Here is a 55,436-nt window from a genome sequence, read left to right as displayed (position 1 = left end):
GCCTGGACGAACTCGCGGTTGCGCAGGGCGATCACCTGGCCGCGGATCGGGCGGGCCGCGTACGGCACGTAGACGGCGGCGATGATGCCGATCGGCACCCAGAGGCTGCCGGCCTCCAGGCTGATCGGCCCGACCCGCAGCCCGCCGGTGAGCAGCACCACCGACAGGCAGATCGCCAGCAGGTAGACGGGGATCGACCACAGCACGTCGAGGATCCGCGACAGCACCGCGTCGACCGCGCCGCCGGCGTATCCGGCGACGACGCCCACGACGGCGGCGACCAGACAGCACAGCAGCGCCGAGGTCACGCCGATGAGCAGGCTGTTGCGCCCGCCGTACAGCAGCCGGGCCATGACGTCGCGGCCCTGGTTGTCGGCGCCGAGGAAGTAGTGCGCGGGGTCCCAGGTGGGGCCGATGGGGGTGACGCCCAGGCCGAGGCCGGTGCTGCTGGGCGCCAGCACCGGCACGGTCCGGCCGTCGACCACGGTCGTGCCGGAGATGTTGGACCGGAACGGGTTCGTGTGCGCCACCTGGCCGGCGTACGCGGGGGCGAGCAGGCAGGCCGTCACGACCACCAGGAACGCCACCAGGCCGGCCAGCGCGGCCTTGTCGCGCGCCAGCCGGGCGAGCGCGGCCCGCCACGGCCCGGCGCCGGTTGCGATCGGCTGGCTCACTGGACCCAGAGCTGGCCGACCAGCATGTAGAACTGCTTGCTGAACTGGTAGTTGCCGACCCGCTTGGAGATGAAGTTCACCTGCTTGGGGGTGAAGAGCGGCACGACCGGCGACTTCTTCATGATCTCCTGGTCGATCTGGCCCCACAGCTGGTCGGCCTTGGCCTGGTCGGTCCGCTGCGTCTCCAAGGCGGTCTGCATCTGGGTGTCGATCCCCTTGTCGCAGAAGCCGGCGATGTTGATGCTGGAGTCGCTGCCGGGCTTGAAGGAGGCGCACGACAGCAGGACGTTGAGGAAGTTCGAGGCCGCGGGGTAGTCCTGATACCACTGGGTCAGCGCCAGCTGGACCTTGTTCTCGGTGTTCTGGATGTAGGTGAACTGGATGTCACCCGACAGCGGCTTGAGCACGGCCTTGTAGCCGATCTCGGTCAGCACGCTCTGCAGATATTCGCCGATGCTCTTGTTGACGGTGTCGTCCTGGACGACGATGCCGATCTCCTGGCCGGCGGTGCCGGACTGCTGGACGAGCTGCTTGGCCTTCTCCAGGTCGGGCGCGCTCCACTTGGCGCCGCCGTCCTTGGTGTAGTCGCAGAAGTCGACGTGGCCGGGGAAGCCCGGCGGCAGGACGGTGCAGGCGGGCTGGGCCAGGTTGGCGCCGCCGTAGAGCTGGACGAGGGCGTTGCGGTCCACCGCCCAGTTGATCGCCTGCCGGGCCTGCTCGTTGTCGAACGGGGCGAGGTTGGTGTTGAGCGTCAGATACCAGAACGCGGTGAGCTGGCTGATGTGCACCTGGTCGGCGTACGTGGTGCCGAGCTCGTTGAGCCGGTCCGCGGGCGGCGGGTCGAACACCCAGTCGGCCTGGCCGTTCTGCACGGCGGTGACGGCCGCCTCGACGGTGAGGCCGAAGGAGTAGTCGATCTCGTCGGCGTAGGCCTGCGGCTGGGCGTCGCGCGACCATTCGGTGAAGTGCGGGTTGCGTACGAGCTTCAGCGCGCGGCTCGGGTCGTAGGAGCCGACCATGTACGGGCCGGTCGTGGGCAGCGGCTTGGTGCCGGAGTCCTTGGCGGGCGAGCCCTTCGGCAGCACGCTGGCGTGCGGGACGGCCAGTTTGAAGAGGAACTCCGGGTCGGGCTGGGTGAGCTTGATCGTCACGGTGCCGGCCGCCGCGTCGCCGGTCACGCCCTCGTCCAGCGAGCACGACTTGGGCTTCTTGACACAGGCGGCGGCGCCTGCGATGCCGTTGTAGAAGGTGCCGGCGGTGGGGCTGGACACCTTGAACAGCCGCTCGAACGAGGCCACCACATCGTCCGCGGTGACCTCGTCGCCGCTGGAGAACTTGACGCCCTTGCGCAGCTTGAAGACGTACGTCTTGCCGTCGTCGCTCACCTCGGGCATGGCCTCGGCCAGGTCGGGGACGACCTTGAACGACTCCTCGCCGCCGACCTTCCTGAACGCCATGAGGCCGTCGTACATGGACTGGTAGAGCTGCCAGTACTGCAGGGTGTAGTTGACCTGCGGGTCCAGCGTGCCCGCGGCGCTCTTGGCGAGCAGCTTGAGCGTGCCGCCCTTGTGCGCCTCCTGGAACCCACCCGGGGTCGCGGCGGCCGCCGCCGCGGAGGCCGCGGGGGCGGTGGGCTGGGTGCTCGAACAGGCGGCCAGGACGAGTGCCGCGGAGATCGCGGCGGTCGGGCGGATGAGCGGGTGGGCGCGAAGGAGGTGCCGTGCCATGGTGCGGGCTCCAGTCAGTCGTTCTCGTCGAGGAACGCGCCGACGAGGCGGAGGTAGGCCTCCTCCTCCTCGACATGGGGCATGTGGCTGGAGTCTTCGAAGATCTCCCAGCGCACATCGGGGATCCGGTCGGCGTACGGCCGCACCGTGGCCTCGGTCGCCTCGTCATGGCGGCCCGAGACGAGCAGCGTCGGCACCGCGATGCGGTCGGCCCGGTCGATGATCGTCCAGTCCTTCAGCGTTCCGATGACGTGGAACTCGTTGGGACCGTTCATGGTGTGGTAGACGGTCGGGTCCGCGTCGATGGCGGCGAAGGTCGCGGCCACCTCGGGCGGGTTCGGCACGATCCGGCAGACGTGCCGGGCGTTGAAGACGGCCTCGGCGGCCTTGTAGCCGGGGTGGCCGGTGGTGCCGGCCTCCTCGTGCTCGCGCAGTGTCTTCTGGACCTCGGGCGGGAGCAGGGCGCGCAGGCGCGCCGCCTCCGACAGCCACAACTCCATGGACGCCGGCGAGTTGGCGATGACGAGGGCCTTGAGCCCGGCCGGGCGGCGTACGGCGTGCTCGGCGGCGAGCATGCCGCCCCACGACTGGCCGAGGACGTGGTAGCCGCCGTCGAGGCCGAGTGCGGCCAGCAGGTTGTCCAGCTCGTCGAGGAAGAGCTGGACGGTCCAGAAGTCCGCGCCCTCGCCGGGCAGGTGGGTGGAGTTGCCGATGCCGAGCTGGTCGTAGTGGACGACCGCGCGGCCTTGCCCGGCCAGGCCGGCGATGCGCAGCGTGTAGTCGTGGGCCGCTCCAGGCCCGCCGTGGAGCACGACCAACGGGGTTTTGGCGGATTTCAGGTCGCCCGTGATGCGGTACCACGTCTTCCAGTCGCGGAAGGCGACAGTGCTGGTGAGCGCGGGTTCTGGGATGGGCAATGGTTCCTCCCTCGTGCTGATCGGTAGGATGTATGGATTAAAGGTCTGTCCACAAGACCTTTTTGCGAACGTTGCACAGCAGTAACAGCGGGGAAACCCGCCGCCCGGGCTGACATGATCGATGTCGCCCCAAGGAGCTCCGAGGAGGAACGTGCAGGACGAGACGGCCGGCGGTTCGGTGTTGCGGCCGGTGCGGCTGCCGACCGCCGCGGAAGAGGTGGCCGACCGGCTCATCACCGCCATCGCGATCGGCGAATACCTGCCGGGCGAGCGGCTGCCGCCGGAGCGGGAGCTGGCCCAGATCCTCGGCGTGGGCCGGTCGACCGTCCGGGAGGCGATCGGCCGGCTGCTCGCGGTGGGCATCGTCGACATCCGGCGCGGGCGCAACGGCGGCGCGTACGTGCAGGAAGCCTGGACGAGCGCGTCCGCCGACGCGGTGCGGCGGACGCTGCTGCCCCGCTGGGCCGAGATGGAACAGCTCTTCGACCTGCGCTGCCTGGTCGAGGGCATGGTCGCGCGGGTGGCGGCGGAGCGGCGCGAGCCCGGCGACGTGGCGCGGATGCGCGAGGCGCTCGACCGGTACGGCTCCGCGCGCTCCCCCCACCAGGAGCACGCCGCCGACATCGCCTTCCACCAGGCCGTCGTGGAGGCCACCCGCAACCCGCAGATCGCCCTGCTCAGCCACGACCTGCTCAGCCGGGTCAGCCTGGGCTTCCCGATCGAGCCGTACGACGGGGCGCCGGCCGTCTACCAGCGGGCGCTGGCCGAGCACAGCGCGTTGTGCGAGGCCATCGAGGCCGGGGACGCGCAGCGCGCGGGCGAGATCGCGCAGGGGCACTTCTCCATCACCAACGAGGCGTTGCGCGAAGTCCTGGCCCGCGGCCTGGGTGAGAATCGTGGCAGAGGGTGACAATCGATGCGCCAGCTGTTTAGATGGTGGCCTTTCATGCGCCGCCCTCTTTTCGAGCCGGCTCAGTGGCGCTTGCTCAGCATGGAGTAGAGATGCACCACCACGAGGACATCTTCGACCGCGGGCTGCAGTTCGACATGTCGACGCTGCTGGAACGCCGGCGGATGCTGGGCCTGTTCGCCGGCGCGGGCCTGGCGACCCTGGTCGGCTGCGGCACCGGCGCGACCACCGCCCCATCGACCGCGGCCTCGACGTCCACCGGCGCGGCGAGCGCGGCGGCGACGGCCGGCGGCTGCGCCGAGATCCCGGAAGAGACCGCCGGCCCGTTCCCGGGCGACGGATCGAACGGGCCGAACATCCTCGCCCAGAGCGGCATCGTCCGGAGCGACATCCGTCCCAGTTTCGGCTCGGGCTCGGGCACCGCCGCGGGCGTTCCCCTGACCATCGAGCTGACCGTCCAGGACACCTCGGCCGGCTGCTCGGCACTGGCCGGCGCGGCGGTCTACCTGTGGCACTGCGACCGCGACGGCAACTACTCGATGTACTCCGAAGCCGTCACCGGCGAGAACTATTTGCGCGGGGTCCAGGAGGCCGACAGCGGCGGGAAGGTCTCCTTCACGAGCATCTTCCCGGGCTGCTACGCGGGCCGGTGGCCGCACGTCCATTTCGAGGTCTATCCGAGCCTGGCCAAGGCCACGACGTCCGACAACAAGATCGCGACCTCCCAGCTGGCGCTGCCCAAGGAAGCGTGTGACACCGTGTACGCGACCGACGGCTACAGCCAGAGCGTGCGCAACCTGAGCGAGGTCTCCCTGGACGGCGACGGCATCTTCAGCGACGGGCACACGAGCCAGCTCGGCACGATGTCGGGCAGCGTGTCATCGGGTTTCACCGTCACCCTCGCCGTCCCCGTATAGCGCCGGCAGGCGGGGCCGCTGCCGCCGCGCGTTCCCGGCACCGCCCGAAGATCCACCGCACCGAGTTCAGCCTCTTGCCATCAGCCCCTCTGGCGCACCGCGAAAGTCCGTCCGCTTCCGCGTGCCGCTGCCAAGACAGCGGCGGAGCCCGGCGATATCAGTCAGGCGGGAACTTCAGCGTCCTCATGTCTGGGGCCGGAAAGCGCCGGCGTCTGGGACACGATGGTTTCGCGGCTTTGAGAGCGTCTGCGCCTGAAGCCGCCAGATCCCAGGGCGGCCGTCACACGATCGAGGTAGATCGCGAGAATGACAACGGCGAGTCCGCCCTCGAACCCTGAGCCGATGTCGAGCTGGGTGACGCCCTGAACCACGACGGCCCCCAGCCCCTGGGCGCCGACCATGCCGGCGATGACGACCATCGACAGCGCCATCATGATCACTTGGTTGACGCCTGCCATGATGGACGGCAGCGCGAGCGGGAGTTGCACCTCGCGTAGCACCTGTCGTGGCCGAGAGCCGAAGGCGACCGCCGCCTCGACGACTTCGGCGTCGACCTGACGGATGCCGAGTTCGGTGAGCCGGACAGCGGGCGGGATGGCAAAGACGGTGGTGGCCACCACGCCGGGCACCACACCGATGCCGAAGAGGAACACCGCGGGGATGAGGTAGACGAAGACCGGCAAGGTCTGCATGAAGTCGAGTGCCGGTCTCGTCAGCAGGCTCGCCCGGTCGCTGCGCGCCGCCCAGACGCCCAGTGGCACACCGACGGCGACCGCGATGACCGCCGCGACGATGACGACCGCGAGCGTCTGCATGGTCTGGACCCACAGCTGCATCGATGCCACGAGCAGGAAGGCCAGCACGGTGAACACGACGAGCGGCAAACGCCTGCCGGCGAACCAGGCGACGGCGGACAGCACGGTGATCGACAACAGCGGATGCGGCGCGACGAGGATTGTGTAGACCGTGTTGACGAGCTGCAGCAGCGCCACGGAAACGACGTCGAACAGCCCGCCGAGGCGGTCGAGCAGGAACTGGATACCGCGTTCCACCCCGTCGCCGATGGGAATCCTAGGCATGTCTCACCTTCTTCGGGGCGGCCAGGGCTCCCAGGATCGCGGCCCTGGGGGCGACGCCGAGAAGACGCTTGTCGTCGTCCACGACGGCGACGGGAACGGGGTGGCGGCCTGCGAGATCGCAGAACTCGACGATGGGCAGGTCCGGCGATACTGCGTGATAGTCGCCGGCCAGGCAGGAATCGAGGGCGGTCTCGCCCTCTCGCAAAGCTCTGGCGAGTGCTTCGTCGGTCGCCACTCCGAGGATGCGGTTGGTCTCGTCGAGGACGAAGATGCCGTTCATCTCCACGTTCTCGAGCCGTTGGAGTACCTCACCCGGGCTTTCGTCCCACCGGGCGGTCACCAGTGGCGCGCGAAGGACGCTTGCGGCGGTGAGGACACGAGAGCGGTCGACGTCGGCGATGAATTCGCTCACGTACTCGTCGGCCGGCTCAGAGATGATCTCGGTGCCGGTGGCGCACTGTACCACCTGGCCGTCGCGCATGACCATGATGCGGTCCCCGATCCGCATCGCCTCATTGAGGTCGTGTGTGACGAAGACGATCGTCCGCTGGTCCGCGGCCTGGAGCTGGAGCAGCAACTCCTGCATGTCACGGCGGATGAGCGGGTCCAGGGCGCTGAACGGCTCGTCCATGAGCAGGATCTCGGCGTCGGTGGCGAGTGCCCGGGCGAGTCCGACCCGCTGCTTCATCCCGCCGGACAGCTCGTGTGGATAGGAGTCTCCCCACTGCTCCAGTCCCACGCGCTGCAGCGCCCAATCCGCCCGCTCCAGGCGCTCTCTGACAGGCACCTGCCGGATCTTGAGCCCGTAGGCGGCGTTCTCCCTGATGGACCGGTGAGGTAGCAGCGCGAAGTGCTGGAAGACCATATTGATCTTCCGGTTACGGAGCGGCCGCAGCTCGTCCTGCCGCATCGCCGACACGTCGGCACCGTCGATCCGCAATGATCCCTCGGTCGGCTCGACGAGACGGTTCAACATGCGCAGCACCGTCGACTTGCCCGACCCGGACAGGCCCATGATCACGAAGATCTCTCCGGGCGAGACGGAGAAACTCACTTGGTCAACGGCGAGAAACCCGCCTGCGGTCCGCACGGCGCTCTGGCGCTCGGCTTGCCGCAGGAGGGGCAGCGCCCTGTCCTGCCGGAGGCCGTAGACCTTGGTGAGATTCTTGGCTTCGATCATTCCGAATACCTCCAGGCTCTCGCGTGCGTCATGCGCCCAGGCCTGGCAGCACGATCTTGGCGGCCGGTTCGCCGTCCACGTTCGTGACCCCGTTCAGCCAGCCCTCGATCACCTGTGGATGGGTCCGCATCCACTCCTTCGCGGCGACCTGCGGCGTCTTCTTCTCCTTGTCGAGAGCGCGGATCCACGCCGAGGCCATCTCCGCGTCCACGCGAAGTTGCGACAGGAAGCGGTAGAGATTGGGGTCCTGCTCCTTCAATCCCTTGCGCATGAGCACACGGATCTGCCCGGCCCCCGGCCACACTTCTTGCGGATCTTCGAGAAAGACCAGCTTGTAGTCGATCGTCATCCAGTGCGGGCTCCAGCCGAGGAAGGCGATCGGCTGCTGCTTCGCCGCGTGCCGGCTCACCTCTGCCAGCATCGCCTCTGTACTGCTCTGCACGAGTTCCCAGTCGCCGAGCCCGTACGCGTCACGTTCGATGGCCTGCTGAATGATCTGGTTCGCCGGTGCGCCGGGCTCGATCCCGTAGATCTTGCGCTTGAACGCGTCCGCGTGGCGATCCAGGTCGGCAAGGGAACGCACGTCGTACTTCTCCGCCACATAACCCGGCACCGCCGGGGAGAACTCCGTGCCGTCCAGCAGGGTGCCGGCGACTTCGACCTTGCCCGCGTTGAGGTGTTGTTCGAACACGGGCTTCTGACTCGGCCACCAGTTCCCGAGATAGGCGTCCGCCTGACCGGTCGCGAGCGCCTGGCCCGCCAGCGGAACCGACACCTCCTGAGTGCTCGCCCGATATCCCAGAGTGTTGAGAAGGTGGACGGCGATCTGTGTCTCCACCACCAGATCCCCCCAAGGCTGCTGGACGAACCTGGCGGCGCGGCCGCCGCTGTCGCCGGAGGCGAACCCGTCCGGGTTGGTGCCGCTGCAGGCCGCGACAGTGGTCGCCGCTACCAGGATGCAGGTGAGCCCCCACAGCCTTCCGGATAGACGTCTCATGGAATTCATCCCTATCTCTTGAAACCGACGATCGGGTCTCAGGCCCGATCCACCCAGATCGGCGAGGACCAGGCCATCTCGCCGTCGGTTTGGTAAGCGCGGACGTAGTACCAGCCTGACCCGGCCATCTCGTCCGCCCACTGGAAGCGGTGCTCGTGGCCGCCGAGTGAGACGAGTCCGCCCACCCCGTGCTGCAGGCGCATCCGGCCGTCGTTGCCGTTCTTCACGGGAACCTCGACGATCGCCGTACGCAGTGTGCCCAGCGTCGTGGTGTGCTCGCCCTGGGAGGTCTTGACGTTGACCGTCGCCTCGGCGGGTCCCAGCAGGGTGAGTTCGATGCCTCCGCGCTGCGCGCCGTACGGTTCGCCGAAGCTCTTCGTGCTCGCCTGCCATCTGACGCCCGCCCGGTCGACCTCGACGATCTCGGGACTCCAGTAGGGCGTCAGCAGCACTTCGCCGCCGTCGATCGTGAGGCCACCGCTCCAGTCCGTGGTCGCTGAGCTCAGACCCCATTCGACGCGGACCGGTACCGCGATCCAATCACGTGGCAGGTCGAGGCCGGGGAGAACGCTGTGGACGACCTCCCCGTTGCGGACGACGTCGATGCGGGCGAGTTCGCCGTAGCCGCGCACGTAGGCCGAGAGTTCCACAGGCCCTGTGGCGTCGGTTTCACCGCCCATGAACGTGTCGCCGAAACGGACGTCCAGCAGGAGGTCTCGCGTGGTGGCGGCGAACACCCGGCGGGTGTGCAGCGCCTCGAAGATCGAGGCTCGGTCCAGCCGTTCGGCATACGCTCCGATGTAGCTCGCGCCGTGGCCGTGGTCGGACGAGGCGATCAGGCCGAAGCGGTGGCCGCGGCGCAGCCCGTCGAGGACGAACGTGCCGGGCAGCGTGCCGTCCGAGTACTGCCGGAAGCAGCCGTCGTCCTCATAGTTGCCCCGGCATGCTTGGAAGACCTCGACCAGCCGCAGATACTCCGGGTCGTAAAGACTCCAGTCGAACGGCACCATCGCCGATCCGGGGTGGTGGGGTATCGTGATCGCCGGGAAGTCAGGATGCTCACGCATCTGCCGCCACAGGTCTTTCGGCGTTTCCGACCCCTGCGCGTACGCGGAGAAGATCGGCGCTCCGCGGCGGACGTCGCCGTAGATGACGTTCTGATGGCCGGTCAGGCCGGTCCACTCGAATCCGTACAGCGGCACGAACCGGCCGTCGACGCGGAACAGATCGGCGACCTTCTGGATCGACCACCACTGGTAGTCGGTGCTGTTCTCGGAGTGGTCGGTGACGGCCCAGAAGTCATACTCGCAGACGTCCCATGAGTAGCGGTAGAAGTCCTCCAGCGACGGCTCGTCTCCGGAGGTGCACCGGCTGATCAGCGAGTGCCGATGCAGGTCTCCCCAGAACAGCGTGTATTCCTGCCCGGCCACGTGCGTCGTGTACCGCTCGCGATCGCCTCCGAGCCAGGCGCGGGATTCCCGGCGTTCCGAACTGTGCACGAGTTCCAGGCGGCGATCCGCCCGCGCCGGTCCTGAGGACGTCACCGGTGCGGACCGGACCGATCCTGTCCCGTGCATGCCGTGCCAGATCACCTCGCCGTGGTGCTCGAGAAGGAACGGGCACTCCCGGCCACCGAAACCCTCAGTCCAGGCGAGGCCGCGTTCCAAGCGGCCGTCGGTCTGCCACGCGACGATCGCCCCGCTGGGCAACGGCGCGATCGCCGGCTCCTCGAGCGTCCCATCACTGCCGGAGAAGGTCGTGGGCGCGGACCAGCCGTCGGGCCCGAGGCTCTGGGCCGCGACCTCCCAGTAGTAAGTCATCAGCGGCAGGCGACGGTGCACCCGGTAGGCGACGGTGAGCCCGCCACCGGGGTCGGCGGCCAGCCGGGGCAGTCCACCGGGAACCACGTCGAGGCCCTTCGCCAGCGTGCCGTCCGCCTCCCGCACCCCGTCGCCGTCGACGCGGACGACCCGGATCGATGCGGTGACCTCGGGCAGCAGTTCCGGGGGAACGAAGTCACCGCTCTCCCGCATGCCCTCGACCCGGGGTGTGCCCGGCAGACTCTCCACAGGTCGCAGCCGGGTCGGACCGGAACCGCCGTGTCCGTGAATCGTTATCACGTCGAACGCGCACCAAACCGTGCCCTCGCTCGTGACGGCCAGACTCGGATGCAGCGCGTAGTCGCTGCCGCCGGTGATGACACGAACCGGCGAAAGATCACCGAGCGCATCCACCGTGCGCAGCACGATGCGGTACGTGCCGTCGGCGTACTCCGTCCAGGCGTACGTCGTGCCGCCACCCGGTGCCGGAGCGATGGCCGGATCCCATACGTTGGCCTCGACGCCCTCGCTCACCAGCCGGGTCTCGTCCCAGGTGCCGTCGCGCCAGCGTCGTGCGAAAATGCCGAAGCGGTTGTCAATGCGTCCCTGCCAGCACACCTCGACGCTGCCGTCCACGTGTGCCGCCAGTTCCTGGTTGAACGAAGGGTGCTCGGTGCTGCTCACCCGCTCCTCGCTGGTCCACCGGCCATGCTCATGCCGGCGACACCACACCGTGACCTCGCCCCCGTCAGAGCGGGCGTAGCACACCCAGGCGCGTCCCGCGGCGTCGAACAGCGCGGTGGGGCGGAAGCAGTCCGCCGGATCCGCCGACAGCACGACCGGCTCTCCGTCCGCGGACGGCCCGTCTAGCAGCATCGCCAGCACCCGATCGCCGGCGTCCGGTTCCCATTCCGTCCAAGCGTGAACGATCCGGCCATCGCCCGCTGTGGCGACCGCCGGCCGGGCGGCGGAGCCTGACGTACGGACCGGGCGGCCCGCCAGCCGCTGGTGCCCGGCGAGGCGGGGAGCGGCTGCCAGTGCCGCCTCGGCGCGCGCGATGAACTCCATGATCCGGCCGCCGCCCTCGTCGACCCACATGTATCTCAGGGGGTCGGGATCCAGCAGCGCCTCGACAGGCGAGACGTCATGACAGTTCTCAATGGCGGCAGCGAGCTTGCGGTTGAAGGCGAGCACGCGGTCGAGATCAGCACGCTGCTCGTCCGTGTACTCCCCGCTGTGGTGGTCTACTCCGCAACACCGGCCCACGGTGGATCCCTTCAGGAAACAATGAGCAGGAGGATGGAAAGAAGGAGACGAATTTCTTGGCGGCATGGTTGATACGCTGTCCAGCGCTCGCGCCCCGCAGCTATATCGCCCGGACCGAAATCCGTTTTGTGTGCGCGGTATCACGATGTCGCGTCAGAAAAGAGGGCGTCAATGCGACCTCGCCGCGGACCTAGACCGTTCTCCTTTGCGTGGTATAGACGCCTTCTATGGCATGGCTTCGGCCTGTCGCGCACGCCCGCGGAAGGCATCCGCGAACTCGACGAAAGCCTGTCCCGCCGGCGACAACGGCTCGGCGCGCCAGAGCAGGCGGACACGACGCGTCACCGGAGGGTCGATGCGGAACATCCGCGCGCCTTGGCGCGCGGCGTCCTCCGCCATGGGGAGGGGGAGCAGCGCACCACCGGCACCAGCGAGAACGAGCGGCACGATAGCGGCTCGATGTGTCGTCTCCACAGCGATGCGCAGGGGGATGCCGGCGCCGGCGAGCGCCTGCTCGGTCATCATCCTCGTCGTCGTCCCCTGCGGAGTGGTGACAAGGTCGATCGAGGCCACCTCGCTGATCGTCAGCATCCGCCGGCTGGGCATCGGCGCGTCCGGAGGGAGCACGGCGAGCATTTCCTGCTCAGGCAATTCCATGGTATGCAGCCGTGGCGCCGGAACGGAGAAGTCCGCCAGCCCGAATTCGTATTGCCCGGAGCGCACCATATCGGCGACCTCGATCGCCTGCTCTGGGTCGGCAATACGAATATCGATTCTCGGATATAGGCCCCGAAACTCTCCTACCATGCGAGCCAGTGGATCAACTGCAAGAGTCGTCAGGGCGACAATGTCCAACCGGCCGTTTCGCAGACCCCGAACCCACTGCACGGATCTACGGGCCGTCGCGAAGTCGTACACGATCTGCTGTGCCGGTTCGAGCAGCGCCTCACCCGCCGCGGTGAGGCGCACGCCCCGCCCCAGGCGATTGAACAGCTCCACCCCCAGCTCGCGCTCCAACGCTCCGATCGCATGCGACAACGATGGCTGCGTGATGTTAAGGGCGTGTGCCGCGCTCGTGAAGCTTCCATGCGCGGCCACCGCCAGGAAATACTCGATCTGCCGTCGCTCCATGCACGGCTCCCGCGCCCTTTGACGTGCTCCTATAGATCTTGCGCCCAGCGACGGGGAACACCCGTCCGCGACGTCGACACACACGCAAGGCAGTGCGGCCGACGTCTTGGCGTGGCGGTCAGTATGGCAGCCGCCGGAGAGGCGATGCCGGCCGGGTACCGGCCTTACGCGTGGCCTCCTGCTCTGCTGCGCCGAGGCCTCGCGCGTTCGAGCGCATGGACGGTCAGGCCAGCGGGACGCGCAGTGCGACGCTGCCGCGCAGGTCGAGCCAGGCCGCCGTCGGTGTGCGGACCATGCGCATGACCACCTCCTCGCAGCCTGGGCAGCGGGCAACCAGCCCCGGTGCGTGGGTGTAGACGCGCAGGTCCGCGACCGGACCCGTGCGCCCGCAGCCCGCACAGCGGGTGTCCGCGGTCGTGACGTCGAAGGCGAATATCTCGCTCAGCGGGCCGGCCAGCGCGTTGCCGTCTTCGTAATCGTCGATCATGTCAGTCTCCAGACGGGCCGAATCGCTCGGTCTTGATCTTGTGTGCGGCATGACCGAGGGACAGGAGGATGTCGGCGGCCGCCTCGACGAACCCGGTCGGCCCGCAGACGAAGCAGTCCGGCGCGAGCTCCGCGGGCCAGCCGCCCGAGTTCAGGTCGGCGGCGGTCAGCCTCCCCGGCTGCCGGGGCCAGCCCTCGGGGACCTCGCGGGTGTAGACGTGGGTGACGTCGAGACCGGGGTCGGGCCGGCGCAGCTCCGCGGCGTAGTACCGGTCGGCGGGCGTCCGCATCGAGTAGACGAGACGGAACGGCGTGCGGCTGCCCGCCTGGCGGCGGGCGCGGATCATCGCCATGAGCGGCACGACGCCCGAGCCACCGGCCACCAGCAGCACCGGCGCCATGTCGGCGGGCCGCCAGACGAACCACCCGCCGACGGGTCCGCGGATCTCCACCGCGTCGCCCAGGGACACGCCCTCGGTCAGGTACGCGGAGACCTCGCCGTCCGGTACGCCCTGCACGGTCAGCTCGACCCGGTCGCCGTCGGCCGGCGCGGCGATCGAGTAGCTGCGCTGGGCGCTGTAGCCGTCGTCGGCGGTGAGGCGTACGTCGACGTGCTGACCTGCCAGGTGGCCGGGCCAGCCGGGTATGTCGAAGACCAGGGTCCGGGCGGTCGCCGTCTCCTCCCGCGTCTCGGCGAGCCGGGCGACGCGCCAGGTCAGTCGCCCTGGTACCGCTGTTCGCGCCATGGGTCTCCGTAATCGTGGTAGCCGGCCGATTCCCAAAAGCCCGGCTCGTCCTCGTCGAGCAGCCGGATGCCGCGCACCCACTTGGCCGACTTCCAGAGGTACAGGTGGGGTACCAGCAGCCGGGCCGGGCCGCCGTGCTCGGGGGCGAGGTCCGCACCGTCGTAGCGATGGGCGATCCACGCCTGTCCGTCCAGGAGGTCCTCCAGCGGCAGGTTCGTGGTGTAGCCGCCGTAGGAGTGGACGAGCGCGTAGTCGGCGGCCGTGTCGACGTCGGCCAGCAGGGTGTCCAGCGAGACGCCCTCCCACTGGGTGCCGAGCTTGGACCACTTGGTGACGCAATGGAGGTCCACCGTCGGCCTCTCGCTGGGCAGCTCCATCAGCTGCCGCCAGTTCCAGCGGTATTCTCGCCCCGCCTCGGTCGTGACGGTGAACTCCCAGTCCTCCTGGCGGATCCGCGGTGTCGGACCGGCTGAAAGGACGGGGAAGTCCTCGGCCAGGTACTGCCCGGGAGGGAGCTTGACGTCCGCCCCCCGCCGCCGGCCGTGGAATCCCGGTGACACGATGCCCATCACCGGCCCCCTTTCATCAGTTCGTTCGTGAAGTACCCGGTTCCACCCGCCCGCCTACATCGTGAGCGTCACCGTGGCCTCGCTGGGTGGGTTTCCGGCTTGTCGGGCGTCCCGGGGACTTCGGCGGCGGCGGCGGTGGATTCGCGGGCTCCGGTGGGCTCCGGCGGGAGGTCCTCCAGGAAGCCGGCCGCCGGCACGAAGAACAGCGTCCCCGTCACAGGGGTGGAGAAGTCCAGGATCCGGTCGTAATTGCCCGGCGGATCGCCGGCGAACATGTTCTCCAGCATCTTCTCGGTGACCGCCGGCGTGCGGGCGTAGCCGATGAAGTAGGTGCCGAACTCGCCCCGGCCGACGTTCCCGAACGGCATGTTGTCCCGCAGGATCCGGCGTTCCGTCCCGTCCGGGTCGGTGATGGTGGTCAGCGCGACATGGGAGTTGGCCGGTTTGACGGCGTCGTCCAGCTCGATGTTCTCCAGCTTCGTGCGGCCGACGACCTGCTCCTGGGCCTGCACGGGCAGGGCGTTCCACGCCTCCAGGTCGTGCAGGTACTTCTGCACGATCACGTAGCTTCCACCGGCGAAGCCGGGGTCCTCATCCCCGATCAGCACCGCCGCGGCCGCCGCCGGACCCACCGGGTTCTCGGTGCCGTCGACGAAGCCCAGCAGGTCGCGTACGTCGAAGTACATGAACCCCTGCACCTCGTCCTCGACCGTGACCACGCCCCGCAACCGGTTCATGATCTGAGACGCCAGCTCGAAACACAGATCGAGCTTCTCGGCACGGATGTGGAAGAGCAGGTCCCCCGGAGTGGCGACCGCACGATGCACCGCCCCGCAGACCTCACGGAAGGGATGCAGCTCACCGGGCCGAGGCCCGTCGAACAGGCGGTCCCAGGCGTCCGACCCGATGCCGGCGACACAGCTGAGCCTGCCCCCCGGCACCCGGAAACCGACCGACCGCGACAGCCCCGCCAGGTCGCCCAGGAGCTCCCGAACGGCCGGCTCGCCGCCGTGATCGACAGTCAGCACGAGGAAGATGGCGGCGGTCGTCAGCTCGCTCAGCACCGGCTGCGGTACGCCGCTCCGCTCAGGCTCTGCCATCCAGGTCCTCCCTTTCGCCTACCTGGGCAAAGCCTGCCATGAAAGATCTCATCACCACCTTCCGGGGTGGTTCATCGGTCGGTGCGGCCGCCGGGGCCGTCTGGCGGATGGTCGTGGTCAGTCTGGTGGTGTCTTTTCGTGCTCGTCCAGCATGGCGGGTTGTCTCTCGCCGTGCTCGTCGTGGCCGGTCTCAAGAGGGATCTTCTCGCCGGCATACGTACGGCTCATCTTGAGCCTCAGACGGCCGAGCGGGCCGCGGGCGTCCTTGGGCGGGATGCGCTCTCCGTCGTGTCGGGCCGCGGCAAGCATGGGGATGGGCGACTTACCACGCACATGGGCTTTGATGTCCTCCGCCGGCGGCGCGTGGACCTCGACGAACTCTCCGTGCGGCAGGCGCTTGATGACGCCCGACTCCACCCCGTGGCTGATGGTGTTGGCGTCCGCCCGCTGCAGGCCCAGACATATCCGGTAGGTGATCAGATAAGCCAGTGCCGGACCTGCGAAGACCAGCACCCGGCCGGCGTAGGTCGTCCAGTTGAGGCTGATGTGGAAGTTCGCCGCGATCACATCGTTGGCGCCGAGCAGCCACAGCACGCCGTAGAACGTGATGGCCGAGATCCCGATCGAGGTGCGGTGCGGGTTGTTGCGCGGCCGGTCGGCGATGTGGTGCTCGCGCCGGTCGCCGGTGATCCATCGTTCCAGGAACGGATAGAGCACCAGACCGGTGATGACCAGCCCGAGTGGGGCCAGCGCCGGGATGAGCACGCTCAGCGGCAGTGTGCCCGCGTGGGCCGTACCGAAGAGGTTGATCTCCCAGGAGTGCATGAGGCGCAGAGAACCTTCCAGGAAGCCCATGTACCAGTCCGGCTGGGATCCGGCCGAGATGTCCGCCGGGGTGTACGGGCCGAACAGCCAGATGGGATTGATCTGCGCGAAGGTGGCCAGGCCCGCCAGGGCGGCGGTGGTGAACAGCAGATACGCTCCCGACTTGGCCATGAAAGAAGGCAGGAGCGGGGCGCCCACCACATTCATCTCGGTACGGCCCCTGCCCGGCATCTGCGTGTGCTTCTGCACCCACATCAGCATCAGGTGGGCGGTGATGAGCGCGAGCAGGATGCCCGGGATCAGCAGGATGTGCAACGCGTAGAAGCGCGGGATCACCTCGTCGCCGGGATACTCCCCGCCGAAGAGGAAGAACGACAGGTACGTGCCGACCAGCGGGATCGACAGCAACACGCCCTGAGTGATCCGCAGCCCCGCGCCCGACAGCAGATCGTCGGGCAGGGAGTAGCCGGTGAGCCCTTCGAAGAGGGCCAGGGTGAACAGCGCGATGCCGATCAGCCAGTTCAGCTCACGTGGCTTGCGGTAGGCGCCGGTGAAGAACACGCGAAGCATGTGGATCATCAAACTGGCGGCGAACAGCAGGGCCGCCCAGTGGTGGATCTGCCGGAGCAGCAGCCCTCCACGCACCTCGAAGCTGATCTCCAGCGTCGAGGCGTACGCCTCGGACATCCCCACGCCCTTGAGCGGCGCGTAGGAGCCGTCGTAGATCACGTGCTCCATGCTGGGCTTGAACCAGAAGGTCAGGAACGTTCCAGTCAGCAGCAGGATGATGAACGAGTAAAGGGCGATCTCGCCCAGCAGGAACGACCAGTGGTCCGGGAAGATTTTGCGCAAATTGCGCTTGAGGAAATTCGCCGCCCCCAGGCGCTCGTCAAGAAACTTACTGGGCCCCGTAATGAATTTTGGCGGTGTGGTCATATATGGCCTCCCCTTGGCCTGCGGCCGGCGTCGACGAGACGGGAAGCCGCTGCGGCCATCGGATGGCGTCCTCGTTCGACGTACGACGAGCCGCCTGGAGAACTGGTAAGCCGCATGACCAATCGTAGTTCGGGGTCATCAGCCGCCCGAAGGCGGGCCGGTCGTACGGTGCCGGGCGCCGACAGGTCTGATTTGCCGAGAAGATGCCCGCGGAGGAGCGTCGCTATGGCTCTCATGAGGAAGGACATTTCACGACTGAGCCACACCAATCGGCAACCGCCTCTACAGAAGGAAAAATCATGACGAACCACCCTCACGAGCAAGGCGACCAGCCGGTTGAACGCGGAGGAAGCGAAGAGACCAGCGGTGCACCGCTGACCCCGACGGAAGAAGAGACCTCCAGGCGTCCGGCGAGCACCACGCCCGGTGCCACCCCAGATGAGGACATGGACGATGACGACCTGGAGGAAGGTGAGGCGCTGTATCCCGACGACTTGGAATAGCACAACATTAGGAGCATTTCACGCTAATTGGGGATATTCGCCTCTCGGTTCGGGCAAGGGCAGCAACTGCTCCTTGCACCACCATGGAGTTTCGCCAATGGAGGAGTTGCCGTGCTCACGCTGACCACCGACGCGGTCGCCGCAATCCGCGATCTGACGTCACAGCCGGAAACACCGCCAGACACCGGGCTACGCATCGCACCGTCGTCTTCCAACGGTCCTGCCGGAACTCTTGAACTGTCGATCTCGAGTGGACCGCACCCCGACGATGAAGTAGTCGAGTCAGAGGGCATTCGCGTGTACGTCGAACCGACCGTCGCCTCATTCCTGGAAGACAAGACCCTCGATGCGGAGATCACCCAGGGAGATACGCCCACCTTCCGGATAGTCCGCCGAACGATTTGAGAGCTTCTCATCCGAGCCTGCTTGGCGTGATGGGGGCGGCCTGAGTTCCGGGCAAGGTTTGACGCTCAGGCCGCCGGGCAGCGGGCGCCCATGCGTGTAGTCGTCATCGGCGCCACCGGCAACGTGGGCACGAGCGTGGTCTCCGCACTCGCCGCCGACCCCAGCGTCACCTCCGTCCTCGGACTGGCCCGCCGGCTACCCGACTGGCATCCGGACAAGACCACCTGGCAGACGCTGGACGTCGCCACCGGCGACCTCGCGCCGCACCTGCGGGGAGCCGACGCGGTGGTGCATCTGGCCTGGCTGTTCCAGCCGACGCGGAATCCCACGATCACCTGGAGAGCCAACGCGCTCGGCAGCCTGCGCGTGTTCGAGGCGGTGGCTCGATCCCAGGTCCCGGCCCTGGTGTACGCCTCTTCGGTCGGCGCGTACTCGCCCGGTCCCAAGACACGCCGGTCACCGAGGACTGGCCGACGCACGGCTGGCCGCAGGCGGCCTACGGGCGGGAGAAGGCCTACGTGGAGCGGGCGCTGGACATGTTCGAGCGCGATCATCCGGAGATCCGAGTGGTACGGCTGCGCCCGGGCTTCATCTTCAAGCGCGAGGCAGCCACCGAGCAGCGGCGGCTCTTCGGCGGTCCTTTCCTGCCCCATCGGCTGATACGTCCCGGCCTGGTGCCCTTCGTGCCGGACACCCCGGGGCTTCGCTTCCAGGCGTTGCATGCCGACGACGCCGGCGAGGCCTACCGGCTTGCGGTCACCACATCGGTCTGGGGCCCGTTCAACATCGCCGCCGATCCGGTGATCGAACCACGCGTGCTGGCCGATCTGCTGGGTGCGCGCCTCGTGCCGGCGCCCGGATGGCTCCTGCACGGCGCGGCCTCCGTCGCCTGGCATCTGCGCCTGGTGCCCGCCTCGCCGGATCTCCTCGACATGCTGCTCCGCCTGCCGATCATGGATACCACGCGATCGCGTACCGAGCTGGGCTGGGCCCCTGCCCACACCGCGGTCGAGGCCATCGAAGCGTTTCTGGAGGGCGCCCGCTCCGCCGCGGACTTCGGCACGCCGCCGCTGTCGTCCCACACCAGCGGGCCGGGCAGAATCCGCGAGATCCTGACCGGAGTGGGACGACGGCCCTGATCAGCGCTTTCGGCTAAGGACGCGGGGACGTCCGCGTCCAGGCCTCGCTCCAGCCGCGGTGCGAGCGCCGGCCCGATGCCGCCAGGCAGCGGCGGCACACCTGTCCCACCTCGTCGGCCGCGCCGCCTGATTCCGGAAACACCTCCGGCCACCGCACATGGTGGAACCGGAGCAGCCGCGACCGGCTGAGCGCCAGCCCGCACAGTGTCTGATTCGTCCCCGGATACCAGGCGTGGACCTCGCCCGATGGCAGCCGCACGCCATTCTCGTCTCTCCACTGTCCCGAAGCCGCGACCGACGGCTCACCACGCCGGGTCATGCGCCCTCCCCCTTCCATCCCCGTCATCGCGGCATGTCCGCGCTCGTGGCGTGGAACACGGCCCGCATACAGCCGTTCCGCGATCGGTCCGCAGCCGTATTGAGCGTCTGCGCGCCGACTTGCCCACACCGCCGCAGCCCCCGGCCACGCAGGCCGGGGCGACGCCCCGCGAGGGCTACCCGAGGACTTCAAGAACAATCCCCGGCTTATCCCGAAACCCCCGAACTTGGTAACCCGGTGCGTGCCGGCCGATCTTCCTTCCGCGCAGCCAAGATGATGAGTGCCCCGGAGATGATCCCGGCGAAGAACGGGGATGGCACGAGAAGGACGCCGCCTAACGCACACCACGTCGCGAGGCCCCAGCCGATTCCGGCGGGCACAGCCACCCCGCGTCCAGCGAGGTGCCACGTCAGGCAACCCAACAGAATCAGGGGCACGGCGAAGCCTCCCGGACCGGCCCAGAAGGTGACCTTGTTCTGAAAAGACTCCACCGTCTGAACGGCTCCCCCGTCCGTGAGTACGAGCGGGACGGCTGCCCACATCCCCCGATCCACCCAGCCGGTGACGTCCTCCCAGGCGACGAGTGCCAGCAAGGACAGGTGCCCTGTTCCCAGCACGAGCATGATCCCGCTCGCCCAGCGGAGCAGCCGCTTTCTGGAGTTCATCGTGACCTCCTTTCGCGCCAGGCTCGTTCCCATTGCCGGGTCAGCGCCGGGTAGACGATGAGGTGCCGGAAAGGCGCGATGGCGGCCATGTAGAGCCGCCCGAACCATCCGTTGGGCTTGACGAGGACGGCCATCCGCAACTCATGGTCGCCGTTCGTGCCTTGAACCCAGCCGAGATGCATCACGGTGTGCACGGTCTTGTTCGCCGGCTCGCGAGCGGATTCCATGTCGAGCTTCCACCGGACGGCGAACAAGAACCTCACCGGCCAGGGCTGCTGCACGGGCCGGCCGGCCGCTCGCATCGCTGCGAGCATCGCCGGGAAATCGTCTGGCCCAGCTCCGGGAGTGCGGAACGACCACACATCCTCGACCGAGAAGTCACTCGTCAGTTCGTGGACGCGCCACGGGCGGGAGGTGTGCGCGGTCTTCGGCAGTCTCACGAGAGTTCCCACCTCCTTTTTCTATGTTGACTGACATAGGCTATACCAGCCAGCATTCGCTCTGTCGTTTGACGTACCTGGTTAGATGGCCTGCATGGCCACGCGACGTATCGAGAGGACTCAGGAGAGCCGCCGGCTGCTGGTGGCGGCCGCCGCCGAGCTCTTCGCCGAGAAGGGATACCGGCAGACGAGCTTCATCGACATCGCAGACAAGGCCGGCATCAGCCGCGGCTCCATCCCCTGGCACTTCGGCAACAAGCTGGGCCTGCTGGAAGCGGTGGTCGACGACCAGCTCCAGGCCGTGCTGACCGGTTTCGCCCCTCCCCCGGGGGAACGCTCCGGCGATCCGCTGGATCGGGTCGTCGACTTCATCCGCCTGCCTGTCACGCGCTTGTTCATCACCCTGCTCGCCGAGGCCGTGGAGGTCGGCTCGCCGATCCGCGAGCACTACGCGCGCCTCCACGCGGCGCTCCGGCAGGGGGTGCAGGCCTGGATACCGGCTCAGGCGCTGCCCGCAGGCACCACCCCAGAGGCGTTCACGGTGCTGCTGGTGGGGGCCGTCATCGGCGTGCACGCCCAGTGGCGGGTCGCTCCCGAGGCGGTGGACCTCAAGGCCGTCCGTGCCACGATCCGCGCCCTGCTGCCGACCGGCCTCGGACAGACTCGGGCGGCTGCGACATGAAGTCGACGATCCGGTTGGGCTCCTGGCGGAGCGTCACCAGCTCCACATCCCCACCCGCACCGCCACGCCGGGCGAGGCGTGCAGGATCGGGGCGCTGTCCGGAGCGGGAAGGCCGGCGGCCTGGAGTACGTTCTGGTCCAGGGTGATCAGCCGGGCATGCTGCAGCGGCCAGGCGGGATGCTCGGTCTCGGCCGCGGCCAGCCGCCCCGCCACCATGGTGAACAGGCAGTAGCGGGCGGTCAGGAAGTGCGCCAGCTCGTCCCGTTCGTCCTCGGCCAGCGTCGTGCCCACGGCCACGTCCACATCGCACCGCACCCCTTCCGGTCCGGGCCAGCGTCTGCGGCACCGGTACTGCCTGCTGTCACTCCCGGTGCGCACCGACATGTCCGACCAGAAGTACGGCAGCCAGTAGCCGGCGCGCCCGCCGACCGCGGCCGCCAGCCTCCCGGCGTCCAGCGACAGGAACCAGATGCCGGAGCGACCGCGACTGTCACGCACATAGGTGCGGCAATTCGTCTCCGGAAAGCTCGACAGCCACGGCAGCGCGGGAATGCCCGGCATCCGCGCATCGTCCATGAGGAACGGCGTCAGCCCCACCCACGCCGTCCCGTCGAACGTTTCGACCGTCAGCGAGTCCGGCACCAGCGCCCGCACCACCTCGGCGGGGTACCGCCAGTGCAGGAACGTCATCTGCGACCAGCGGTGATACATCACCGGCCACGCGACGCGCGGAGGTGCCGGGGCCTTCATAGGGCGCTCACCGGAGCCGGGGCGGTCGACGGCGCTGGCGCACTCGACAGTGGCTGCAACGGCGCTCCTTCTCACTGGCCGGATCGGAGCCGGCACGGCGTGCTGCCAGCACGCTCTACCCGAGGCTCCCCGGTCCAACCGCCGGCCCGCCGAGCTCGCAGTGGGTGCGTCACCCTGGAAGCCGGTGAGCGCCTCCACGGTCGCGGACGGCCCCGGGCTCGCCGCCGTCGTACCACGCGTACAGTTCCCACAGTTCGTCGTCCGGGCCCGTGAAGTACGCGCAGCGGGCGTTCCATGGGTAGTCCTTCGGCGGTGCCTGGAACCTCACCCCGGCACGGGACAGTTCGTGGTAGCGGGCATCGACGTCGGCCGGCGTGTCGAGGCGGACCGCGATCATGACGGCGGAGCCGTGGCCGCCTGCAGAGGCGGCGACGCCGGTCGTGGCGCGGAGGTGGTCCGCGGCCCAGACGGCCAGGGCGATGCCGAGGCCGTGGAAGTCGGCGAAGCCCTCCATCCGGTGGTCGAGGGTGAGCCCCAGCGGCCCGGTGTAGAACCGGATCGCCCGCTCCAGGTCCTGGGTGACGACACAGACGTCGGTGATCGCCTTCATCGGCCGCCGTCGTTCCGGAGGGCGGGCAGGGCGGCGGCCCAGTCGGTCTCCTCCGGGCGGAGCCAGGGCAGGGGCAGGAGATCTCGGGCCGCCGCCTTGCGTACCGTTCCCTCGACGTCCAGGAGCACCATGGCGTCGGGGCAGTAGGTCGCCAGCAGTTCGCGGCATACCCCGCAGGGATTGGTGACCTGCGCGGTGCCGGCCGTGCCGAGGCAGACCGCCAGGGCCGTGGTGATGCTCTCCTCGCCCGCGATCTGGGCGGCGGCCAGCGCGGACGACTCGGCGCAGATGTTGACGCGCCGGGAACCCAGGTGCAGCCCCACGTAGACGCGGCCCGAAGCGCCGAGCATCGCGGCCGCGACCTGATGCCGCTGCGGATGGTGGGCCTTGGTGAGGACCTCGTCGGCGCGGGTGAACAGCGCGATGTCCCCGCTGTCGAGGTCGGCGAATCGCATGAGGTCAGTCCTCCAGGGTGAGCGTGAGCATGCGGGTCTCGGACACGCGTGAGCGCCGGGACAGGACGATGAGGCCGGCGAACGCCACCAGGTACGGCAGCATCTGCGCGAACTGCGGCGGCATGACGGAGGAGTCCAGCCGTACCGAAAGCGCGGACGCGAGCCCGAAGGCGGCGCACATGCCCGCCAGGAGCAGCACTTTGCCGCGGCAGAAGATGACGGCCGCGAGGGCGATGAATCCGAGGCCGCTGGTCATGCCCTCGGTGAACAGGGTGAGCTGGCCGAGGCTGAGTTGTGCGCCCGCCAGCGCGCACAAGGTGAAACACCACATCTGGGCGATGACGCGGACCCTCGTGACGTTCCCGCCGGCGGCGCGCAGCGCCTCGGGGTGCTCGCCCGCGGCCTTCAAGTGGCGTACGAGCACGGTGTGCCGCGCGGCCCACGCGGTGAGGGCCACCAGCAGCCAGCCGCCGTACGTCAGCACGGACTGTCCGGAGAGGATGGGCCCGAGCAGCGGGACGTCGCCGACGACGCCGAGGTGGGCGGCGGGAAGCGCCGGGATCCGGTCGCCGCTGAGCGATCCCTTGACCCCGAACCAGGATCGCAGCAGGTAGACGGTCGCGCCGGAGGCCAGCACGTTGAGCGCGGTGCCGACCACGAACACGTTGGCGCGAAGCACCGTGACCAGAACGCCGAACACCAGCCCCAAGGCCGCGATCGCCGCCGACTCGAAGCGTTGACCTGCTCCCCGCCTTGAAGTGACGGGGATTCCCGTGCCGCTATGCGGCAGCTCGTGCCGCTTGCGCGGCCCGTGCTGTGGAACGGGGTGCTTGACGTTTCGCGGACCCGGGTGGGTCTCCACGCCCTGAGACGACCAGCCCGGCCGCCTGTCCTTTGGTCTTGATGTTCATCGCCCCGACGATGTCGGCGTGCTCGGTGTGTCCGCAAGAAGTGCAGGAGAAGACCGCTTGGCTCTTGCGGCTCTTCTCGTCCATCTCCAACGGACCTTCGGTAAGCGCTTGGCCTGATTGATGTCGGCGGCGTTGCGCCGTGCGGACAAGGGGTTTTCCCGGCCGTGAAGCCTCCCTGGCGGCCGCACTCACCGCACTCCGGCAGAGCACGCATGTCCGCTCGGGTCGAGCTCGACCTCGGGAGGCGGACACGACCGGCCCCGCGCCGGCGGGGCGCTGAATTCCGGTTACGTCATTATCGGTTTTCCGACCGTTCGGCCACTACGACGGATGTGGCCGGCATAGTAATTTCCCGCCATGCTCAAATTACGTGACGCCGGCCGGGCCGGCGTCCTGGCCCGCAAGGCCGTTTACTCAGCCGTCGCCGGAGTCGTCGCCGTCGGCTCTCCCGGACTCGGCTCGTCGTTCGCGTACGCGGCGGCTTCGCACACGGCGGACAATGCCGTCATCGTCTGGGACAGAAACGCCCAGACAGCGATCTGGGACATCGCCGGCCAGCAGCCGCAGGTCCAGGCGCGCAGCTTCGCGATGGTGCACGGAGCCGTTTACGACGCCGTGAACGCGATCGCCGGCACCCCCTACCAGCCCTACCTGATCGCACCGCCTGCCGATGGAACCGAGTCGACGGACGCGGCCGTCGCGACCGCGGGCTTCCTTGTGCTGAACGCGCTGTTCCCGGCCCAGCAGGCGAGGTTGAAGACGCAGTACGACGAGGCGCTCGCCGCGCTTCCCGGCGGATCTGCCAAGCAGCGTGGAATCACGGTGGGCACGCAGGCGGCCGCTGCGATGATCGCCGCGCGGCAGAACGACGGGGCGTTCGGAGACCAGACCTGGACCGTGGGCATCCAGCCCGGTCAGTGGCGGCCGGCGCCACCCGCGTTCGCCTCCGACGGAGCCTGGGTCGCCAACCTCAAACCGTTCCTCATCCCCAGCGCGTCCATGTTCCGCACGCCAGGCCCGCCCTCGCTCGCCAGCCACCGGTACGCCCGGGACTTCAACGAGGTCAAGGCGATCGGCTCGGCGACCAGCACGGTGCGGACGGCCGACCAGACACAAGCCGCGATCTGGTGGCATGACCGGCACCTGGCCGAATGGGAGATCAAGCGCCGGCTCGCGACGAAGCAGCGACTGAACACCCTGCAGACGGCGCGGATGTTCGCGATGGCCGATATGGCCGAAGCCGACGCCACGACCGCCTGTTACAACGAGAAGGCGGCGTGGAACTTCTGGCGGCCCGTCACCGCGATCCACCTGGCCGACACCGACGGCAATCCGGGAACGACGGCCGATCCCGGCTGGGCGCCGTTGCTCGTCACGCCACCGCACCCGGACTACACGTCCGGGCACACCTGCTTCACGGCGGCGAGCATGTCGGCATTGGCGTACTTCTTCGGCCGGGACGACATCTCCTTCAGCGGGTACAGCGCCGCCTCGGGCACCACCAGACATTTCCGCGGCTTCTCGCACGCGCTCGCCGAGGTCATCGAAGCCCGTATCTGGGGCGGAATTCATACCCGCACGGCCGACGTGGAGGGCGCGAAGATCGGCAAAAAGGTCACCGCCTACATGGTCGCGCACTACTTCAAGAGGCGGTGACCTCCGCGGATTCCGTCGCCTATTTCGCGCCGGTCGCCGGATAGGCGCTCAGCATGGTGTTGAAATAGCCCTCGGGGGCTTCCTCCAGATACTCCAGCAAGTCGTCCAGGAAAGCCCGCAGCGGCGGATACTGGTTGTGCTGGTCGAGGTCCTCCTGGGAACGCCAGACCTCATACAGGAAGAACCGGCCGTCCTCATGCTCGTGCAGGTGATACTCCAGGTTGCCCTCCTCCTGCCGGGTGGGCTCCACGAGCGAGGTGAGAATCCGCCGCACCTCATCGGCGCGCTCCGGCTTGGGGCGCAGGAAACCGTACAGGGAAATGGGCGCTTGTGTGGTCGTCATGAGGACAACGCTAGGAGCTGACATCGGTGTGAGATTCAAGGCCGCGGGGTGTGAGGTGAGTCACGTGAAGATCGGCTGTGTCACCTCATGTGATCGGCCATGACCCGCCGCATGTCAGAGGCGGCTCGCAGCGTGCCCCGGACGGTGCCGGTGACCTTGGAGCGGCCCGCCCTGGGCAGGTAGTCCACCTCCACCTCGGCGATCCGCCAGCCGGATCCGGCCGCGCGCAGCACCATTTCGAGCGGGTAGCCGAACCGGCGGTCGTTCAGCCCGAGCGCCAGGAGCTGTGCCCGTCCGGCGGCTCGCATGGGGCCGAGGTCGTGCAACGGCGCCCCGGTGCGGCGGCGGAGCGTGCGGGCGAGTACGGCGTTGCCGAGCCGGGCGTGCCAGGGCCAGGCGCGTGCCCCCTGAGGTTGGCGGGCGCCGAGGACCAGGTCGGCGTGGCCGCCGATGACCGGTTCCGCGACTCTGGGGAGCTGGCGGGGGTCGAGGGAGGCGTCGGCGTCCATGAAGCAGACCACCTCGGCGCGCGCGGCCAGCAGCCCGGCGTGGCAGGCGGCGCCGAAGCCGCGCCGCGGCTCATGCACCACACGGGCGCCGAGGTCGCGGGCGACTTCCGCGGAACGGTCGGTGGAGCCGTTGTCGACCACCAGGGCCCGGTAGCCGTCGGGCATGCGCCCGAGCACCCAGCCGAGTGCGGCCTCCTCGTTGAGGCAGGGCAGGATCACGTCGATGGTCATGACCATGCGAACTCCTTCATGCCCGCCTCGAACCCGATCTCGGAGCGGAAGCCGAGCTCGCGGCCGGCCCGCTCGGGAGAGGCGACGATGTGGCGGACGTCCCCGAGCCGGTAGCCGCCGGTGATCCGCGGGTCCGGCCCGCCCCGCGCGGCGGCCAGCACGGCGGCCATCTCGCCGACGGTGTGCGGGGTGCCGCTGGCGATGTTGTAGGCGCGCAGCTCGCCGGGACGCACCGACGCCAGGGCGGCCGCCAGGTTCGCCCGGGCGACGTCGCGCACGTGCACGAAGTCGCGTAACTGGCCGCCGTCTTCGAAGACCTTCGGCGCCCGGCCCGCCTCCAGCTCGGAGCGGAAGATCGCGGCGACGCCGGCGTAGGGGGTGTCGCGGGGCATGCGCGGGCCATAGACGTTGTGGTACCGGAGTGCTACCGCGCTGCCGCCGGTCTCCCTCGCCCAGTTGGCGGCCAGGTGCTCCTGGGCGAGCTTGCTGGTGGCGTACGCGTTACGCGGATCGGGCGGCGCGTCCTCCGCGATGGTCTCGCAACGGACCGGCACGCCGCAGTCAGGGCAGGCCGGGTCGAACCGGCCCTGCTCCAGGTCCTGCCTCGTGCGCGGGCCCGGGCGCACCCGGCCGTGCCCGGGGCACTCGTAGGAGCCCTCGCCGTAGACCACCATCGAGGAGGCCAGCACCAGCCGCTCGACCCGATGGCGCGCCATGGCCGCCAGCAGCACGGCCGTGCCGTACATGTTGATCAAGGCGTAGTCCGGCAGGTCGGAGACGTCCACGCCGAGACCCACCTTGGCGGCCTGGTGCGCCACGAGATCCACGCCCGGAAGCAGCCGGTCCAGCACCGCACCGTCGCGCACGTCCGTGCCGATGCGCAGGTCGATGCCGACGACCTCGTGCCCGGCGGCCTCCAGGGCCTCGACCACGTGACTGCCGATGAAGCCGGCCGAGCCGGTGACCATCACTCTCATTCGGCCGACGCTAACCCGGCCCGCGGCCCCTGCTGAAGCGACGTTCGCATTCCGTAAGGGTTCTTATGGAGTACGAACGGCTGGCGCCGCGGTGGCCACGAACCGCCCGCGGAGTGTGACGCTGCCAGCGTGAAGCTCATCGTCGTGCTCGTGGCCCTGGCCCTCGTCCTGGTGCGGACGGTGGCCGGATCGCCCGGCCTGGGCTGGTATCTGCTGGCCTGGGCGCTGTTCGCCATGGCTGTGTGGCTGGCGCGGCGGGTCCCGGCCAGGATGCTGACCGTCCTGGTCGTCATGGGCGGCATCGCGGTGATGACGACGGGGCTGACCGCACCGCCGAGCAGCAGCACCGACTCCTTCCGGTACGCCTGGGACGGCCGGGTCCAGGCCGCGGGCATCTCCCCGTACGACCACCCGCCGGCCGATCCGGCGCTCGCCGGGCTGCGCGACGCCTGGCTCTTCCCCTCCGAGTGCGCGGACCGCGCCCTGTGGCCGCTCCCGGACGGAGGGTGCACCAGGATCAACCGCCCCACCGTGCCCACCATCTACCCGCCCGTCGCCCAGGGCTACTTCCTCCTGATCCACTGGCTCTCGCCGGACGGCGCTCGGCACAAGGTCCTGCAGCTCGGCGGCTGGGTGCTGGCCATCGCGGTGTTGCTGGCACTGTGCAGGTGGAACGTCCGCACGGCCGCGTACTGGGCATGGTGCCCCGCCATACCCATCGAGGCCGTGAACAACGCGCACATCGACATGCTCGGTGTGCTGCTGGTCGTGCTCGCCATGCGCACCCCGCGCGTCCGCGGGGCGCTGCTCGGCGCGGCCGTGGCGGCCAAGCTGCTGCCCGCCACGGCGCTGCCCGGCGCACTGTCGGGAGTCCTGGCGAACGGCGTGGACTGGCGCCGCAGCTTCAAGATCCTTGTCCCGGCCACCCTGGTCGTGGTTCTCTCCTACGTGCCCTACGTGCTGGGCTCAGGGGCGTCCGTCGTGGGTTACCTGCCGGGCTACCTCCAGGAGGAGCGATACGAGACACCCGCCGACGGGAACCGCTACGCCCTCTTACGGCTGGTGATGCCGGACTCCTGGGCGCCCTACGCCGCGATCGTGCTGCTCGTCCTGGTCGCTCTCTACGTCATGCGGTACGGCGAGGCCGAACGGCCATGGCAGGGCGCACTGATCGTCAGCGGGTCACTGCTGCTGCTGTTCACGCCTGGCTACTCCTGGTACGCGCTGCTGGTCGTCGCGCTGGCCGCGATGGCCGGCCGATGGGAGTGGCTGGGGGTGGGCCTGGCGGGCGCTGTCGCCTATGTCGCCGGCCCAAGGGCGCCGGACAGTCCCGCGACCGCCTTCTACGCCGCGGCCGCGCTGGCCGTGCTGGCCGGCTGGGCCGTACGCCGGTCCTACCAGGCGGAAGTACGCCAATGATCCTCAAGACCGTCTCCGCCAGGGTCACCAGCCGCCTGCGCTCCGAGCCGGTACGGCTGCCCGCTGTCCTGCTCACGACCACCTTCTTCGCACTCGCCTGGCACCATCTCGTAAGGATCAAGCATGTCGCCCAGCAGTACCGCGCAAATCATGATCATCGCCAAGGAGCCGGTGGCCGGGCGGGTCAAGACCCGGCTGAGCCCGCCCTTCAGCCCGGAGCAGGCCGCCGCCCTCGCCGAGGCGGCCCTCCACGACAGCCTGCGCGCCATGTCCGCCACGCCCGCCACCCAGCGGCTGCTCGCCCTGGACGGGCTGCCGGGCGGCTGGCTGCCCGCCGGCTTCGTGGTGATCCCGCAGCGCGGCTCGGGCCTGGACGAGCGCCTTGCGGCGGCCTTCTCGGACGCCTACCGGCTCCGGCCGGACCCCATCGTGCTGATCGGCATGGACACCCCGCAGGTGACTCCCGCCCTGCTCAGCGAGGCGGTGGCCGCGCTGGAGCGCCACGACGCGGTCTACGGCCCGGCGGCGGACGGCGGCTTCTGGCTGCTCGGCCTGCGCGAGCCGGATCCCACGCTGCTGCTGGGAGTGCCGATGTCGCATCCGGAGACCGGCAAGCTCCAGCTCGACCGGCTGGACCGGGCCGGGCTGGCCGTTCATGTGCTGCCCGAACTGACCGACGTCGACACCGCGGCGGACGCCGCCGCCGTGGCCGCCCAAGCGCCCGGCTCCCGCTTCGCCGCCACGCTGCGGGAGCTGGGCCGATGATGGGGCGGCTCTACGCCGACGCGCTCAGCGGCGCGATCGCCGAACTGGAGTACGTGGACGGCACGCGCGTGGTGCTGGAGACCGCGCGCTGGTTCGACCTGATCGACGGCGACGAGGCCCTGCTCGATCGGTGCGCCAGCCCGACGCTCGACATCGGCTCCGGACCCGGCCGGCTCACGGTCGCGCTGACCCGCCGCGGCATTCAGGCGCTCGGCATCGACATCACGCCTCGAGCCGTCGCCCTGACCCGCAGGGCGGGCGGTTTCGCCCTGCTCCGGGACGTCTTCGACGAGGTGCCGGGCAGCGGCCAGTGGACGACGGCGCTGCTGGCCGACGGCAACATCGGCATCGGCGGCCATCCAGAAGCGCTGCTGCGCCGGGTCAGACAGCTGGTCCGGCCGGGCGGCACCGTCCTGGCCGAGCTCGCGCCGCCCGGGACGAGCAGCCGAGTGGACCGGGTACGGCTGCGCCGCGGCTCGCTCGTCGGCGACTGGTTCGGCTGGGCGACCGTGTCGGTGAGCGACATCCAGCGCCTTGCCCTCGCCGCCGGGTTTCCGGTGGTGGAGCGCTGGACGGCGGACGGCCGCTGGCTGGCGTGCCTCAGCTGACGACGCGGCGAGGGGGCGCGCTGCGTGGCTGAACGCCTGCGTTAGGTGGCCGGTAAGGCGAGGGACATGTTCGCTTCGCCGTACCGACATCGGCAGGGCTGAGGGTGGCCCACGTGGGGCGCCCGAACCAGCGGCGCCCCTCGCGATGAGCAGGGAGCTTGACACATGACCGACATCAACCGGCGGGGATTCCTTCGCACCAGCCTGGCCGCCGCCACCCTCGGCGTGGCGGCGAGCGGGCCGCTGGCCGCGCTGTCCGCGCGTACCGCGGACGCTTCGACGATGGTGAAGCGGGCTTTCAGCCCCGACTACGGGCCGCTGTACCCGGTGAAGGACCACACCACGGGTCTGGAGCTGCTCAAGCTGCCCCGCGGGTTCGAGTACCTGACGTCCGGCTGGACCGGCGACCCGATGAGCGACGGGCGCCGCACCCCCGGCTCGCACGACGGCATGGCCGCATTCACGCCCAGCGACGCGCTCAAGGACAGGACCGAGGCCGGCGGGAGCGGCGGCGCGGGCAAGGGGCACTGGACCGTGCTGGTACGCAACCACGAGGTCGGCAGCCTCAACGGCGCTTTCGTCACGCCGGCCTACAACCCGGCCGCCGGCGGCGGGACCACGTCGCTGATCTTCGACACGCGCCAGGGCAAGTTCCTGGAGAGCTGGGCCAGCCTCGGGGGCACCATTCGCAACTGCGCCGGCGGGCCGACCCCGTGGGGCAGCTGGCTGTCGTGCGAGGAGACCACGCTGATCAACGGCTCCTACCGGCACGGCTACGTCTTCGAGGTGCCGCACGACGGGATCGGCGACGCCAAGCCGTACAAGGAGATGGGCCGTTTCTCGCACGAGGCCGTGGCGGTGGACCCGGAGACCGGCTGGGTGTACGAGACCGAGGACGCCACCCCGAGCGGCTTCTACCGCTTCCGGCCGAAGGTCAAGGGCGACCTGGGGCAGGGCGGCGTGCTGGAGATGATGACGATCGGCTCCTCGGCCTACACCACCTACAAGGACGGCACCGGCGTCGCCTACCCCGAGATCGGCTGGGTCTCCATCGACAACCCCGACCCCGGCGCCGATGAGAAGAGCGTCGTGCAGCAGGGCATCGCCAAGGGCGGCGCCTCGTTCGCCCGTCTTGAGGGCGCCTGGTACCACGACGGCAAGATCTACATCGTCAGCACGAGCGGCGGTCCCACCGGGCAGGGCCAGGTGTTCGAGTACGACCTCGCGGGCAACACCATGCGGGTGCTGTTCGCCTCGCCGAACGCGACCGTGCTGAACAACCCCGACAACATCTGCGTCAGCCCGCGCGGTGGCATCGTGTTGTGCGAGGACGGGTCCGGCGTGGAGTACCTGCACGGGCTCACCACCGACGGGGAGATCTTCCCGTTCGCGGAGAACTCGGTCGTCATCCCGGCCGGCGGGGTGCCCGGCAAGGCGGCGGCGCCCGGCACCTACACCGGCTCGGAGTGGTGCGGGTCGGTGTTCGACTCCAAGGACGGCGGCTGGCTGTTCGCCAACATCCAGTCGCCCGGCATCACCTTCGCCATCACCGGCCCCTGGGAGAACGGTTCCCTGTAACCGCCGCCGGAAGCAGACCGGGTGCGGGCTCGTCGGCCGGCACCCGGCGCCCTCGCTGCCCGGCCACGTTTCTGTTATCCGCACCCGTCCGCAGAGTCTCCTCTTACGAGAGCCTCCAGACGGGAGGCGACGGCAGTAAGGCAGCAATGAGCGACAAGGGTTTCGCACACCCCTCAGCCCGCCATCTGGCCCTCGCCGCGCTGGCGACGGCGGTCGCCGTCTGCGGCGCGCCAGGGCCGGCGGCCTCCGCCGCCGTGCGCACCGCTGTCCCGGCGGCGCTGCACGGCGGCACCTCCCTGCCCGATCCGGGCAGGGATCCGGGAGCCGACCCCGTCTTCTCCTCCGACGGGGAGCTGAGCAAGAGGGAGACCTACACCTACCGGCCGGCCAAGCCCGGCGACCACGTCTTGCCGCCCGGCACGTTCACGCTGTCCTACGACGTGTCCCAGGCCTCGCGGCGCCCGCTGAAGGCGCGGCTCGTCGAGGCGCGGGCGCAGCTCACTCGCAGCACCGGCATCGCGCTCTACCTCACCGGCGGGACCGCGCTCAACGACGCCGACCTGGCGGCGGTGCAGACGGCCGGAAACGCCGAGAGCGCGGGCGGGCTCGGGCTGACCGGTCTGAACCGGCTGCACATCTACAACCTGCGATCCCTTCAGGGCGGGACCGAATGCACGCCCGGCTCCGGCCTGGCCTGCGCCGGGCAGATCGCACGCGGCGGGCGCTCACCGTACCTGTGGCACAACGGCTGGTGGGGATCGTGGGTCAGGCACCTGGTGCTGGACGATCTGCAGGACATCGAACCCGGCTCCTTCAGCAACCACAACTTCGCCTCCGTCAGTTTCAAGGCGGCTCGCACCGTCGGGGCGATGGCGTTCGGACACGGGCCGTACGCCAAGCTCAGCGTGCTCTACCTGCCCAGCGTCACGGAGATCGGCGCGAACGCGTTCCGCCGCAACCAGTACCTGACGAAGGTCAACCTCCCGCGGGTGCGCACGATCGACGACTTCGCGTTCGACGACGCTTCCCGCCTGCGCTACTTCAACGCTCCCGAGCTGGAGTCGATCGGCAGGAACGGACTGAACGACAGTCACGCCCTCGAAGCGGTCAACCTGCCCAAGGTCCGCTACATCGGCATCAACTGCTTCGACCTCAACGGCAACGCCGCCGCGGGGACAGGCATCAAGGTGCTGCGGCTGCCGAGCCTGCTGACGCTGGACAAGAACGCCATCGTCCACCTCGCCTCGCTCAAGGAGCTGTACGCGCCCGCGCTGACCACCGCCTGGCACGACTCGATCTCCGGCAACGCGCGCCTCGAATCGGTCTACGCGCCGAGCCTGGGCAGGCTCGGTCCGCGCGTCTTCGCGCGTACTCCCCTCCTGCGAGCGCTGTACCTCGGCCAGCGGCCACCGGCCCAGGACGCCGCCGCGTTCACGGGAGCCGATCCGGCGAAGCTGACCATCTACTACACCGGCGACACGTCCGCCTGGGCGAGCTTCGTACCGGCGGGCAATCCCAAGATCAAGGTGGTGCGGCGGAACGCGGGCGCGACGCCCGCCGCCACCCCGTCGGCTCTCCCTGCGCCGTCCCAGACCTCCGCGCCGAGCCCGCCGGCCACGGCGTCTCCCTCGTCCACGTCCGCACCGCCGGCGGCTGCCGGACTGCCCACGGGCGGCACGCGGTCTTTCCGATCGGCCGGCACTCCCCAGGCGTTCATCCAGGCGTCGCGCGGCCTCGCCCGGATGGCCGCCATCCGCGAGGACGACCCGGCCGCGGCCCGGCAGAGTGCCCGCTTGCGCATCGTGCCGGGCCTCGCCGACCCCAAGGGTTACTCATTCGTCGGCCCCGATGGCCGTTACCTGCGCCACAAGCACTTCCAGCTGCGTTTCGACCGCAGGGACGGCGGTTCCTTGTTCAACAAGGACGCCACCTTCTACGCCCGTCCCGGCTCGACCGCCGGATCGGTGACGCTGGAGTCGTTCAACTACCCGGGACGCGTCGTCCTCCACCGTAAGGAGCAGCTATGGCTCCTCCCCCGGCAGGCGACCGCCGCCTTCCGCGCCGCGAGCTCCTTCGAGCCGGTCCTCCCGCTCAGCTGATCGGTGAAGGCCCGAACCGGTTGCGGTGGCGGGGCAAGCGACGCGCCTAGGAGTATCGCTCGCACACCGTGAACGACACGCTCCTGGTGGCCTTCGAGGGTGTCAGCAGATGGAAGACGATCGTGTGCCGGCCCGGTTCGAAGGCGCCGAAGGGGTTGCGCCGGTTCTTGCTCGTACCGGTCACCCAGTCCGTCTTCCGTCCCTCGTCCTCGCCGTCCACGACCCAGCGGTAGCCGTACTCCATCTGCTTGCCCGACGGGCCCTTGAGCAAGGCGACGGGGAAGAGACTGGGCGACCAGCAGCCCTTTTCGGTCTGCTGCCCTTCCAGCGTCAACGACACCAGGCGTACGGTCCCCGCAGCCGCGGTCGTGGTCGTGGTCGTGGGTTTCGGCCGGGAGGTCGTGGGTTCGGGCGTCGGCCGCGTGCGGGAGACGGTGGGGCTGGAGCCGCCGGTCCTGGTGGCGCGCGTCTTCGTGGCCGGCGCACTGGGCGTCTTGTCGGTGTCCCGTTTCTTCACCGGCGGACTGGGTGTCCTGGTGGCGCTCTGTTGCGGGACCGGGGAGGCAGGCGCGGCCGTCGTCGCCGCGGTGGGTATCCAAGTGATCGCCCCGGCCACCAGGACGGCGGAGATCGCCAGTGCCCCCGTGCCCGCCAGCATCGCCTTCCAGCGCGGGCGACTCACGGTATGACCCGCCGTTCGGCCCGCCAGGGCGCCTGTCGTGGCGGCGGGCGGGACGCCGATGAGCCGGAGCAGGACGTCCTGCATGGCGGGCCGGGCGGCGGGGTCCTTGGCCAGGCAGGACAGTACGATCGGGCGCAGCGGGCCCGGCAGGTCGCCCAGGTAAGGCTCGCCGTGGAGGATGCGGCGGATCACCGCGGGCAGCGAGTCGTTGCCGAACGGCGGACTTCCCGTCGCGGCGAACACCATCACCGACGCCCACGCGAAGACGTCCACCGCGGGACCGAGCGGGGCGCCCGCGAGCTGCTCGGGCGCCATGTAGGCGGGCGTGCCGACGATGCTGCTCGTCACGGTCAGCGAATGGCCGGACGCGCGGGCGATGCCGAAGTCGATGACCCGCGGCCCGTCCCTCCCGAGCAGCACGTTGGCGGGTTTGAAGTCGCGATGCACCACCCCGGCCCGGTGGATCGCCGCCAGCGCGGTCGCGGTCGCCACCGCGAGCCGCTGCAGGTCCGCGCCGACGTGGCGACCTGCCTGCTGAAGCGAAGGCCCCTCGACGTACTCGGTCACGATGTACGGCCGGCCGCCCAGCGAAGCGTCGAGCACCTGAGCGATGCAGAACGGCTCCACCCGGCGCGCCGCGTCGATCTCCTTGGCGAAGCGGTGATCACCGGCCAGGCCATCCGCCAAGATCTTCACCGCGACCGGCCGCCCGTCGGGCCCCTGGGCCAGGTAGACCACCCCTTGGCCGCCCGCGCCCAGCCGCCCGAGCAGCCGGTAGGGCCCCACGGCTGGAGGATCTTCAGGCAGGAGCGGATCCATCATTCCGACCCGCAGACGGTGAACGAGAGCGACTTCGACCCCGCTGTGGGCGAAGTGAGGCGGAGAGTCACCTTATGAGGGCCCTCCGTCTGCACGAGCGGGCCGATGACCTGGTGAGTGTAGGAGTCGCCGGTGTCGGCCTCATAACCCTGCACCACCTTCCCGTCCAGGACCCATTGGTAGCGGAAATCGGTGCCCCGCTTGGTCGACTCGACCAGGGCGGAGATGTTGCCGTGATTCACCACCTCGCACTCCGGCCTGCTTTCGTGCCGGGGACCGATGATCCGCACCCATACGATGCGGACGGAACCGCTGCCCGACGCGGTTTTCGCCGATGAGGTCGCCGGCTTGGGAGCGGACTGCGTCGGTTTCGCGGTCTGCTTCACGGTCGGTTTCGGGGTCTGCTTCTTGGTCGGCTCGGGCGTGGCCGACGGTTTCTTCGTGGACGGAGTCTTGGTCTTTTTCCGGCCCTGCAGCGTCTTGGACGGGCTCGGCGTCCCGGCGAAGGTGAGCGTCAGCGGCTGCGTGCTCGGTTCCGGTCTCACGAAACCCCACACGCTCGTGGCCCCCCAGATGACGGCGCCCGCCACTGCCAGCGCCCCCACACCGGAGACGCCCGCGATGACCGCCGTCCTGCTCCCGCGCCGCTGCCGCGGGGGAACCGTGGACAGACCGCGGCCGCCGGCACCGTCCGGACGGCCGGGGTCCTGCCCACCCAGGAGCCGCAGCAACACGTCCCGCATGGCGGGCCGGCGCGCCGGATCCTTGTCCAGGCACGCCAGCACGATCGCGCGCAACGGTTGCGGCAGGTCGCCGAGCTGCGGCTCGTTGTGCAGGATCCGGTTGATCACCGCGGGCAGCGAGTCCTCGCCGAACGGGGGCACCCCGGTGGCCGCGAACACCATCACCGACGCCCACGCGAACACGTCCACGGCCGGCCCGATCCGCTCGCCGGCGAGCTGCTCCGGCGCCATGTACGCGGGCGTCCCCACGATGCTGCTGGTAGCCGTCAGCGCCGATTCGACAGACCGGGCGATCCCGAAGTCGATCACCCGGGGCCCGCCCTGTCCGAGCAGCACGTTGGCGGGCTTGAAGTCGCGATGGACGATGCCCGCCTGATGAATGGCCGCCAATGCGGTCGCGGTCGCCACCGCGAGCCGCTGCAGGTCGGCGCCGACGTGGCGGCCCGCCTGCTGGAGCGAAGGCCCCTCGACGTACTCGGTCACGATGTACGGCCGGCCGCTCAGCGAAGCGTCGAGCACCTGAGCGATGCAGAACGGCTCCACCCGGCGCGCCGCGTCGATCTCCTTGGCGAAGCGCTCGTCGGCGAGTCCCTCGCGCAGCACTTTGACCGCGACCGGCCTGCCGTCGGGGCCCTGGCTCAGGTAGACGACCCCCTGGCCGCCCGCGCCCAGACGCCCGAACAGCCGGTAGGGCCCCACGGCAGTGGGATCGCCTTCCCGGAGAGGTTCGACGTGCGACATGGGACTCCTGTGACAAGCGTATGGATCTTCGGCACCATAGCGGGAAATGTCAGGCCTAGTGAGCCAGTCCCGTAAACCAGATCCTCCGAGGCCCGTCCCGGCCGCCAGGATCTACTGGCAGACCGCGCGGGTCGCCGATGGCAGCAAGGGCCGCTTCGGGCCACGAACAGGCGCCGCCCCGATCTCAAGCCCTGGACTCGCCGCCCCGCCGGTAGAGGATGAGAAGGACGACCGCGATCAGCGGCTGGAGGATGTCGGTGGGGATCGTCCAGATGTTGTCAGGCGCCGTGTTGTCATGCGCGACCCACTGCATGATGTGACCGATGGCGTCGCCCCAATAGAGGACGGCGACGGCGATGACCGCAGCGGTCATGAACGACCCCCTGTTCCAGATGCTCAGGAGGCCGATGACGCCGACCGCGATGTCGGCCCACCCCACCTCCCACTGGAACGGGCTGCGCGCGAACCCGATGCTGTCGGCGATCTGCGGCGCGTATGGGCCGATGTGCATCAGTCCACCGAACATCGCCAGCGCGCCGCCCCCCGCCACGAACCACAGCAGCCAGAGCTCGACCACACGGTGCCGGGTGCGCCGCGCCGGCGCACCGTCGACAAGGGTGTGCACCAGCGCGGCGGCCACCAGCCCCAGGAAGGTGACGATGACGAAGATCATGACAACACGCTATGCACAGCCGCGGCGATTGAACCGCACCTCACGGCGCGTGTCCTCGTACCGAGTCGATCCGTACCGTGCACCTGGCCGGGCGGGCGCGGTGAAGGCCTGCACAACCTGCCTCGACGAATCACGCGGGCCTGCTGATCACCGCGCCCGCCCAGCCGCGCGAGCAGATGGCGGGCGTGTCAGCCGGTTTTCAGGGCTTCTTCACAGCCCTACGGTGTCCACCTGATGTTCGGATTGATGGCGCCGGTCCAGTTGAACACGGCCATGTTGTCCCACTGGTTTCCGGTGCCGTTGACGTTGGCCGGGTCCCATCCGTTGCCGGAGATGGCGTACCAGGTCGGCTCCCAGTAGAAGACACCGATCGCTCCCGCGTTGCGAGCGGTGTTCTGGACGTGCGCGAACTCGGTCGCCTGCCCCTCCCAACTGGCCGGATACCCGGAGCACGGCTGTGAGCCGGTCACCACATTCGGCTCGCCGTCGGCATTGCCGGCGGTGAACGGGTAGGCGGTCTCCACGACGACGACCGGCTTGCCGTAGCGCGCCTTCACGTCGGCGATGACGTTGTAGAGGCTGGACAACGGGCCGTGCCACATGCAGTAGTAGGACAGGGCTGTGATGTCCCACGACACACCCTTGGCCTTGATCCCGTCGTAGAACCAGCGTGCGTTCGCGAGGCTGTCGGCGTTCGCGGTATGGATGATCACCTGAGTGCCGCTGTTGCAGGCCTTGATCGCGTTGTAACCGGCTTTGAGCAGCAGGCTCAGATTCGTGAAGTCATTGTTGACGACCCTGCCATCGTTCCAGAGCATCCCGACGTTGATCTCGTTGCCGATCTGCACGCTGTCCGGTGTCGTGCCCTGGGCCTTCAGGCTGGTGCAGACGTCGTAGGTGTAGTTGTAGACGTCCGTCTGGAGCTGGCTGATGCCATGACTCGCCCACGCCGCCGGCTTGTACTGCTTACCCGGATCGGCCCACGTATCCGAGTAGTGGAAGTCGACCATCAGGCGGAGGCCCTTGGCCTTGACCGTCTTGGCGTAGGCGAGGACCTTCGCTTTGTTGTTGTATCCGCTGGCGGGGTTGTTCCAGATGCGCAGGCGGGCGTAGTTGACGCCGGCGCTCTTGAGCAGGTCCAGCGGGTCGGCGGCGGTTCCACCGGCGTTGTAGTACTTGGCTCCGAGGTCCAGGCTGCGCTGGAGTGACGAGACGTCGGCACCGAGCATCGTCAGCGTCGCGGCCGAGGCGGGCGGCGCGGCGAGGACGGCCGCGGGCAGCGTTGTCAATGTCAGGAGCAGAGTGACCAGGGTCCTCCGCAGGCGACGCGCGGTCATGGCTGCTCCAGTCGTTTGACGGCCATTCCGATCTCCTTGATCAAGAAATCGTGGGGGGTGAGGATCTCGACACGACAACCCTTAACTGTGAACGTTCACAGACAGCGGCATGCAACCTACCTGGATGTTTGTCGGGCTGGAGCTCGGCAAAGCCCTCCTGTTCGTCCGTGAACGTTCACAGAGTCACCTGAACCAAGAGGATAAGGATCAGCCGGCCTTGGGGGAAGACTCAGTTGCGGTCCCACCGCGTCATCGGCGTCTTCGAGTACCGCTTGGAACCAGACGAGGAGGAAGCCCGGTGAACCCTGAGACGGCGCACACAACCGCCCCCAGACCGCGGGTCGCCGCGCTGGGCGAGTACGCCATCGATGCGCGCCGCGGATTCCTGCCCGCCGAAGATCCGGTGGACGCGCTGCCGGCGTACTACCGCCCCTGGGAGCAGGTCGGACGGAACATCACGGCCCTGATCATGACAGGGCGCCTCCGTCCTGCGATCGAGTCGATGCCCGTGCTCACGCTGGACAGGCTGGAGTCCTGCGGAGAGCAGGAACGGGCCATGCTCCTGTTGTCCTGCCTCGCGAACGCGTATGTGTGGGGCGCCGGCACACCCGCGCGCACGCTCCCGGCCACGGTGGCGCGCCCTCTTCATGAGCTCGCCCAACTGCTGGACCGAGTGCCGATCGTCGCCCATGCCTCCATCGTCCTGAACAACTGGCGGCGCATCGATGGAACGGAGCCGCTGAGCATGTCCAACATCGACACGCAGCTGACGTTCCTCGGCGGCGTGGACGAGAAGTGGTTCTACCTCGCGACCGTGGGGGTCGAACTGGCCGGAGCCGGAGGGCTGCCCCTCCTCGCGCGGGCCCAGCACGCCGCGGCGGCCGCAGACCACACCCGGCTCGTCGAGGCGCTGCTCGGCATCCGTAATGTTCTCGGTCGCGTGGTCGACGCGCTCCTCAACGTCGAGCGCTGGTGCGACCCCTACGTCTTCTACCACCGGATCAGGCCGTTCCTCACGGGCTGGTCCGCGCCCGGACTGCGGTTCGAAGGCGTGGATCGCGAACCTCTGGTGCTGGCCGGCGGCAGCGCCGCACAAAGCTCCCTCATCCAGGCCTTCGACGCCGGACTCGGCATCCGGCATCGCGACGAGCTGACCGCCGGCTTCCTGACCGGCATGCGCGCGTACATGCCGGGGCCGCACCGCCGCTTTCTCGAGGATCTGGAGGGCGGCCCTTCGGTCCGCGACTTCGTCGCGCGGCACCGCAGCGCCCGACCGCAGTCGTCCGAGGCGTACAACGCGGTGGTAGACGGCCTGGCTCAGCTCAGGGCCCGGCACATCGGCATCACCGGGCGCTACATCAAACGGTTCGAGCACGGCGAGGAGGCCGCCAGAGGGACCGGCGGCAGCGACTACATCAGTTTCCTGAAGAGGTCGCGCGAGGAGACCATCGAACGGCTGCTGCCATGACGGGGCATGTGTACCGGGACTTCGACCAGGAGCAATTGGATGCTCAGTATTCCCCGAGCAGCCTGGTGGGCGACATCCAGCCGTTCCTGGACGACTATGCCGAGCGCAGCCGCCTCGCCCGGGACGAGCTGGCCGGCATGACCCACCGAGACCTGCGTTTCGGGCCGGGACCGGATGACCGGCTGGATGTCTATGGCCCGTCGGGAACGGACGCGGAAGGCCGCCCCGCCCTGCTCTTCATCCATGGCGGATACTGGCAGGAACTATCCAAAGAGGACAGCGCATTCCCGGCTCCGGCCATCGTCGGGGCAGGCGCCGTCTACGCCACGCCGGACTACACCCTGGCCCCGCGCGCCAGGCTCGCCGAAATCGTCGACCAGGTGCGCGGCGCGTTCGCCTGGTTGTGGCACCACGCGCCCGATCACCGTATCGACCGCGAGCGGATCGTGGTTTCCGGATCCTCCGCAGGCGCTCATCTGGCGGCCATGTTGCTCGCCACCCCTTGGCGGCAGTGGGAGCTGCCGGCCGCGCCCATCGCGGGGGCGGTGCTGCTGGGTGGGATCTACGACCTGACTCCGGTGCGACGCACCTACGTGAACGAGGTCGTCGGCATCGACTCCAGTGAGGTCCGAGACTGCAGCCCGATGTTCCTGCCCGGCGTACGCTGCCCTGTGGTCATCGCCTGGGGGGAACACGAGACGGACGAGTTCAAGCGGCAGTCATCCACGTTCGCGGCGTATCTGCGGGGTCGCGGCTGCCAGGTGACCGCGTTCGAGCAGCCTGGACGCAACCACTTCGATTCGCCGACAGAGCTCGCCGTGCCATCCACACGAATCCACGCAGAGACCCGCAGCCTGCTGGGACTGTCACCCAGCTGACCGCAGACCCGCCCGGTTCGGCTGGGCAGTCACACGCCCCTGACGCCCCTCCCCCTCACCGTCCTGGGCCCGACGGGCCGGCGATGCCGGAAGGATCTCTGCTCACGGATGCATCCGCCCTGCTCTCCAGGAGCGGCGGCTCGAGATGACATGCCGACGTCCTCACCATTGAGCCGGGGGCAGCTCCACGCCGGCGACAGGATCGTAGATGATGGTGTCATCCGCCAACCTGATCACGGCAACTCGTGTGGCGAGGCCTGCTTCCTCCAGTGCCCGCGCCGATTCCACGGCGAACTCGGCGAAGTGATACTGATCCCGCGTACCTGCGTAAGGGGCAGAACGCTTGCACAGGACTTCGTAGCGATCGACGGGCCAAGGCGGAGGCAGTTCCTTCATACGCTGATGACGAGTGCCATCAGTCATGTCATCCTCATCCCTGCAGTCGCTCGCTTCGCTGTAAAACACCACCATTCCAGCAAAAGGTGATGATCGGAACAGTTTCCGGCGTTCGTTACGGTAGAAAACGGACAAGGAGCTGACGGTGGCGGGCAGCAGCAGGGCGCGTTCGGGCCGCGGGGCGCGCACGTAGGGCAGCAGCAGGCCGCGTGCCGCCTTGACCACTAACCCCACGACTCCCCCTGGGCGCACGTCCGATCGGGATCACCCGCGCCGCCGTTGACCGGGCTGCGTCCATGGAGGTCCCGTTTAGCCCACGTCGTGTGCGGTAGGGGGCGCAGGTCAGCTCACCAAGACAGGTCGGCCACGCTGATGCGGCGCACTGGCTGTACTCGTCACGTGGAGGTGAAGGATCATGGCCCGCCCGGTGCGGTGGATTCGTCCGGCGGAGCGTTGCGGGCAGTCCCACGGCCGTGTCCCGGGCGCATCGACATCAAGAGCCGACAGCAGACAGGTGAAGCGCCCAGCGCGGCGCGACCACAGGAGGTGAAGACCCATCCTTATGGCGGCGTTGGCCATCCCCGTGGCCGCTTTGATCGGCTTGATGCTCATGCAGTTGCTGGAAGAAAGGCTGCTCCCCCCTCCGACGCCACCCGGCTCCCGAAAACCCGATCTCACCAGTGGTGAAAGCGGCTCCCCAGTGCCCCCGGCAGCGGGGCGTCCGCCCGCGACCATCGGCGGCCCCCGTACGGCCTCAGTAACTGCGCAGTCCAACGTCCTGAGCAGCCGTGGCGACCGATTCCACGCCGACCGCCGTGTCGTTCGCACGACCCCTTTCGCCGGTCCAAGGTCAGGAGCGGGCGGCAAGCGGCGTCGGCCCCGGCACAGGGCGGCGTTATAGACAGGTAGGACCGATGCCATGACCAGGCCGAGCCCCAGCCCGGTGGTGTAGGTGGAGGCGTGCACGGTCTTGGGCGTCCTGCATCACGGTGTGGCCTGCGCTCACCACGATCAGCGGGCATGGACGACGTCGGGTCATGGCACGCCGCTTCACGACAGCTCCCCGCCGTGGGCGGCGTGATCCCTCAACATCGCCGCGGTGGCCTGATCCACGCTCCGATGGATGCGCAAGGCCTCCCACACACCGGTGATCCGCAACGCGGGCGGGCATCTTCCGCACCGCGGCCAGGTACACCCGGTCACCCTGCGCAGGCCCGGTGGTGTGCAGGCGCAACAACGCGCGTAGCCCGCTGCCGTCCAGGAAGGCCAACCCAGCCAGATCGAGCACCAGAGGCGAACCCGGCCGTCGTGTCCGGTCCATGTAGGACTCCGGCTGGCCGGCGTTGGTGGTGTCGATCTCGCCGGTCACGGTGATCAGCACGCCGGCGCTCAACGGCCGGCAGTCCAGGGTCAGGGGCGACGTGGTGGCCTGAAGCGTGCGGCTCAGCGTGTCCGCGGGGGCTGCGTACTGGTGACCAACATGATCCTCCCGCGATAGGCCGACGGGTCAAGGTCAAGGGCGAAGCCAATTGCCAGAAAGTCAGTTCGTCATTGTATTTTCAGGTATATGAGTTTTGTCGCCCCTGGAGACCGGGGAAGCCGGGCGGAGAAGGGAGCCAGGAACGTATCCGGTGATCGTCCGTCCAGTTGGACGTTCCTGACTCATCACGCCCGGGTGCTGGTGGAGATCGCCCGAGATCCGGAAGTGCGGCTGCGCGACATCGCCGGCAAGGTGGGCATCACCGAACGCGCCGTACAGAGCATCGTGTCCGATCTGTATCAGGCCGGTTACCTGACCCGCGAGCGGATCGGGCGCCGGAACCGCTACAGCCTCAACCTCGACCAGCATTTCCGCTACCCGACCGAGGCCGGCATACCCGTCGGCCTTCTGATCGGCATACTGACCCAGCGCGACCTGCCCCATCACCAGGCGGATTGATCACGCCGAACCGCGGGCGAAGCCCCGCCCGCGGCCTCGAATCACAGCTAGTGATCTAGTCTCATGCTCGCCAGGATGCGCTCACCGACCGCGGCCTGACGATGCCACTCGGTCTTCGTCCGGTGATGCTCAACGTCGCCCATGCCGGTTTCAATCATGTAACCATGCACGCGCGCGGCCTGCTCATGAGCCTCGGCAGCCGCGACGTGTGCGTCTCGCACGAGCCGTTCCGCCTGTTCCTGCAGATGGTCGATCGCCTGTGCGGCAGGGTGGCCGCCGCGATCTCCAGCCTCGTCTGCTCGCGGGCCCGTACGTGAGCGGAGAACGTCACTCTTTTCACTCCTCATCTCCTCCGGGCTTCCCCCGGCATCTGCGACTATGCACACGCCGATCTTCATAGTCATGCCCGATGGGTGGCCGATCCGCAGGCAGGCCCTGCCGAGCAGGGCGGTCAGCCGCATGTCTGACGAGACCGCTGCAGTCGCAGAGTGGCTTCCGTACCCGCTGCGCCACCACGGCGGCGGACACGCAGGACATGCGGCTCAGCGCCGGGGAACGACCCTGAGGGATCTCACCAGCGTGTCGACGTCCGGCCACAGGCGCCGGTGCGTGTCGGGGATGGTGATCCACAGGACGGCGGGCCGGGGGCGTCCCGTGTCGACCGCGATGGCGACCGACAGCTCCTGCCTGGCCTTGCGGCCGTCCGGGCTCGGCGGCATCTGGATCATGCGGGCGATCAGCCAGCCACGCCGCACCGGCTGCGAGGCGATGTCACGACCCGTCGTCCCGGTGGGGAACGCGCTGCCCTGTTTGTAGTCGAGCATCGCCCGCGCGGCGTCGTAGAGGCTGTCTCCGGCGTCGAGGTCGGACCACAGGTGCTGGGAGTCGATGTCGGCCCACCACTCGCGATCGTCGTCCGGGCCGTAGGTCTCGGTCAGCAGCGTCTGGCGGAGGTTGTAGCGGCCGTCCTTGATGGGACCATCGCTGATCGGGCGGGTACGCCGCCACGGGGAGCCCAGCTCGGCGAACGACAGGCCGGTTTTGGGGTCGGTCACCCTGCCGATCACGGCGGAGCCCTGGCCCCGGTAGCGGCGGAGCTTGACGACGGTCCCCTCCGGAATCCTCCTGACCTCGGGCCCGGTCGGGGACGGAGTGGGCGTCGCGCGGGCGGGGGTGGGCGACGGCTCGGCGGACGGCGGACTGACAGGAGTGGCCGTCACGCTCGGGGACGGGCTCTCCATCGAACGGGGCGCCGGGGCGGATCCGCCGCCGCCGACGGCCATGGGGATGCCGATGACGAGTTCGGCGAGGACGACGGCGGCGCCGAGGAACGGGATCCACGACGGGAACGGCGCCATGATCTGCCGCATGCGGTCGGAGGTGCGGGGCACGGGTCAGCCCTCCTGGGGGATCAGGGTGAGGCCGGCGAGCCGGGCCTGTTCGACGCTCTCACGCAGGGACGCCTGGAGGCCCCTGGCGCGCTCGGTCAGCTCACCGACCTCGCCGGCCGCCAGGTCGTCGCGCACGGTCCTGGAGAGCAACTCGCGGTAGGCGTCGCCGTCATCGGCCAGATCCTGCAGGGTCCGCCACTCGGCGTACACCTCTTCGGCCTCCTCGGTGCGGAGCGCGTACTCCTCCAGGGCGGAGATGCGCAGCGCCAGCGCCCGGGTCGCCACCTTGAGCGCCTCCTCCTGGGATTCGAGCATGGCGGAGATGCGCTCGGTGACGCGGCCCGACCGTGCGCCGGCCTGCTCGCGCCGCAGCCGGGTCAGCTCGGTCAGCGTCTCGGCGATCTCCCACTCCTGGCGGGGCAGGATCACCCGGTTGGCGATGCCGTCGAGCAGGCCGTCCCGATCGAGCCGGGACCGCAGCACCGTCGCCGTGGCATCCGCCGTCCGCTCCAGCAGTGCGGCGTCCAGCGGCTCCAGCATCGTGGCGGTGACGTACCTGCCGCGGTGGCGGCGGCCGTACGCCGCCACGGGGGACTCGCCCGCCAGGGCCAGGTGCACCAGGAAGGCCGCGGCCTGCACGGTCAGGGCGGCGAGGAAGAACGCCGTGGAGCCGTACCGGATCCAGACAGCGAGCAATGCCGCCTGCAGCAGCAGTCCGGCGAGGAGCACCCGTCGGCCACGGTGGACCAGGCCGACGACGAGCGGGAGGAAACCCCACAGCGCCGACAGGGGCAGGGCGGCCAGGACGTCGCCGGGCGTCCGCCCGCCCCAGGCGGGCCGCTCCGGGGCAGGGGGCAGGAGCTCCGGGCGGGTGGCCATCAGCCGGCGGTGCCCCTCGGGAAGGCTGGGGTCGAGAACGAGCGTGCTCACGAACCTGACTATCTCGGGAAGCCGTTTCGGCAAGCTTGCGGGCCGCTTGCACGAGCGCGGGCCTCTTGCACGAGCGCGGGCCGACCGGGGACCGAGCGCGGGGCGCTTGCACGACCGCGGGCCGAGCGCGGGCCCGAGCTCATGCGCGTCGTGGACTTCCAACGAGACGAACGTGGCGACGGGACCGGCTGCCCGCCCGGTCAGGCCGTCCCCACCTCTCCCTCAGGCAGAGGGCCGGCCTCGACGCGCCCGCCCGGACGTGGCGCACCAGCGACGCCGCCGACCCTGGGCGAACATCGGATGAAGCGCAGGTGTCGAGTCGCCGCAGGCGTTGACTGGGCGACCCGCCCGCCTGCAATCTTGATCAAGATCGACTTGCTCTGAACCCTGGAGAAAGCCCATGCTCACACACGCACCCCACGCTCGGAGAACCGGTCACGGCCGCCTGGTCACGGCCGCCTTACTGGCTGGCGCCGCCATCGCCGGGTTGTCCCTCGCGAGCGCCCCCGCAGTGGCCGCCGCCTGCACCCCGGAGTCCCCCGTCTGCCACGGAATCATCGGCACTCCGGGTAGCTACCGCTTGTGGTTCAGGTTCGACCCCGCGCCGCGGTCGCCGCGCTTCACCTTCACCGTCAACGGCGCCGCCTCGACCGGCCGGCTGACCACCCGCACGTCCGGGACCGCGCTGGAAGGCGAGTTCCGGCCGTCCACCGTGCTGAGGAGCGGTGACCGGGTGTGCATGCGCGTGGTCGGGACCACGCAGTCGTACTGCGCCACCACCCCGTAACCCGCACGAGCCGGATCCCAGTCACGCGGCCGTCGCCGCCGCGACCGCAAGGTCGGCGGCGACGGCTCCGGGGGTACCGGCGGGTGCACGGTGAACCCGCCACACTCGGCATCGAAGTCGCGCCCTCCACCGTCTGCGTCATCCACACCATCAAGCGAGCCGTCTGAGCCAGGGCTTGATGGGCTCGGTGTACAGGTACGCAACCGCACGCGTCCGCGTTCTGGCAGACGTATGTCAACGACCCGGCGCGGACGCGCACGAGCCCAGACCCCATGACGCTTCCGGGTCAGAGAACCCCGGCGGCGAGCGCCTCCTGCTCCAGCACCGGCCCAGTGCCGGCGACGCCGCGCGATCTCTGTTGCTCTGGCTGTGTCCGGCCCGAGCCGAGGGCCGCGACACGGCCATAGGCCTTTGCGTATTCGCGAACGCCTGGCGGTTAACCAGATGCTGTTCTCGCGGGCGGTCGGGATCGACCGAGGCGACGCCTTAGGCGTCCAGCGTCTACCGCGGCGGCTGTACATACCGCGCTAGTTGGAGATGTCGCTCCATCCGGGGTTGCAGTAAAGCATCAACCCCCAGAGTGAGGCGCAACGCATTTCCATTGATATATCTTGCGACAATGACGGCCGGGCAAGAAGAGCGTTACACGAAAAGTCGCACCCATTTACGCCGGCCGCGCAGGCCGAAATGACGATCCCCGATTACTGGCGAATCAATGATCGCCGCGCTGCACTGTCCGCTTGCTGTACGCCGCCGGAGGCATTCTGCGCCCCTTTCTTAAGGAGTTATCCGAGGACTGCAATAGGCGTGGAGCCACTGGTAGAGGAGTGAGTCTCACCACAAGAAATCCCTCGGTCCGAGGCTATTGGCCCCTGCCCGTGCATCTCCGACGACTTGGCGCAGGGGCAGGTTCGCAAGAAACCCGAATAGAGCGAGGAGTACGCGTGAAGGAAACCCGGATCAAGAAACCTTCGTTACTCGGGGCCCCGCAGGAACTGGCGGCATCGACTGGCAGCGCTGGGCAGCGCGCTCGCGGTCGCCGTCACCGGTTCCGCGGCGGTCACGCCGCAGCCGGCCGCGGCGGCCGTACCGCACTTTGACGGTGACCCGACACGGTACTGGAACGGCGTCCTCGTGGACGTGTTCCGTCAACTCAACGGGCCCGACGCGGCTCCGGGGAGGCTGGCCAGAGCGGCCGCGATGATGAACGCCGCGCTCTTCGACGCCGAGACCATGTACCAGGACAAATGGGGAGTCCGCCAATTCCAGCCTTACCTGCAGGCGGGCAGCTACTTCTCGGTGGCACAAACCGATTATGAGGAAGAGCGGGTCATCGGGCGTACCGCCTATAACGTTCTTCTCGACCTGTTCGGCACCGCGACCAACTACAGCCCCAGCATGACCAACCTGCTCAACGAGCGCTTCACCTACAGATTCGGCACCAGCCCCACCGCCTTCGACTACCTCGACGTCCAGGTCGTCAGGTCGGTCGTGCAGCGGATGCGGCAGTTCCGCAGCGCGGACGGCTCCACCAGCACCGCGATCTACACGCCGGCAACGGATTCCGGCGCCTGGCGGCCCACAGGCGGTCCCGGCTGCACCAGCGCCCAACAGGCTGTGACGCCGTCCTGGGGACTCGTCAAGCCGTTCGCGCTGACATCGGGTTCGCAGTTCAGGCCTGACACGCCGCAGCGGGCCAGCGATTACGACAAACTACTGGAGACGCAGGCCTACAAGGATCAGCTCGACACGGTCCGGCGCCTGGGGGGCGCCGAGAACACGGCCTCAACCACGATCCGGCGCACCACCGAACAGACCGCGGCCGCCAAGTTCTGGGCCAACGATGTGGACGACACCTACAGGCCGGTCGGCCAGCTCCTCGTCCACACCGGTCAGGTCGCCCGGCAGCTCGGCGTCAGCAGCAAGTACGACAACGCCCGCCTGTACGCCCTGGTGTCACTCGCCCTCGCCGACGCCGCCATCGCCGCCTGGGATGCCAAGTACGAGACGGTGATCGACCTGTGGCGGCCGGAAAGCGCCATCAAGGAGATGGATCCTGACTGGAAGCCCTTCTCCGTGGACCGCAACGGCAACCACTTCTCCCCCTGCTTCCCCGCATGGGTGTCCGGCCACGCCACCTTCGCCGGTGCCTGGGCCGGAGTCATGGAGCGCTACTTCGGCGGCAACGCCACCTTCACGGTAGACACCGAAGACCCGACCTCTCCCGTCAAGAGCAAGACCTTCACCACCTTCGACCAGGCGGCCGAGGAGAACGCGCAAAGCCGCGTCTGGCTCGGCGTCCACTACCCGTGGGACGCCACGGACGGTATCGCGCTGGGAGACCGCATCGCCGAGCTCGTCTCCACCACCAAGCTCACCCCGATACCCCTCGCGCCAACCAGCACCAAGGCACCGTAGGTTCGATGCCGCCGCCCCGCGAGGAACGAACCTCCCGCGGGGCGGCTGCCCATGGAGAAGATCCCGTGCGCAGGGTGAGACCCGGGACGCCCAGACGGTCGGCTTCCTCACCGCGCTGCCGCCGCGCGCCAACCTGCAGTAGGTCACGATCATGCCCACAGGCCAGACCGCCTGACGGGGGCAGGACGAATCCTCGGGCGCTGGGGACACGGCTGGCGCGTGGGCGGCCGCTGTCAGCGGGTCCTAACCTTTGCCGCGCGGGGCCAGACGGTCCGGGAGTTTCGCGAGCTTGTAGACGCGCCAGAAGAACGCGTCGGCCGCGTGCTGGTCGCCCGCGAAGTTGATCGCCTCCACGATGCGGTTCTGGCGGATGCGGAAGGCCAGCGCCCAGGTGATGTCCAGCCCTTCGGGCGAGGTGCTCCAGCCACGATGCAGGTCGATCACCCAGTCGCCGTCAGCGGCGAGCGCTATCGGATCCGCACGGAAACCCGCCCGGCCAAGCTCCGCGAAGAAGGCGAGCACCTCATCGACACCCTTCTTGGTCCCCGCGAGGGGATGGTGTCCTGGAATGGTCCATTGGATGTCCGCAGCGAAGAACTGTTCGCGCAACGCGTCAAGATCGCCCTTGGCGTAGGCGGCGTAGTAGCGGCGGATCAGCTTGACGTTGGGATCTTCGCCGGTGGTGGATGCCGCGGAGGCTGATGCGCCGAGCGAGGCGAAGGCAAGACCCGCGGCGGCGGCACCGGCAGTGCGCAGTACGGCGGCTCGGGTTGGGTCTGTCACGGAGGCTCCCAGGGTGAGAATCGTTGTCTCGATGCCCTGTCAGGCTTGCGGGTGCGTGGCAGCGCAGTCCAATACCGGTCGCCATAGCCGTTGGCTATGACCCCGGCCACCTGGTCTTCTGGTGAGGTACTGCCTCGGACCGCCGAGGTGAACGGTTCCGCTCAGCTCTGACGGCGGGTGCGGTAGGCGGCGGTCTTGGCACGGGCTGTGCACGCGGCGCTGCAGTAGCGCCGCGAGTTGTTGCGGGTCAGGTCGATGTAGACAGCGTCGCACTGGTGAGCATCGCACTGCCCGAACCGGCCGGGCCCGTAACCGTCCACGATCAGCGCCAGCACGGTGGCGAACTCGCCGCCCAACGCCTGCACCGGGGTGCCACCCGAGCCGTGGAAGTGCAGGTGGAACGGCTGTCCTACGTCCTCGACCAGGTATGGCTGCGCGCCGTACTTGCGGATCATGGCGTTGATGCGCGCGGCCTGGTCCGCCGGCCGGTCGGCCAGCAGCGCCTCCCGCAGCTCGGCGGCCAGCTCGGCCAAGCGTCCCCCGGCGTCGGGGTCGGCGCGCAGGGCGGCCCCGCCGTCCTCGCTCAGCTCTGCCGCGAACGCCTTCATCAGTTCCTTGTCCTCCAGTGGTCGAACCTGCGCGCCGCCGCGCCGGTGCGAGGTCGCCAGGTTGACCAGCTCGGCGATCAGCGGCGCCTGCCGCGTCACGTTACAGGCTATCTCCACTTGACCAGTAACATCCTCTCGGTGTGTCATAGGCGTAATCCCATTAGATAGTAACGGAGTCGCCGTGATCGCACCTTATCGCCGCCTGCTGACCCATCCAGGCGTCCCGTACCTGCTCACCGTGGAAGTGGTCGTCAAGCTGAGCACGCCGGTGCTCAGCCTCGCGCTGCTGTTGGCGGCCGTCGATCGGTTCGGCTCCTACGCCACCGCCGGGCTGGTGCTCACCGGACACGCCTTGGCCCTGGCCCTGTGCGCGCCGCTCGGCGGCCGGCTGGCCGACCGGCTCGGCCCCCGGACCACGTTGACGAGCTACCTGGCCGCCCACGCGATCGCCTATGCCTTGCTCCTGCTCGCCCTGCGAACGCAGGCGCCTGTGATGATCGGTGCGGCGGTGCTGCTCGGCGCCACTACCCCGCCCGCCGGGGTCGTGATCCGGGGTGCCTGGCCACGACTGGTCCCGGCCGCCTCCCTGCCCGCCGCCTACGCGGTGGACAACGCCGTCAACGAGCTCATGTTCATCGCCGGCCCCCTGCTCGTGCCGGCCCTGACACTGGCCATGCCGGCCCACGGGGTGGTGATCGCGGCGGGAGCGGCTCTCCTGCTGGGCACCGCGCTGCTACTCGGCGCCGGAGCGGTACGGCACGCACCACCCGTGCAAGCGCCCGGCCGAAAGGGCGGATCCCGCCTGAGCCGGCTGGCAGGACCGCTCACCCACCGGCCCACCCTCGTCCTGCTAGTCCTCGCCGCAGTCGGCGCCTTCTCCTTCGGCTGCCTGCGCATCGCCACGGTGGCCTCGGCCACCGCCTTCGGCTCGGCAGCTTCCTCCGGCGTGCTGATAGGGCTGCTGTCGGTCGGCGCTCTCGCCGGAACGCTCGGCTACGGCGCACGCGCCTGGCTGGGCGGCGGCCGCCGCCTGCTCATCCTGCTGTCGGCGACCGAAGCCGCCATTCTGCTCGGCGGCGGCTTCGCCCCCGGATTCGCCGCCCTCGCCGTGCTGATCACTGCCACCGGGCTGGTGACCGGCCCGCGCGACGCCGCGCTACCCGCCCTACTCGCCGATCATGCTGGCGCCCCCTACCGCACCGAGGTCTTCGGCTGGCTCAACACCTTCATGTGGACCGGCTACGGACTTGGCACCGCCATCGCCGGCCATCTGACCGGCCCGCACGACAGCGGGACCGTAGCCTTTGGCGCCGCGGCCGCTGCCACCCTGATGGGCGCCATCCTCATCACCGTGGCCTACCGCCCGACGCCGTCCCCGCCAACGACCTCCCCGGCACAGACCAAAGCGACATACACCGAAGCATGACTTGACCACCTCATCAGTTCGCCGCGAAGAGCGTGCTGCGCCCTGCCGACCTGCGCCGGATCCCGATCGTCGAGCCGACGGTGCTGCCGGCCTGGTCCGTCGTCTGGCACCGGCGTAACCCGCGCCCGCTGCTGCAGACCCTGCTCCGCCGCCTGCCTTCCGTCGCCCTGCCCCCGCCATCCGATCCCCATCAGTGGGTCCCGGACATCGATCTGCTGCCCGTGGGACCAGGACACGCACCGGGTAGCCTGTCCGGCGCCGAAACCCCGTCGTAGCGCTGGCCGGTGATTTCGCGCGGCCGAGTCCGCGGCGGAGAACCCACGGTGCCGCGCTGCCGTTGCGGTCGCTCTCCCCGCCAGACGGAGCCGAACGGTAGTCGCCGCGCCCTTTTCAGTGGCGGGGAAACGGGCAGGTGAACAGGGCGCGCGGGAAGATCCGATGGTGGAAGGTGATGGGGTGTCAACGCCAGAGGAGGCCCTCCCCCATCCTCGGCCGGAGGAGGGGGTACGGCACGGCAGGCTCACCGCTCGGCCGGCGGCAACCCCGGTGACCGCCGAACCGGGCACCTATTCCCTGGATGGGCAGGCGTTGCTGCGGGTGCCGACGACCTCACCGGGGACGCCGTCGCGCCTTGCCGTGGTGCTCCACGGAGCGGGAGGCTCCGCGCAACAGGCCCTGGGATGGTTGTCCCGGCATCCCGACGCCGCCGGGCTCGTGCTGCTGGCGCCGCAGTCCATCGCCTCCACCTGGGACATGATCGTCGGCGGGTACGGTCCCGACGTGACGCGGCTTGACGCCGCCCTGAAGGAGGCCTTCGCACGTGCGGTCGTGGACGCCGAGCAGGTGGCGGTGGCGGGATTCTCCGATGGGGCCTCCTACGTGCTTTCCCTAGGGGTGACCAACGGGGATCTGTTCCGGACGGTCCTAGCGTTCTCGCCGGGATTCATGGCGCCGATGGTCCATCACGGTATTCCGAGGTTCTACATCACGCACGGCACCGGGGATCGCGTACTGCCGATCGACTCGTGCAGCCGGCGTCTCGTTCCCCGATTGCGAGAGCAGGGGTACCAGGTCACCTACCACGAGTTCGACGGCGGCCATGAGGTGCCACCACAGATCCTGGCCACCGCGGTGCGATGGTGGGCGGATGGGTGAGGGGTACGTCTCGCCACGCGTCCACGCGGGGCCCAGCCGAGCACCACGACGAGTGGTGTGCAGGTGAGCGGCGGCATGCAGTTCGAGCCGGTGGCGTACGCGACGCGTGGGATCTCCGCTGTTTGGATCAAACGTCGAGAACGGCGTCTCCATTGAGGTAGCGCCCGGGTGAGGTGCCGACGGTCCGGCGGAACGCCGCGAGGAAAGCGCTCGGGGTCGCGTACCCCACGGCGTGCGCGGCTTGCGACACCGGACGGCCTTCGGCGAGGAGCGGCAGGGCGGCCCGCAGCCGCATGTGGGTGCGCCAGCGATCGAAGCTCAGCCCCGTGTCGCGGACGAACAGCCGGGTCAGGGTGCGTCGGCTCACCCCGATGGAGCGTGCGTGGGCTTCCAGGCTCCGGGTGTCCGAGGGGTCGGCGAGCAGGGCGTCGGTCACGGCGCGGACGCGTTCGTCCACGGGAAGCGGAACATCGATCGGCAGCGCCGGCAAAGGGTGCAACAGGTCCAGCATCACCGCCTCGGCCCGCAGCCGCGCGTCGTCGGCGAGGTCCTCACGGGCGAGGTAGCCGATCAGATGGGCCAGCAGCCCGTCGACGCCGACCGCGGTGGGCTCCGCCCATTCCAGAGCGCACCGCTCTGGGTCGAGGTAGAGACTGCACAGCACCGCGTCGCGGGTCGCGCCGGTCCGGTGGACGACTCCCGCCGGCAACCACAGGGCCCGAGTGGGCGGCAGGACCCAGTACGAGTCGGCGACGGCGACGCTGAGCACACCGCTGCGTGTCCACGCCAGCTGCGCCATCCTCATAGCCGCCCTGCTCCGAACCCGCCGCTCGGCCTCCACGTCCGGACCCGCCGCCGACCAGACTCCAGCACGTCACGGTTGAGAGTAAGCCCGTATCCCGGGGAGGATCGCCGGCCACGAATCCGGCCGGCCGGAACAGACCCCGCAGACGCCATGAGAGAAAAACGTGGCCGACGGAGATGATCGCCGTCGGCCACATGAGCGACATTTCCTACTTGAAGCGGCGTAGCCGGAGGCTGTTGCCGATCACGAAGACGCTGGAGAACGCCACCGGGCCGCCCACGCGTCCCGCACCCAGGGCGCCGCCGAAGACGACGGTCAGCCCCACGACGCAGGCGCCAAGCTTGGCTGCGGCGTTCATCACTGATTCGCCACCTCATATCCGGCCTCCTCGACCGCGGCGACGATCTTCGCCGCGTCGATCGGGCTGTCGCTGCCGACGGTCAGCAGGCCGCCGGCCAGGTCCACCTCCACAGAAGTGACCCCCGCCACCTCGCTGACTTCCTCTTTCACCGAGCTCACGCAGTGGCCGCAGGTCATGCCCTTGACGGTGTAGGTCGCGGTAGCCATATGGATCAACCCTTCCCTGGGTGTTCGTCATGAACGGACGAGCCGCGCGATGGCGTCGGAAGCCTCTTTGACCTTGGCCTGAGCCTCGGGTCCGCCCTTGGCGGTGGCTTCGGCGACGCAGTGCGCCAGGTGATCTTCGAGTAGAGAGATGGCGACGGACTGCAGAGCGCTCGTGGCCGCCGACACCTGAGTGAGGATGTCGATGCAGTATTTGTCGTCCTCGACCATCCGCTGCAGCCCGCGCACCTGACCTTCGATCCGGCGCAGCCGACGCAGCTGGTCCTGCTTGTTGTCGCTGTAACCCACCATGTCTCTCCCCCTCCGATCCCCTTCAACGTACTCTACCCCCCTACCGTATTCCAAGCGCGCTTCTCGCACCCCGATCGCGCGGCACCTGAAAGCCAGGGAGGGGCCCGGCACGGCCCACATGGGCCGGCCCGGCTATGCCGCGTAGTACGTTCCCCCTCTGGGGCAAATGCCGCGAATAGGCTGACCACCCTCTTCACTTCTGTACTATTTCGCCCCAGGTCTGAAGGTTTACGAGGA

The 55,436-nt window shown here is 69.1% G+C and carries 57 protein-coding genes and 1 pseudogene (1 of these 58 running past the window's edge); 22 read left to right on the top strand and 36 right to left on the bottom strand.

Annotated features, from left to right (window positions below):
• The 3 genes in view from ACTMTI_RS34335 to ACTMTI_RS34325 are tightly spaced (at most 14 nt apart) and all read right to left on the bottom strand, a layout consistent with a single transcriptional unit that may run on beyond the window.
• Window positions 1-674, bottom strand: the 5' portion of a protein-coding gene (locus tag ACTMTI_RS34335; RefSeq protein ID WP_441124824.1) for an ABC transporter permease. 331 nt of this gene lie to the left of the window's left edge; only the first 674 of its 1,005 coding nucleotides appear in the window; its start codon is at window positions 672-674; the stop codon falls past the left edge of the window.
• Entirely contained in the window at window positions 671-2,401 is a 1,731-nt protein-coding gene (locus ACTMTI_RS34330; protein ID WP_441124823.1) for an ABC transporter substrate-binding protein, read from the bottom strand. Before ACTMTI_RS34330 ends, ACTMTI_RS34335 begins: the two co-directional genes overlap by 4 nt.
• Before the next feature lie 14 nt (window positions 2,402-2,415).
• The gene (locus ACTMTI_RS34325) at window positions 2,416-3,318 is read right to left on the bottom strand and encodes a proline iminopeptidase-family hydrolase (RefSeq protein ID WP_441124822.1); all 903 of its coding nucleotides are present in this window, start codon (window positions 3,316-3,318) and stop codon (window positions 2,416-2,418) included.
• Between the two features lie 151 nt (window positions 3,319-3,469).
• Between ACTMTI_RS34325 and ACTMTI_RS34320 the strand changes: the two genes are divergently transcribed.
• Entirely contained in the window at window positions 3,470-4,228 is a 759-nt protein-coding gene (locus ACTMTI_RS34320; protein WP_441124821.1) for a FadR/GntR family transcriptional regulator, read from the top strand.
• A 92-nt stretch (window positions 4,229-4,320) separates the two neighbouring features.
• On the top strand, window positions 4,321-5,145 hold the full coding sequence (locus ACTMTI_RS34315; protein ID WP_441124820.1) for an intradiol ring-cleavage dioxygenase: 825 nt from the start codon (window positions 4,321-4,323) through the stop codon (window positions 5,143-5,145).
• Between the two features lie 161 nt (window positions 5,146-5,306).
• Here ACTMTI_RS34315 and ACTMTI_RS34310 read toward each other — a convergent pair whose 3' ends face one another.
• The 10 genes from ACTMTI_RS34310 to qcrB form a co-directional block, all read right to left on the bottom strand.
• Window positions 5,307-6,137 (bottom strand): ABC transporter permease, encoded by an 831-nt coding sequence (locus ACTMTI_RS34310; RefSeq protein ID WP_441124819.1) that lies wholly within the window; start codon window positions 6,135-6,137, stop codon window positions 5,307-5,309.
• Window positions 6,138-6,216: 79 nt separating this feature from the next.
• Window positions 6,217-7,404, bottom strand: coding sequence for a quaternary amine ABC transporter ATP-binding protein (locus tag ACTMTI_RS34305; RefSeq protein ID WP_441124818.1), 1,188 nt, complete (start codon window positions 7,402-7,404; stop codon window positions 6,217-6,219).
• 28 nt (window positions 7,405-7,432) lie between these two features.
• Window positions 7,433-8,401, bottom strand: coding sequence for an ABC transporter substrate-binding protein (locus ACTMTI_RS34300; protein ID WP_441124817.1), 969 nt, complete (start codon window positions 8,399-8,401; stop codon window positions 7,433-7,435).
• 38 nt (window positions 8,402-8,439) lie between these two features.
• The gene (locus tag ACTMTI_RS34295) at window positions 8,440-11,487 is read right to left on the bottom strand and encodes a DUF3604 domain-containing protein (RefSeq protein ID WP_441124816.1); all 3,048 of its coding nucleotides are present in this window, start codon (window positions 11,485-11,487) and stop codon (window positions 8,440-8,442) included.
• A 225-nt stretch (window positions 11,488-11,712) separates the two neighbouring features.
• Window positions 11,713-12,618, bottom strand: coding sequence for a LysR family transcriptional regulator (locus ACTMTI_RS34290; protein WP_441124815.1), 906 nt, complete (start codon window positions 12,616-12,618; stop codon window positions 11,713-11,715).
• A gap of 223 nt (window positions 12,619-12,841) precedes the next feature.
• Complete coding sequence (locus ACTMTI_RS34285) at window positions 12,842-13,105, bottom strand: DUF6510 family protein (RefSeq protein WP_441124814.1); 264 nt, start codon at window positions 13,103-13,105, stop codon at window positions 12,842-12,844.
• A 1-nt stretch (window position 13,106) separates the two neighbouring features.
• Window positions 13,107-13,850: a ferredoxin reductase gene (locus ACTMTI_RS34280; protein ID WP_441124813.1), complete on the bottom strand. Its 744-nt coding sequence runs from the start codon at window positions 13,848-13,850 to the stop codon at window positions 13,107-13,109.
• Window positions 13,820-14,419, bottom strand: a complete 600-nt coding sequence (locus ACTMTI_RS34275; RefSeq protein WP_441124812.1) for a sulfite oxidase-like oxidoreductase — start codon at window positions 14,417-14,419, stop codon at window positions 13,820-13,822. Before ACTMTI_RS34275 ends, ACTMTI_RS34280 begins: the two co-directional genes overlap by 31 nt.
• 68 nt (window positions 14,420-14,487) lie before the next feature.
• Window positions 14,488-15,519: a Dyp-type peroxidase gene (locus ACTMTI_RS34270; protein WP_441124811.1), complete on the bottom strand. Its 1,032-nt coding sequence runs from the start codon at window positions 15,517-15,519 to the stop codon at window positions 14,488-14,490.
• Window positions 15,520-15,636: 117 nt separating this feature from the next.
• Window positions 15,637-17,280 carry a cytochrome bc1 complex cytochrome b subunit gene (qcrB, locus tag ACTMTI_RS34265; protein WP_441124810.1) on the bottom strand — a complete coding sequence of 548 codons (1,644 nt, stop codon included), beginning with the start codon at window positions 17,278-17,280 and terminating at the stop codon, window positions 15,637-15,639.
• A gap of 299 nt (window positions 17,281-17,579) precedes the next feature.
• Here qcrB and ACTMTI_RS34260 point away from each other — a divergent pair, with 299 nt between their 5' ends.
• The 4 genes and pseudogenes from ACTMTI_RS34260 to ACTMTI_RS34245 all read left to right on the top strand — a co-directional run bounded on the left by ACTMTI_RS34260 (window position 17,580) and on the right by ACTMTI_RS34245 (window position 19,327).
• Window positions 17,580-17,783, top strand: a complete 204-nt coding sequence (locus tag ACTMTI_RS34260) for a hypothetical protein (RefSeq protein WP_441124809.1) — start codon at window positions 17,580-17,582, stop codon at window positions 17,781-17,783.
• A 111-nt stretch (window positions 17,784-17,894) separates the two neighbouring features.
• Window positions 17,895-18,188 carry a Fe-S cluster assembly protein HesB gene (locus ACTMTI_RS34255; protein ID WP_441124808.1) on the top strand — a complete coding sequence of 98 codons (294 nt, stop codon included), beginning with the start codon at window positions 17,895-17,897 and terminating at the stop codon, window positions 18,186-18,188.
• Between the two features lie 90 nt (window positions 18,189-18,278).
• Window positions 18,279-18,578, top strand: a pseudogene (locus ACTMTI_RS34250) (NAD-dependent epimerase/dehydratase family protein); the annotation flags it as partial.
• 128 nt (window positions 18,579-18,706) lie between these two features.
• Window positions 18,707-19,327, top strand: a complete 621-nt coding sequence (locus tag ACTMTI_RS34245) for a hypothetical protein (protein WP_441124807.1) — start codon at window positions 18,707-18,709, stop codon at window positions 19,325-19,327.
• Between the two features lie 980 nt (window positions 19,328-20,307).
• Here ACTMTI_RS34245 and ACTMTI_RS34240 read toward each other — a convergent pair.
• Entirely contained in the window at window positions 20,308-20,751 is a 444-nt protein-coding gene (locus ACTMTI_RS34240; RefSeq protein ID WP_441124806.1) for a DUF2867 domain-containing protein, read from the bottom strand.
• Window positions 20,752-20,845: 94 nt separating this feature from the next.
• Between ACTMTI_RS34240 and ACTMTI_RS34235 the strand changes: the two genes are divergently transcribed.
• Window positions 20,846-21,433, top strand: coding sequence for a TetR family transcriptional regulator (locus ACTMTI_RS34235; protein ID WP_441124805.1), 588 nt, complete (start codon window positions 20,846-20,848; stop codon window positions 21,431-21,433).
• 33 nt (window positions 21,434-21,466) lie between these two features.
• Here ACTMTI_RS34235 and ACTMTI_RS34230 read toward each other — a convergent pair whose 3' ends face one another.
• The 5 genes from ACTMTI_RS34230 to ACTMTI_RS34210 form a co-directional block, all read right to left on the bottom strand.
• A complete protein-coding gene (locus ACTMTI_RS34230) occupies window positions 21,467-22,183 on the bottom strand; it encodes a YqjF family protein (RefSeq protein WP_441124804.1) in 717 nt (238 codons plus the stop codon).
• A gap of 169 nt (window positions 22,184-22,352) precedes the next feature.
• The gene (locus ACTMTI_RS34225) at window positions 22,353-22,793 is read right to left on the bottom strand and encodes a VOC family protein (RefSeq protein ID WP_441124803.1); all 441 of its coding nucleotides are present in this window, start codon (window positions 22,791-22,793) and stop codon (window positions 22,353-22,355) included.
• Window positions 22,790-23,248, bottom strand: coding sequence for a hypothetical protein (locus ACTMTI_RS34220; RefSeq protein WP_441124802.1), 459 nt, complete (start codon window positions 23,246-23,248; stop codon window positions 22,790-22,792). The genes ACTMTI_RS34225 and ACTMTI_RS34220 overlap by 4 nt, the downstream gene beginning before the upstream one ends.
• Before the next feature lie 4 nt (window positions 23,249-23,252).
• A complete protein-coding gene (locus ACTMTI_RS34215) occupies window positions 23,253-24,110 on the bottom strand; it encodes an ABC transporter permease (protein WP_441124801.1) in 858 nt (285 codons plus the stop codon).
• The gene (locus tag ACTMTI_RS34210) at window positions 24,028-24,243 is read right to left on the bottom strand and encodes a zinc ribbon domain-containing protein (protein ID WP_441124800.1); all 216 of its coding nucleotides are present in this window, start codon (window positions 24,241-24,243) and stop codon (window positions 24,028-24,030) included. Before ACTMTI_RS34210 ends, ACTMTI_RS34215 begins: the two co-directional genes overlap by 83 nt.
• Before the next feature lie 273 nt (window positions 24,244-24,516).
• Here ACTMTI_RS34210 and ACTMTI_RS34205 point away from each other — a divergent pair, with 273 nt between their 5' ends.
• On the top strand, window positions 24,517-25,815 hold the full coding sequence (locus ACTMTI_RS34205; RefSeq protein ID WP_441124799.1) for a vanadium-dependent haloperoxidase: 1,299 nt from the start codon (window positions 24,517-24,519) through the stop codon (window positions 25,813-25,815).
• A 19-nt stretch (window positions 25,816-25,834) separates the two neighbouring features.
• On the opposite strand, the gene ACTMTI_RS34200 is transcribed toward ACTMTI_RS34205, so the two are convergent.
• From ACTMTI_RS34200 to ACTMTI_RS34190, 3 genes are all read right to left on the bottom strand, one after another.
• Complete coding sequence (locus ACTMTI_RS34200) at window positions 25,835-26,158, bottom strand: putative quinol monooxygenase (protein WP_441124798.1); 324 nt, start codon at window positions 26,156-26,158, stop codon at window positions 25,835-25,837.
• Between the two features lie 80 nt (window positions 26,159-26,238).
• Window positions 26,239-26,904, bottom strand: a complete 666-nt coding sequence (locus ACTMTI_RS34195; RefSeq protein WP_441124797.1) for a glycosyltransferase family 2 protein — start codon at window positions 26,902-26,904, stop codon at window positions 26,239-26,241.
• Complete coding sequence (locus ACTMTI_RS34190) at window positions 26,895-27,875, bottom strand: NAD-dependent epimerase/dehydratase family protein (protein ID WP_441124796.1); 981 nt, start codon at window positions 27,873-27,875, stop codon at window positions 26,895-26,897. The genes ACTMTI_RS34195 and ACTMTI_RS34190 overlap by 10 nt, the downstream gene beginning before the upstream one ends.
• A 129-nt stretch (window positions 27,876-28,004) precedes the next feature.
• Here ACTMTI_RS34190 and ACTMTI_RS34185 point away from each other — a divergent pair, with 129 nt between their 5' ends.
• The 5 genes from ACTMTI_RS34185 (at window position 28,005) to ACTMTI_RS34165 (ending at window position 34,344) form a co-directional block, all read left to right on the top strand.
• Entirely contained in the window at window positions 28,005-29,294 is a 1,290-nt protein-coding gene (locus ACTMTI_RS34185; protein WP_441124795.1) for a glycosyltransferase 87 family protein, read from the top strand.
• Between the two features lie 123 nt (window positions 29,295-29,417).
• Window positions 29,418-30,059, top strand: a complete 642-nt coding sequence (locus tag ACTMTI_RS34180; protein WP_441124794.1) for a TIGR04282 family arsenosugar biosynthesis glycosyltransferase — start codon at window positions 29,418-29,420, stop codon at window positions 30,057-30,059.
• Window positions 30,056-30,667: a class I SAM-dependent methyltransferase gene (locus ACTMTI_RS34175; protein WP_441124793.1), complete on the top strand. Its 612-nt coding sequence runs from the start codon at window positions 30,056-30,058 to the stop codon at window positions 30,665-30,667. Before ACTMTI_RS34180 ends, ACTMTI_RS34175 begins: the two co-directional genes overlap by 4 nt.
• Before the next feature lie 165 nt (window positions 30,668-30,832).
• Window positions 30,833-32,245 carry a PhoX family protein gene (locus ACTMTI_RS34170; protein ID WP_441124792.1) on the top strand — a complete coding sequence of 471 codons (1,413 nt, stop codon included), beginning with the start codon at window positions 30,833-30,835 and terminating at the stop codon, window positions 32,243-32,245.
• 146 nt (window positions 32,246-32,391) lie between these two features.
• Window positions 32,392-34,344, top strand: coding sequence for an AbfB domain-containing protein (locus tag ACTMTI_RS34165; RefSeq protein ID WP_441124791.1), 1,953 nt, complete (start codon window positions 32,392-32,394; stop codon window positions 34,342-34,344).
• 46 nt (window positions 34,345-34,390) lie between these two features.
• Here ACTMTI_RS34165 and ACTMTI_RS34160 read toward each other — a convergent pair whose 3' ends face one another.
• The 4 genes from ACTMTI_RS34160 to ACTMTI_RS34145 all read right to left on the bottom strand — a co-directional run bounded on the left by ACTMTI_RS34160 (window position 34,391) and on the right by ACTMTI_RS34145 (window position 39,339).
• Window positions 34,391-35,812: a serine/threonine-protein kinase gene (locus tag ACTMTI_RS34160; RefSeq protein WP_441124790.1), complete on the bottom strand. Its 1,422-nt coding sequence runs from the start codon at window positions 35,810-35,812 to the stop codon at window positions 34,391-34,393.
• Between the two features lie 32 nt (window positions 35,813-35,844).
• Window positions 35,845-37,329 carry a serine/threonine-protein kinase gene (locus tag ACTMTI_RS34155; protein WP_441124789.1) on the bottom strand — a complete coding sequence of 495 codons (1,485 nt, stop codon included), beginning with the start codon at window positions 37,327-37,329 and terminating at the stop codon, window positions 35,845-35,847.
• A gap of 184 nt (window positions 37,330-37,513) precedes the next feature.
• On the bottom strand, window positions 37,514-38,002 hold the full coding sequence (locus ACTMTI_RS34150) for a DUF6790 family protein (protein ID WP_441124788.1): 489 nt from the start codon (window positions 38,000-38,002) through the stop codon (window positions 37,514-37,516).
• 218 nt (window positions 38,003-38,220) lie between these two features.
• Window positions 38,221-39,339, bottom strand: a complete 1,119-nt coding sequence (locus ACTMTI_RS34145) for a glycoside hydrolase family 53 protein (protein WP_441124787.1) — start codon at window positions 39,337-39,339, stop codon at window positions 38,221-38,223.
• 298 nt (window positions 39,340-39,637) lie between these two features.
• Between ACTMTI_RS34145 and ACTMTI_RS34140 the strand changes: the two genes are divergently transcribed.
• Together ACTMTI_RS34140 and ACTMTI_RS34135 are read left to right on the top strand one after the other, a co-directional pair.
• On the top strand, window positions 39,638-40,807 hold the full coding sequence (locus ACTMTI_RS34140) for an indoleamine 2,3-dioxygenase (protein WP_441124786.1): 1,170 nt from the start codon (window positions 39,638-39,640) through the stop codon (window positions 40,805-40,807).
• Window positions 40,804-41,685, top strand: a complete 882-nt coding sequence (locus ACTMTI_RS34135; protein ID WP_441124785.1) for an alpha/beta hydrolase — start codon at window positions 40,804-40,806, stop codon at window positions 41,683-41,685. Before ACTMTI_RS34140 ends, ACTMTI_RS34135 begins: the two co-directional genes overlap by 4 nt.
• A 162-nt stretch (window positions 41,686-41,847) precedes the next feature.
• Here the strand turns inward: ACTMTI_RS34135 and ACTMTI_RS34130 are convergent, their stop codons facing one another.
• Both ACTMTI_RS34130 and ACTMTI_RS34125 read right to left on the bottom strand, forming a co-directional pair.
• On the bottom strand, window positions 41,848-42,315 hold the full coding sequence (locus ACTMTI_RS34130; protein ID WP_441124784.1) for a hypothetical protein: 468 nt from the start codon (window positions 42,313-42,315) through the stop codon (window positions 41,848-41,850).
• Window positions 42,316-42,976: 661 nt separating this feature from the next.
• Complete coding sequence (locus ACTMTI_RS34125) at window positions 42,977-43,402, bottom strand: STAS domain-containing protein (protein ID WP_441124989.1); 426 nt, start codon at window positions 43,400-43,402, stop codon at window positions 42,977-42,979.
• A 354-nt stretch (window positions 43,403-43,756) separates the two neighbouring features.
• Between ACTMTI_RS34125 and ACTMTI_RS34120 the strand changes: the two genes are divergently transcribed.
• Together ACTMTI_RS34120 and ACTMTI_RS34115 are read left to right on the top strand one after the other, a co-directional pair.
• Window positions 43,757-44,020, top strand: coding sequence for a helix-turn-helix transcriptional regulator (locus tag ACTMTI_RS34120; RefSeq protein WP_441124783.1), 264 nt, complete (start codon window positions 43,757-43,759; stop codon window positions 44,018-44,020).
• Window positions 44,021-44,184: 164 nt separating this feature from the next.
• Complete coding sequence (locus tag ACTMTI_RS34115) at window positions 44,185-44,337, top strand: hypothetical protein (protein WP_441124782.1); 153 nt, start codon at window positions 44,185-44,187, stop codon at window positions 44,335-44,337.
• 225 nt (window positions 44,338-44,562) lie between these two features.
• Here ACTMTI_RS34115 and ACTMTI_RS34110 read toward each other — a convergent pair whose 3' ends face one another.
• Both ACTMTI_RS34110 and ACTMTI_RS34105 read right to left on the bottom strand, forming a co-directional pair.
• Window positions 44,563-45,411: a hypothetical protein gene (locus ACTMTI_RS34110; protein WP_441124781.1), complete on the bottom strand. Its 849-nt coding sequence runs from the start codon at window positions 45,409-45,411 to the stop codon at window positions 44,563-44,565.
• A gap of 3 nt (window positions 45,412-45,414) precedes the next feature.
• Complete coding sequence (locus ACTMTI_RS34105) at window positions 45,415-46,341, bottom strand: hypothetical protein (protein ID WP_441124780.1); 927 nt, start codon at window positions 46,339-46,341, stop codon at window positions 45,415-45,417.
• 400 nt (window positions 46,342-46,741) lie between these two features.
• On the opposite strand from ACTMTI_RS34105, the gene ACTMTI_RS34100 reads away from it, so the two are divergent.
• A complete protein-coding gene (locus ACTMTI_RS34100; RefSeq protein ID WP_441124779.1) occupies window positions 46,742-47,128 on the top strand; it encodes a hypothetical protein in 387 nt (128 codons plus the stop codon).
• Between the two features lie 1,134 nt (window positions 47,129-48,262).
• Window positions 48,263-49,546 (top strand): vanadium-dependent haloperoxidase, encoded by a 1,284-nt coding sequence (locus ACTMTI_RS34095; RefSeq protein WP_441124778.1) that lies wholly within the window; start codon window positions 48,263-48,265, stop codon window positions 49,544-49,546.
• Between the two features lie 243 nt (window positions 49,547-49,789).
• Here the strand turns inward: ACTMTI_RS34095 and ACTMTI_RS34090 are convergent, their stop codons facing one another.
• Window positions 49,790-50,329 carry a nuclear transport factor 2 family protein gene (locus ACTMTI_RS34090; RefSeq protein ID WP_441124777.1) on the bottom strand — a complete coding sequence of 180 codons (540 nt, stop codon included), beginning with the start codon at window positions 50,327-50,329 and terminating at the stop codon, window positions 49,790-49,792.
• A gap of 161 nt (window positions 50,330-50,490) precedes the next feature.
• Window positions 50,491-51,036: a CGNR zinc finger domain-containing protein gene (locus ACTMTI_RS34085; protein ID WP_441124776.1), complete on the bottom strand. Its 546-nt coding sequence runs from the start codon at window positions 51,034-51,036 to the stop codon at window positions 50,491-50,493.
• An 82-nt stretch (window positions 51,037-51,118) separates the two neighbouring features.
• Between ACTMTI_RS34085 and ACTMTI_RS34080 the strand changes: the two genes are divergently transcribed.
• The 3 genes from ACTMTI_RS34080 (at window position 51,119) to ACTMTI_RS34070 (ending at window position 53,518) form a co-directional block, all read left to right on the top strand.
• The gene (locus ACTMTI_RS34080; protein WP_441124775.1) at window positions 51,119-52,363 is read left to right on the top strand and encodes an MFS transporter; all 1,245 of its coding nucleotides are present in this window, start codon (window positions 51,119-51,121) and stop codon (window positions 52,361-52,363) included.
• 32 nt (window positions 52,364-52,395) lie between these two features.
• Complete coding sequence (locus ACTMTI_RS34075) at window positions 52,396-52,638, top strand: hypothetical protein (RefSeq protein WP_441124774.1); 243 nt, start codon at window positions 52,396-52,398, stop codon at window positions 52,636-52,638.
• Window positions 52,639-52,819: 181 nt separating this feature from the next.
• Window positions 52,820-53,518 carry an alpha/beta hydrolase gene (locus ACTMTI_RS34070; protein ID WP_441124773.1) on the top strand — a complete coding sequence of 233 codons (699 nt, stop codon included), beginning with the start codon at window positions 52,820-52,822 and terminating at the stop codon, window positions 53,516-53,518.
• Window positions 53,519-53,645: 127 nt separating this feature from the next.
• On the opposite strand, the gene ACTMTI_RS34065 is transcribed toward ACTMTI_RS34070, so the two are convergent.
• The 4 genes from ACTMTI_RS34065 to ACTMTI_RS34050 form a co-directional block, all read right to left on the bottom strand.
• Window positions 53,646-54,323, bottom strand: coding sequence for an AraC family transcriptional regulator (locus ACTMTI_RS34065; protein WP_441124772.1), 678 nt, complete (start codon window positions 54,321-54,323; stop codon window positions 53,646-53,648).
• A gap of 208 nt (window positions 54,324-54,531) precedes the next feature.
• Window positions 54,532-54,684: a hypothetical protein gene (locus ACTMTI_RS34060; RefSeq protein ID WP_441124771.1), complete on the bottom strand. Its 153-nt coding sequence runs from the start codon at window positions 54,682-54,684 to the stop codon at window positions 54,532-54,534.
• Complete coding sequence (locus tag ACTMTI_RS34055; RefSeq protein ID WP_441124770.1) at window positions 54,681-54,890, bottom strand: heavy-metal-associated domain-containing protein; 210 nt, start codon at window positions 54,888-54,890, stop codon at window positions 54,681-54,683. Before ACTMTI_RS34055 ends, ACTMTI_RS34060 begins: the two co-directional genes overlap by 4 nt.
• Window positions 54,891-54,917: 27 nt before the next feature.
• Window positions 54,918-55,199, bottom strand: coding sequence for a metal-sensitive transcriptional regulator (locus tag ACTMTI_RS34050; protein WP_441124769.1), 282 nt, complete (start codon window positions 55,197-55,199; stop codon window positions 54,918-54,920).
• Between the last annotated feature and the right edge of the window lie 237 nt (window positions 55,200-55,436).

It is taken from the genome of Nonomuraea sp. H19, from assembly GCF_052068215.1.
Taxonomy (GTDB): Bacteria; Actinomycetota; Actinomycetes; order Streptosporangiales; family Streptosporangiaceae; genus Nonomuraea.
Note: the sequence above shows the minus strand (reverse complement) of the source record. Positions and strands in the feature narration are given on the sequence as shown.

Excerpts from the sequence above, each read along its gene's own strand:
- ACTMTI_RS34330 (WP_441124823.1), bottom strand. The coding sequence starts at position 2,401 with ATGGCACGGCACCTCCTTCGCGCCCACCCGCTCATCCGCCCGACCGCC.
- ACTMTI_RS34315 (WP_441124820.1), top strand. The coding sequence starts at position 4,321 with ATGCACCACCACGAGGACATCTTCGACCGCGGGCTGCAGTTCGACATG.
- ACTMTI_RS34305 (WP_441124818.1), bottom strand. The coding sequence starts at position 7,404 with ATGATCGAAGCCAAGAATCTCACCAAGGTCTACGGCCTCCGGCAGGAC.
- ACTMTI_RS34300 (WP_441124817.1), bottom strand. The coding sequence starts at position 8,401 with ATGAGACGTCTATCCGGAAGGCTGTGGGGGCTCACCTGCATCCTGGTA.
- ACTMTI_RS34290 (WP_441124815.1), bottom strand. The coding sequence starts at position 12,618 with ATGGAGCGACGGCAGATCGAGTATTTCCTGGCGGTGGCCGCGCATGGA.
- ACTMTI_RS34285 (WP_441124814.1), bottom strand. The coding sequence starts at position 13,105 with ATGATCGACGATTACGAAGACGGCAACGCGCTGGCCGGCCCGCTGAGC.
- ACTMTI_RS34280 (WP_441124813.1), bottom strand. The coding sequence starts at position 13,850 with ATGGCGCGAACAGCGGTACCAGGGCGACTGACCTGGCGCGTCGCCCGG.
- ACTMTI_RS34275 (WP_441124812.1), bottom strand. The coding sequence starts at position 14,419 with ATGGGCATCGTGTCACCGGGATTCCACGGCCGGCGGCGGGGGGCGGAC.
- ACTMTI_RS34270 (WP_441124811.1), bottom strand. The coding sequence starts at position 15,519 with ATGGCAGAGCCTGAGCGGAGCGGCGTACCGCAGCCGGTGCTGAGCGAG.
- qcrB (WP_441124810.1), bottom strand. The coding sequence starts at position 17,280 with ATGACCACACCGCCAAAATTCATTACGGGGCCCAGTAAGTTTCTTGAC.
- ACTMTI_RS34260 (WP_441124809.1), top strand. The coding sequence starts at position 17,580 with ATGACGAACCACCCTCACGAGCAAGGCGACCAGCCGGTTGAACGCGGA.
- ACTMTI_RS34235 (WP_441124805.1), top strand. The coding sequence starts at position 20,846 with ATGGCCACGCGACGTATCGAGAGGACTCAGGAGAGCCGCCGGCTGCTG.
- ACTMTI_RS34230 (WP_441124804.1), bottom strand. The coding sequence starts at position 22,183 with ATGAAGGCCCCGGCACCTCCGCGCGTCGCGTGGCCGGTGATGTATCAC.
- ACTMTI_RS34225 (WP_441124803.1), bottom strand. The coding sequence starts at position 22,793 with ATGAAGGCGATCACCGACGTCTGTGTCGTCACCCAGGACCTGGAGCGG.
- ACTMTI_RS34220 (WP_441124802.1), bottom strand. The coding sequence starts at position 23,248 with ATGCGATTCGCCGACCTCGACAGCGGGGACATCGCGCTGTTCACCCGC.
- ACTMTI_RS34210 (WP_441124800.1), bottom strand. The coding sequence starts at position 24,243 with ATGGACGAGAAGAGCCGCAAGAGCCAAGCGGTCTTCTCCTGCACTTCT.
- ACTMTI_RS34205 (WP_441124799.1), top strand. The coding sequence starts at position 24,517 with ATGCTCAAATTACGTGACGCCGGCCGGGCCGGCGTCCTGGCCCGCAAG.
- ACTMTI_RS34200 (WP_441124798.1), bottom strand. The coding sequence starts at position 26,158 with ATGACGACCACACAAGCGCCCATTTCCCTGTACGGTTTCCTGCGCCCC.
- ACTMTI_RS34195 (WP_441124797.1), bottom strand. The coding sequence starts at position 26,904 with ATGGTCATGACCATCGACGTGATCCTGCCCTGCCTCAACGAGGAGGCC.
- ACTMTI_RS34190 (WP_441124796.1), bottom strand. The coding sequence starts at position 27,875 with ATGAGAGTGATGGTCACCGGCTCGGCCGGCTTCATCGGCAGTCACGTG.
- ACTMTI_RS34180 (WP_441124794.1), top strand. The coding sequence starts at position 29,418 with ATGTCGCCCAGCAGTACCGCGCAAATCATGATCATCGCCAAGGAGCCG.
- ACTMTI_RS34175 (WP_441124793.1), top strand. The coding sequence starts at position 30,056 with ATGATGGGGCGGCTCTACGCCGACGCGCTCAGCGGCGCGATCGCCGAA.
- ACTMTI_RS34170 (WP_441124792.1), top strand. The coding sequence starts at position 30,833 with ATGACCGACATCAACCGGCGGGGATTCCTTCGCACCAGCCTGGCCGCC.
- ACTMTI_RS34165 (WP_441124791.1), top strand. The coding sequence starts at position 32,392 with ATGAGCGACAAGGGTTTCGCACACCCCTCAGCCCGCCATCTGGCCCTC.
- ACTMTI_RS34155 (WP_441124789.1), bottom strand. The coding sequence starts at position 37,329 with ATGTCGCACGTCGAACCTCTCCGGGAAGGCGATCCCACTGCCGTGGGG.
- ACTMTI_RS34150 (WP_441124788.1), bottom strand. The coding sequence starts at position 38,002 with ATGATCTTCGTCATCGTCACCTTCCTGGGGCTGGTGGCCGCCGCGCTG.
- ACTMTI_RS34145 (WP_441124787.1), bottom strand. The coding sequence starts at position 39,339 with ATGACCGCGCGTCGCCTGCGGAGGACCCTGGTCACTCTGCTCCTGACA.
- ACTMTI_RS34135 (WP_441124785.1), top strand. The coding sequence starts at position 40,804 with ATGACGGGGCATGTGTACCGGGACTTCGACCAGGAGCAATTGGATGCT.
- ACTMTI_RS34125 (WP_441124989.1), bottom strand. The coding sequence starts at position 43,402 with ATGGACCGGACACGACGGCCGGGTTCGCCTCTGGTGCTCGATCTGGCT.
- ACTMTI_RS34115 (WP_441124782.1), top strand. The coding sequence starts at position 44,185 with ATGCACGCGCGCGGCCTGCTCATGAGCCTCGGCAGCCGCGACGTGTGC.
- ACTMTI_RS34100 (WP_441124779.1), top strand. The coding sequence starts at position 46,742 with ATGCTCACACACGCACCCCACGCTCGGAGAACCGGTCACGGCCGCCTG.
- ACTMTI_RS34065 (WP_441124772.1), bottom strand. The coding sequence starts at position 54,323 with ATGAGGATGGCGCAGCTGGCGTGGACACGCAGCGGTGTGCTCAGCGTC.
- ACTMTI_RS34055 (WP_441124770.1), bottom strand. The coding sequence starts at position 54,890 with ATGGCTACCGCGACCTACACCGTCAAGGGCATGACCTGCGGCCACTGC.
- ACTMTI_RS34050 (WP_441124769.1), bottom strand. The coding sequence starts at position 55,199 with ATGGTGGGTTACAGCGACAACAAGCAGGACCAGCTGCGTCGGCTGCGC.